Source organism: Gordonia spumicola (assembly GCF_009932475.1).
Lineage (GTDB): Bacteria > Actinomycetota > Actinomycetes > Mycobacteriales > Mycobacteriaceae > Gordonia > Gordonia spumicola.
Window position 1 is genome coordinate 1,492,435 of the sequence record NZ_BJOV01000005.1, and the last position, 57,671, is coordinate 1,550,105.

Genomic DNA, 57,671 nt, shown 5'->3' on the forward strand with positions numbered 1-57,671 from the left:
CGCACGGCAGGTCGGTGATCCACCGCGATGTGAAGCCCGCCAACATCGTCATCACCCGCGACGGGCAGGGCAGGCTCGCGCGGGCCGTCATGCTCGACTTCGGCATCGCCAAACTCGCCGACTCCCCACAGCTCACGGCCATGAACTCGGTCGTCGGAACGATGGCGTACACGGCGCCCGAGATCATCTCCGGCCACCCGGCGTCCCCGCGGTCGGACCAGTACTCGCTCGCCTGCAGCGTGTACGACGTCCTGGTCGGCCACGCACCGTTCCGCGCCGACACCGCGACCGCCCTGATGATGGCGCACGTCCAGCAGCCACCGCCGCCCCTCGGCCAGGAGCGGCCCGACCTCGCCGCGCTCGGACCGGTCATCGCGAGGGCTATGGCGAAGGACCCCGCCGCGCGGTTCCCGACCTGCGAGGCGTTCGCCGTCGAACTGCGGCGGGCACTCACCCAGACCGCGGCCGGGACCGCGACGTCGATCGCGCACACTCCGTTCCCGACGCCCGTGCCCTCGCCAGTCCAGCCCGGACCGTCGTCGGCCCCACTCCATCCGGCCCCGCTCCATCCGGCGCCGCCGTTCTCGCAGCCCGGCTTCGTGGCCGCCCCGAAGAAGAACCGACGCGGACTGTGGATCGGACTCGCCGCGGCGGTCGTCGTCCTGCTGGCCGTCGCGGGCGGCACTTGGGCACTGTTGGCGGGTTCGGACGATCCCGGTCCCGACGCTCCCGTCGGGCCGCAGCTGGCGACCGCGTTCGGGACCACGTGCGCCGTCACGGACGGACAGGTCGCGTGCTGGGGCCGGAACGACACCGGACAGTTGGGCGACGGGACCACGTCGCCGCGATCGGTCCCCCGGACCATCGACAGTTTGAAGAACGTCCGATCGATCGCGCTGGGCGGCTTCACGTCCAAGGACTCGGGCACCCCGGTCACGGCCTGTGCCGCCGCCGACGGAAAGGCGTACTGCTGGGGCTACGACGGATCTGCCGAAGTCGGCGACGGCGCCAAGACGGTCACCCCGCGCACCTCGCCGTTCCAGGTCCCGGGGTTGGACAACGTCACCCAGGTGACGACGAACTACGGCTCGACCTGCGCCATCGCCGACGGCTCTCTCTACTGCTGGGGCTTCGCGAAGTGGGGCCAGCTTGGGATCGGGACGCCGACCGCCGACTCCGTCGCGACGCCGACCAAGGTCGCGCTCGACGGTGTGACCTCGGTCAAGACCAGCGCCGGATCGACGTGCGCGATCGCGAACGGCGACCTGTACTGCTGGGGAAGCAACACGTCCGGCCAGCTCGGCAACGGCAGCGACACCCAGGTGAACACTCCCGCCAAGGTGCCGGGACTGTCCGACGTGACCGCGGTCGACATCGGTCAGAGCAGCTACATCGCGTCGGACAAGTCGATCGCATACAACCGCAACACGTGCGCCGCCGCGAGCGGCAAGCTCTACTGCTGGGGTCAGAAGGTCGGCGGCGTCGCCGCGAGCAAGACTCCGGTCCAGGTCAACGGAGTCCCCGACCCGGCGATCATCGCCAGCAACGCGAGCACCACGTGCGTGGCGACGACCGACGGCGACCTGTACTGCTGGGGTTACAACAAGTACGGACAGGCGGGCACCGGGAACACCGAGGACGTGTCGCTGCCCGTCAAGGTGACCGCGGTGTCCGACGTCGACCAGCTGACGACGAGTTGGAGTTCGACGTGCGTGCGCGCGAAGTCGACAGTCCAATGTTGGGGCTACGCGGCGAAGGGGCAGCTGGGACCGGCCGCCACGGGCGAGAGTTCCGTCACTCCGGTGACAGTCCCGTTGTGACGAGTCGTCCACGGCTCACCGCTTAGGCCAGTCGAACGACTCCAGTCGGACCAACGGTCTACTCTGAACGAATTCACGCCCGCCCTTCGAAAGGACCTCGACGTGCCTGTGCAGCCGGGAAACACCATCGCCGGATACCGAGTGGTCTCACTGCTCGGTTCGGGCGGAATGGGTGAGGTGTACCTCGTCGAGAACGAGCAGTTGCAGCGCCGCGAGGCGATGAAGGTCATCTCGGTCGCCGGGGCGTCCAACCCCGACTTCCAGCAGCGCTTCACCAATGAGGCGCGCACCGCGGCGTCGCTCGACCACCCGAGCATCATCACGATCCACAACCACGGCATCACCGACGAGTCGCCGTGGTACACGATGTCGTACCTGGAGGGACCCGACCTCGCGTCGACCCGTCTCACGCCCGCCGAACTGGGCACGGTCCTCACCCAGGTCGGCGACGCCCTCGACTACGCGCACGAGCATCACGTCGTCCACCGAGACATCAAGCCCGCGAACATCGTCGTCACCCGCGGTGCCGACGGCGGGATCCGACGCGCGGTGGTCCTCGACTTCGGCATCGCCAAACTCGCCAACTCGCCCCAGCTGACGGCGATGAACTCGATCGTCGGGACGATGACGTACACGGCCCCGGAGATCATCAGCGGCGAGCAGGCCGGTCCGGCCGCCGACCAGTACTCACTGGCCTGCGCGGCCTACCAGATCCTCGCGGGCGAGGCTCCGTTCGTAGCCGAGACCGCGACCGCACTCATGATGGCGCACGTGCAGAAGCCCGCACCGCAGCTCGCCGCGCTGCGACCCGACCTCGGCGCGGTCGGCGCCGTCCTCCAGCGCGGAATGGCGAAGAACCCTCGTGAGCGCTTCCCCGACTGTCGGGCGTTCGCCGCGGAGTTCAACCGCGCGCTCGCCACCACGGGTGCGGGGACGCAGACCACCGTGGCTCCCGTCCCGGCCGCGGGCTTCGGCAATCCCTCCGGGTCCAACTCGTTCAGCCCGATCCCGCAGCAGCAGTCCGGGTTCGGACAGCAGGCGTACGGATCGGGGCCGCAGCACCCGTCCCCCGGTCAGTTCCAGTCGGGCCCCCAGTTCCAATCCGGTCCGCAGTTCCAGTCCGGTCCGCAGTTCCCGCCACCGAACCAGTACGGGCAGCAGCAGCCGTACGGCGCGTTCGGTCCCGGCGGACCGGTCCAGCGAAAGAGCCGGAAGCCGCTGTACATCGGGCTGGCAGTCGCGGCAGTGCTCGCGGTCCTCATCCCGGTCGGCGTCTTCGTGATCCCCGGCCTGCTCGGCTCGTCGTCCGACTCGCCGAGCGTCACGTACACCGGCCCGATCGCCGCGAGTGCCGCGGGGACCACGTGCATGACGGACTCGAAGAAGGATCTCTACTGCTGGGGCGCCAACGACCACGGTCAGGTCGGCACCGGCGGACAGTCCGACGTCGGCGCCCCGACCAAGATCGACGGCCTCAGCGATGTGACCGCGGTGGCCGTCGGCGGATACCAGTCGACCGAGTACACGCGCATCACGACGTGCGTCGCGGCGTCCGGCGACGCCTACTGCTGGGGAGCCAACCTGTTCGGACAGATCGGCGACGGCACCGACGACGACCAGTCGCGTCCCACGAAGGTCCCCGGCCTCGGCAAGGTGACCGCCGTCGCGACGTCGTGGGACTCGACATGCGCGATCTCCGACGGCGATGTCTTCTGCTGGGGAGACAACGGCCTGGGCCAGCTCGGCAACGGCACGACATCGGCGAACAAGACGCCGACGAAGGTCGCGGGCGTCAGCAACGCGACGTCGATCGCGGCGAGCGAGGGCAGCGTGTGCGCCGTCGCCGACAAGTCGCTGTACTGCTGGGGCATCAACCGCGACGGCCAGTTCGGAACCGGAGGCTCGGACAGCACCGAGTCGCCCGAGAAGGTCACCACGCTCAGCGACGTGTCGTATGTGTCGATGGGTGCGGGCCGGTCCGGCGGAAGCGACACGTCGGACGGCACCGCGTTCGCGAACACCTGCGTCATCGCGAGCGGCGACGTCTACTGCATGGGAGCCAACGGCAGCGGGCAGCTCGGTGACGGTTCGACGTCGCCCAGCTCGTCACCGCGCAAGATCGACGGCATCTCGGATGCGACGACCGTGGCCGTCGACATCGGCAGCGTGTGCGCGACCGCGGACGGCGAGGTGAAGTGCTGGGGCAACAACAAGTTCGGCCAGCTCGGCAACGGCACCACGTCGAACGTCGAGAAGCCGAACGTCGTCACCGGCGTGAGCGGCGTCCAGCAGATCACCACCGGGTGGAGCGTGACGTGCGCGATCGCCGGCGACAGCCGCTACTGCTGGGGAGCCAACTCCAGCAGTCGCCTCGGCCGTCCCGACGTGACCACTGACGAGCAGACGACCCCGCTGGAGATCAAGCTCGGGTAGCGACCTAGTGTCCTAAACTGGAATCTCACCGGTGGTTGAGCCGGGCCGGAGCGATAGCGGAGGCCCGTGTCGAAACCTGGTGAGGTCGGCTGAAACTCAGTGACAGCGTCAAACGAAATTACTGGTCACACCTGTTTCGTGGTAACGATTCAACAGTAGCTGGACCGCAGTTCCAGCGAATGTCGCCGGGTTTCGACGCGGCCCTCCGCTATCGCTCCGGCCCGGCTCAACCACCATTGGGGCGCGAATACTTATTCAACGGATTAACGATTCGGGACACTAACGGCCGTTCGACTCCGGGACGGATGCGCAGAAAACCCCACCGACGACACGACCCGCGACGAACGTTCTCTGAACGTTCGTCGCGGGTCGTGTCGTTCGCGGGTGCTACTTGACCGCGGCGATCGCCGGGGTCAGCTTGTCGAGCAGGGCCGGCACCGACAACGCCGACGGCGTGTTGAGGCCGAAGATGTCGACATACGACATCCAGGCGACGGCGCCGTTGCGGACCGAGGTCAGCGACTTGTACGACGGCAGGTTCTGCAGCGTGTTCTTCAGTTCGTCCGAGACCGCGGCGATGACCAGCAGGTCCGAGTCGAGGATCTGGACGTTCTCGGGGCTCACCTGGAAACGCGACGCGCCCTCGGCCTTGGCCCTGTCGACCTGCGCCTGCGGGAAGCGCAGTCCGAGTTCACCGAACAGCGCGGCGGCGCCGTCGTTGTCGTCGGCGAGCAGGGTGATCATGGTCGGCGTCTGGAACGCTGCGAACGAGTACGTCTTGCCCGCCAAACCGGGGTTGTCGGCCTTGATCGCGGCGATCTTCTCGTCGATCGAGGTCTTCACCGCGGCGGCCTCGTCCTCCTTGCGGAGGGCGGTCCCGGCCGCGGTGAGCAGGTCCTGCCACGAGTCGACCTGGCCCTTGCCGACCGCGGCGATCACCGGGATGCCCGTGTCCTGCAGCTTCTTGAGGGTCGCGGCGTCGGTGGTGCTGCCCTGGGTGAAGATCACGTCCGGGTCGAGATCCGCGATCTGGGTGACGATGTCCTTCTTGACGTCGATCTCCCGGCCGTCGCCGACCTTGCCCTCGAGCCACGGCGCCCGCGCCTGCGTCGTCGCCTTGACGGCGTCGTAGTAGGCGACCGGCTGTTCGCCGAGCGCGATCACCGTCTCGGTCCACTGCGAGCCGATGGTGACGATCTTGTGCGGGGTTCCGTCGATGGTGACGGGGCCGTTGGCGGTCTGGACCTGGACCGAGCCGGATGCGTCGTCGGACGACCCGTCGTCGGTGGATCCGCAGGCGCCGACGGCGGCGACCGCCGTCACGGCGGCCAGTGCGACGACGGCGCGCCGCGTGATGATGCTGACCTTCATGTGGGTGGTGACTCCTTGTGCTCCACACTCCACAGATTTGTGAAGTAAGTGAGCCTAACCTTATATCAGACTTAGAGTTCCTTGAGAAGGCTAGCCTTAGTTCGGTGGGGTGAGGTCACGGTCGGCACCACGAGCGGTCCGCCGGTCTCCGGATCGGTCACCACCTGCGCGGACAGTCCGAACGCGTCCCACAGGACGTCCGGCGTCAACACCGCCGACGGCGTCCCCCGAGTCAGCACCGCCCCGTCCTTCATCACGATCAGGTGATCGCTGGTCCGCGCCGCGAGGTTGAGATCGTGCAGGACCATCACCACGGTCTTCCCGTGCTCGAAGCGGAGCTCGTCGACCAAGTCCAGGACGTCGACGGCGTGGGCGAGGTCCAGGAACGTCGTCGGCTCGTCGAGGAGCACCAGTTCAGTGTCCTGAGCGAGCGTCATCGCGATCCACGCGCGCTGCCGCTGGCCGCCCGACAGCGCCTCCACCGGCCGATCTGCCAACTCCAGCGTCGACGTGAGCGCCATCGCTCGGGCCACCGCCTCCTCGTCGGCCCCGCTCCACTGCCGGTACCAGGATTGATGGGGCGACCGGCCGCGGGACACCAGGTCGAGCACCGACAGCCCGGACGGCGCGACGGGATTCTGCGGCAGCATCGCGAGTCGCCGCGCCACGTCGCGCGGGCGCATCGCGGCGATCTCGTCACCGTCGAGGAGCACCCGACCCGCCGACGGCGCGAGCAGTCGCGCGAGTGTCCGCAGCAGAGTCGACTTTCCACAACCGTTCGGCCCGATGATGGTGGTGACCTCACCCGCCGCGATGTCGACGTCGAGGTCGGTGATGATCGACGCTCCTCCGTAGCCGACGGTCAGACCGTGCGCGGAGAGGATCGGATTCGAGGTGCTCACAGGCGGCCCTTCGTCTTGGCGTGCAGGAGTGCGGCGATGAGGACGGGCCCGCCGACGCCCGCGGTGACGACCCCGACCGGGATGCTGGACGGCAGCAGAGTCCGACAGGCGAGTTCGGCGACGAGGACGAGCAGCGCCCCGCACAGTCCGCTGGTCAGTGGTCCGGGGACGGTCGCCCCGGTCAGGCGGACGGCGATCTGCGGCGCCAGCAGCGCGACGAAGGCGATCGGCCCGACACCCGACACGCACACGGCGGCGACGATCACCCCGATGGTCATCGCCGCGATCAGCGTGCCGCCCGGACGGGCGCCGAAGGAGCGGGCCAGGTCCTCGCCCATGCTGATCGCGGCCAGGCGCGAACGCAGGGCGAGCGAGGCCGCGATGCCGAGCGGGACGACGATCAGCACCGGCGTCAGGGTGTCCCACGACGCGCCGGTCACCGAACCCACGAGCCACCGTTGCGCCGTCTCCACCTGCCAGATCTGCCCGCGCGTCAGCAGGTACGCGGTGAGCGAGGTCAGAAACCACGTCAGGGCGACGCCGACCAGCACCAGCCGCGTGGTCTCCAGACCGCCTTTCCAGGCGAGCAGGTACATGATCACCGCGGTGGCCCCCGCTCCGAGCGCCGCGGCGGCGGGAACCCCGATGTCGGCGAGCCACGCTCCCCACGAATCGGCGAAGGCGATGGCGAGCACTGCCGCGGTGGACGCCCCGGCGGTGATGCCGAGCATGTCGGGCGTCGCGAGCGGATTGCGAGCTACCGTCTGCATATTGGCTCCGGCGACGGCGAGGCCGCCCCCGGCGAACGCGGCCATCAGAACGATCGGCAGCTGTCCGTCCACGATGGCCTTGCGCGGGAGTCGCCCACCGCCGCCGAACAGCGCCTTGGTGACGACGTCGGCCGGGAGCGTCCCGATGTAGAGCAGCGCGAATCCGATGGCGACCACGGCGACCGCCAGCGCCGATCCCACGATGAGCGCGCGCGGACGGGCGATCACGCTGATCGGGCCCGCCCGCAGGACGTGCCGCCGCAATGGTGCTCCGGACGAAGCGACCGTGACCGTCACAGTGCCACCAACTTCCGTCGACGGATGATCATGATGAACACCGGAGCCCCGACCGCCGCGAGCACAACCGACGCGGGCATCTCCCCCGGGCTGCCGAGTACTCGTCCGATCACGTCGCAGTACAGCAGCAGGCAGGCGCCGAGGAGCGCCGACAACGGCACCGAGAGTCGATAGTCGGGGCCGGTGACGAACCGAGCGAGGTGCGGAACCACCAGCCCGAGGAACGCGATGGGCCCGCACGCGGCCGTCGCTGCGCCTGCGAGGATCGCGACGGCGGCGACGCCGGAGAAGCGGATCCAGCCGACCCTCGAACCGAGGGACCGGGCAACCGAATCACCCAACGCGAGGATGTTCAGGAAATAGCCGCCGGCGAATGCGACGATGAGGCCCACCACGACGAACGGCGTGGCCGCACCGACGACGTCCCAGCCTCGTCCGCCGGTCGCGCCGACATTCCAGTACGTCCACTGGTCGAGGGACCGGACGTCGCTGAGCACGATCGCCGACGTCGCCGCCGTGAGGAAGGCCGACAGTCCGATGCCGGACAGAAGCAGGGTGAGGGGTGACGCACCCGCGCCGCCGATCGCGAACGCGAACACCACGGCCGCGGCGATCAACGCGCCGGCCAGGCCGAACCACATGTACGCCCACGGCGACGCCGCACCGAACGCGAAGACGCCGAGCACCACGCCGAGACTCGCGCCGCCGTTGACGCCGAGCATGCCCGGGTCGGCCAACGGGTTGCGGGTGTGGCCCTGCACGAGGGCCCCGGCGGCGCCCAGCGCGAGTCCGGCGAGGAGGCCGAGCACGGTCCGCGGGATGCGCTGCGAGAAGACGATGTCGTTCGCTCGGGCGACCGCGGACGACGCCGCGAGGTCGTCGCTCGACGCCCACAACGAGTTCCACGCGTCGACGGCTGAGAGATGCTCGCCGGAACCGAGTAGGACGGACGCCGCGAGCCCGCCCAGCAGCAAGAGCAGGCCGATGACGAACCCGGCGGAGCGGCGGCCCACGCCACGCCGGAGCTGCGGCGGAGCGCCGACCTCGGAGACGATCATCGCATTAGGTTAGCCGAACCTTAGTGCGAAGTGTGTTCAGCCCTGGTGTCTGGCGCTGGCGTACAGGCAGATCGCGCTCGCGGCAGCGAGATTGAGACTCTCGGCTCGACCCCGGATCGGGATGGACACCCGACGGTCGGCGGCGACGGCGACGTCGTCGGGCAGCCCGTGAGCCTCGTTCCCGAACAACCAGGCGTGCCGCCCGGCCAGGACGGATCCCGCGTCGTCGAGGGACAGTTCGCCATCCATCGTCGTCGCGAGAGTGACGATCCCCCGCTGCCGGATCACCGCCAGCGCGCGGTGGACGTCGACGTCGCGGACGATCGGGATGTGGAAGACGCTGCCGGCCGAAGCGCGCACGCATTTCGCGTTGTGTGGGTCCACCGAGTCGCCGAGGAGGATCACGGCGTCGGCGCCCATCGCGTCGGCGCACCGCGTGAGTGTTCCGACGTTGCCCGGCTCACGCGGTTCGACGGCGACGACGAGCAGCGTCGGATCGGCGGCGAGCACCTCGTCCAACGACGTCGTGACCAGTGAGCACTCGGCGAAGACGCCGGGCGCGGTCGTCGTCTCCGACAGCCGGTCGGCAGCCTTGTCCGACAACCAGTGCAGCGGAAGTCCGGCCTCCAGCACCCGGTCGACGATGCCGACGTGCTTGTGGGAGTCGGAGTCGCGCACCAGGACCGACACGGCGCGGCCGGTGGTCAGAGCGGCGTCGACGGAGTTGAAACCCTCGACGAGGAAGCGGCCCTCCGCCTTGCGGACGGGCGCCCGCCGCAGCTTCACCAATGAGACGACCCGCGACGAACGTTCGGAGAGAACGTCCATCGCGGGTCGGTACGAGCTCAAATCTCGCGTCCGCTCAGCTGATCAGGCAGCCGGAGCGTTGACGTCGGCCGGCAGCGCGGCACGAGCGACCTCGACGAGGCCGGTGAAGGCCGCCGGGTCGGTGACGGCGATGTCGGCGAGCACCTTGCGGTCCACCTCGACACCCGCGAGCTTGAGGCCCTGGATGAAGCGGTTGTAGGTGATGTCGTTGGCGCGGGCAGCCGCGTTGATGCGGGTGATCCACAGCTTGCGGAAGTCGCCCTTGCGAGCCTTGCGGTCGCGGTACGCGTAGGTCAGCGAGTGGAGCTGCTGCTCCTTGGCCTTGCGGTACAGACGCGAACGCTGTCCGCGGTAGCCCTTCGATGCCTCCAGAACGGAGCGGCGCTTCTTCTGGGCGTTGACGGCCCTTTTCACACGTGCCATTAGTCAGTAATCCTTTTACGTCTTGTCGTCAGGGGAAGATCAGCGGTTGAGCAGGCGCTTGATGCGGGGAGCGTCGTTCTCACTGACGACCTCGGTGCCACTCATGCGGCGCGTGACACGCGACGACTTGTGCTCGAGGAGGTGGCGCTTGCCCGCCTTCTCGCGGACGATCTTGCCGCTGCCGGTCACCTTGAAACGCTTCGCGGTGCCCTTGTGGGTCTTTGCCTTCGGCATTGGTTTTCCTTCATTCGGGCGGACTCCATCGGCACCGGTGTCCCGGTGCGGCGCGGAATCCGCTGTGCTGTGGCCTTATTCGGCGGTCTGCTGGGCCTTCGCCCGGGTCTTCGCGCCCTTGTGCGGGGCGAGGACCATGGTCATGTTGCGTCCGTCCTGCTTCGCGGAGGTCTCGACGAAGCCGTATTCGGCGACGTCGTTGCCAAGGCGCTGCAGCAGTCGGAAGCCCAACTCGGGACGGGACTGCTCGCGGCCGCGGAACATGATGGTGACCTTCACCTTGGAACCCGCTTCGAGGAACCGGACGACGTGACCCTTCTTGGTCTCGTAGTCGTGGTCGTCGATCTTCGGGCGGAGCTTCTGCTCCTTGATGACGGTCATCTGCTGGTTACGGCGGGACTCGCGCTTCTTCTGCGCCGCCTCGTACTTGAACTTGCCGTAGTCCATGATCTTGCACACGGGCGGGCGCGCGTCGGGCGCGACCTCGACCAGGTCCAGATCATTTTCGTAAGCCAGGCGGAGCGCATCTTCAACACGCACGATGCCCACCTGCTCTCCCCCGGGACCGACGAGACGGACCTCGGGAACGCGGATGCGCTCGTTGATGCGGGTTTCAGTGCTGATGTGGCCTCCTCGATAAATGTGTACTCACGTGGCCGGCCAGAAGTCTGGCAGCTAGAGACGGATCGAGGCCCAAGAAACATCGCCGCGCGCGGGAGCCGATACCGGACGATGCTGACGTCGTCCTGCTCCCGTCGTCTCGCGACGGTGTGACCTGAACCGGACAACTGTTCGGCCGTGAAGGCCTGCGTCGTACGGTGGGACTCGAACATCCTCTTGCTACCCCGGGGTGAGCCGGAGCGGTCATGCTGTGAAAGTCTAACAGGCGTGAGCGCTAACTCCTATTCGACCGGCCAGCCCTCCTCGGACGACGCGCATGCGCACGTCGCACCAGGTGGGGCCGAAGACGTCAACGTCCGCGAGCTCGCGACAATTCCCGCGGTGGAGGTCACCACGCGCGCGGCGATCATGCTGATGAGCGCGGCGGCCGAGAAGATCGGCCCCGACGCGGGCGGCGAGGAGGAGCACAAGGACCTCCCCGAGGCGCGCGCCCTCATCACCGCGCTCGCCGGTCTCGTGACGGCCGCGTCCGCCGATCTCGGCCTGCACCGCAAGCCGATCCAGGACGGGCTCAAGGCCCTCCAGTTGGCCTTCCGCGAAGCGTCGGCGTACCCCGATGCACCGGGCGAGGGCCCGGGAGAGAAGTACACGGGCCCGGTCAAGGGCTGACACTTCGATGACCCCGGCCGACCGCAGCGGGACCGTGCTCGGCGACTACCGCGTCGACGAACTCCTCGGGCGCGGCGGGATGGGCGAGGTCTATCGCGCCTTCGACCTGCGACGACGCCGTGTCGTCGCGCTGAAGGTACTGCCGCCCGAGCTGGCCTCGGACGCCGCGTTCCGCGACCGGTTCGTCCGCGAATCACGGATCGTCGCGTCGCTCGGGGACCCGCACATCGTTCCGATCCACGATTGGGGCGAGACCGACGGCACGCTGTTCATCGACATGCGGCTCGTCGACGGCGAGTCTCTGGGCGACCGTCTCCGTCGCGGGGTCGTGGCGCCCGCAGACGCGATCGACGTCGTGAGCCAGGTCGCAGGCGCCCTCGATCACGCACACGAGGCCGGGCTCGTCCACCGAGACGTGAAGCCCGACAACATCCTGCTCGACCGAAATGGCTTCGCGTATCTCGTCGATTTCGGAATCGCGCGGTCGGACTCCGACACGCGGCTGACGCAGACGGGCGCGATGATCGGTTCGATCGCCTACATGGCGCCGGAACGATTCGACCGCGGCGCGACGGGACCGTCGGTCGATCAGTACTCGCTGGCGTGCGTGCTCGTCGAATGCCTCACGGGTCGGCCGCCGTACGGATCGGGCGAGATCGCCGTGACCATGCGCGGCCATCTCTTCGACGCGCCGCCGATGACCGGGACCGGCGTCGATCCGGCCGTCGCCCGCGGGCTCGCAAAAGAGCCCGGCCATCGTTTCCCGACGTGCCGCGCGTTCGCCGCCGCCGCGCGAACCGGACTCGGACGTCCCGCCGTCTCGTCTCCCGGTCCGGTGCCCGTCACCGCTCCCATCGCGTCGCCGCCCCGCGTATCGCCTCCCCCTCGGCGCGGCCGGACGGGAGTCGTCGCGTTGTGTGTCGCGGGAGCGGTCCTAGCCGCATCGATCGGCGTCGGCGGGTACCTCCTCTCGCGCGGTTCCGACGGTTCGCGCGGATCCACGACAGCTCAGTCCGGGACGTCCGAGATCGACGGTCCGACCACCGCCTGCACGTATCCGGCCGCCTCGACCAGGGCGATCCACACGGTCCCGACTCCCGATGCCCGGCAACCGACCAGCGGCACACCCACCCTTCACCTGACGACGTCGGAGGGCGACATCGACGTCCGACTCGACCGGTCGAGCGCTCCCTGCAACGTCGCGGCAGTCATCGCGGTGTCCCGTGCGGGCGGGGTGTACGACATGCAGGGCTGCGGACGGTCGAGTGACTACATCCTCGTCTGTGCGGCAGGCGGAGCGGGGCCGACCACGCCGGACATCCAGGCCGACGTCGAGGGCCCGGGGTGGACGAGCCCGAACGAACTCCCGACCGATCTCCCGGTCGCTGCGGGCAAGGTCGACGGCCTCGGTCGACAACAGGTCACATATCCGCGCGGAGCGGTGCTGATCACCAACCCGGGTGCACAGGCCGCGCGCGACGTCGCCGCCGGATCGTCGTCGTTCTTCTTCGTGATCAAACCCATCATCACGGCACCGCTGTACTCGATGATCGGTGAGGTGGTCTCCGGGATGTCGGTCGTCGACGACGCCGTCCGCAGCGGATTCCAGCCCGCGTTCCCCGGCGCGTACTTCGGCATGCCGAACACCATGCCGAACCTGCTGGGCTCTTCGGTGTCGTAGACGCACACGGGCCCGGGTCGAGGGCCGACGACGTACAGTCGGTGTCCATGGGCCTCTTGACCTTCAGCATCAACGTGACCCTCGACGGCTGCGTCGACCATCGGGAGGGCATCGCCGACGACGAGACGCACGCCTACTTCACCGATCTGATGAACGGGTGCGGCGCGATGCTCTGGGGTCGCGTCACCTACGAGATGATGGAGAGCCACTGGCCTGCCGTCGCCCGAGGCGACGTCGACGCACCCGCCTCGATGCGCGACTGGGCCGTGGCCCTCGAGGCCAAGGCCAAGTACGTGGCGTCGACGACGCGGACCGACTATCCGTGGACCGGATCTCACCACCTGGCCGGCGACCTCGCGACCGCGGTCCGCGAGCTCAAGGACCGGACCGCCGACGGCGTGCTCGTGGGCAGCGGGAGGCTCGCGAGCGAACTCGACCGTCTCGACCTGATCGACGAGTACCGATTCCTCGTCCATCCGATGATCGTCGGGCACGGCCCCACTCTGTACGAACGGGGTCTCCCCTCCACCCGCCGCCTCGACCTCGTCTCGTCGGCACCGCTGTCGAACGGTGCGATCGCCGTCCACTACCGCAGGCGGGCATGACCTACCCTGGAGCGATGACCACGGGCAACGACGACCTGGAACCGATCGACGCCGAGATCGTTCCGTCTCCCGACTTCACTCCGACGGTGAATGCGCCGTCGTTCGAGGAGGTCACCGGCTACACCGAGGCGGGCGTTCCGACGTTCGACCACGTCCGCGACAAGATCGAGAAGCGCACGACGACGGCGATCGGCGGCCAGGAACTGTCCGAGGCCGGCGCCGAGGCCGCGGCCCTCGACGAGGCGATGGCCGCACGCGACGAGGCGGCCAAGCGCAAGCTCGACGAGCTCCGGAAGTCGATGGGCCTGTAAGTCAGCCGCCGGTGAACGGCGCCACCGGCACGCACGGCACCGGCCGCGGGTGAGCGGGGTCGAGTGCGTTGAGGACGATGGCCGCACTGCGCCGGTTCGACGTGATCGACATGTGGTCGGAGCGGTCCTTCGCGCACCCGTCCTGGACGATCACGTTCACGACATGGGTTCCCGGTGGGCCGTCGAGGATTCCGGCCGTGTACGGCGTCACGATCTCGTCGTCGCGGGTCACGATGTTCGTGTACCGGACCCCCGGCAGGTACGGCGTCGGCAGCCGGACGGCCCGATTGAAGTTCAGATCGGCGGGTGGCGTCGTGCATTCAGGACACGTCGGCCGCGTGGGTTCGGCGATGCCGAGCATCGCGCGGAACGCCGAGATCGACTCGCCGCGGGCATCGTCGTCGTCCGGCCCCTGCCGCCAGTACGGCGCGAGCGAGACGTAGTGCGCCACTTTCCCGCGTCCGCCGAGGTACTTCATCCAGTACGTGGGTATCTCCGTCCCGAGCGAGTGCCCGACGACGTCGAGCTGCGGAGATCCCGTCGCGGCGAGCACCTTGTCGGCGAACAGTTTGACGTCCCACGCGCTGTCGATCTTCGGCCCGAGTCCACCGAGCGCCGACGCGGGCCACACCGTCGACAAGGCTCCGTACGTCGGCGCGAACACGCAGTACCCGTCACGGACGAGGACCGCGGCGAGGGTCGCCCAGTTCGTCTGCCGTCCGCCCCCACTGCCGTGCAGGAGCATCACCGGTCGTGGGTGCCGCGCACTCGGTCGGCAGGAGAAGTCGTTCGTACCGGGCAGGGATCCGCCCGGATTCTGCAGTTCGGCGCGGATCCCGTCCGCGAAGCTGTACGTGATCGGCGACGCCGCCGCCGGTGCGACACCGCACAGCGCGACGACCACCGCGATCACGCAGCTCCACCGCCATCGGCTCGTCATGAACGTCATCGTAGGCCTGGAACCTCACACGCGGGTATCGGTCGTTCGCCGCCGGACCGTGACTCTCTCCGGCTTCGTGCCGATGAGTACCGCGGTCTGGCGGTCCTCGGCGTGCACCGTCCGCGTGTGCAGGCCGTGGCGGGCCGCGTGGGCCGCGGCGGAGGTCGTCTGGTCGCGGTGCATCTCCACCGCGATCGCGCCGCCGTCCACCAGCCGTGACGCGGCGCCGCCGAGCAGTGCACGGACCGCGTCGAGGCCGTCCGAACCGCCGAACAGCGCCCGCGCGGCCTCGTGACCGGCCTCCCCTGGAAGCAGGCGCGCCTGCCCGTCGGGCACATACGGAGGCACCGCGGCGATCACCGACGCCGGGGCCGTCACCGCGTCGAGGAATCGACCTCGGACCGCGGTCGCGCCCGGCACGTTCAGCGTCGCGAAGTCGAGTGCGGTGACGTCGATGTCGGATACGACGATCGACGTCGCCGGGTGTCGATGCGCGACCGTCGCGGCGATCGGCGCGACCCCGCAGCACACCTCGACGAACACACCCGGTCGTTCCGCGACGAGGTCGACGGCGGCGGCGGCCAGCAGCAGCGAACGTTGACGCGGAACGAACACGCCCGGCCCGACACGCAGGTCGAGTCCACCGAACTCGACGCGTCCGACGATGTGCTCCAACGGCTCGCCGGCCACCCTGCGGGCCGTCCAGTCGTCGAGTTCGTCCGCGCCCGATGCCCAGCGCCGCAGGACGCGCGCCTCATCGTCCGCGAACACACAGCCCGCGGATCTCAGCACGACGACGAGCGGGTCTGTCAGCCGACTGCCTCCACGGTCGGCAGCAGCTCGGCGATGAAGCCGCCCGTGTGCGACGCCTCGACCGCGGCGACAGTCTCCGGCGTGCCCTGGGCGACGACGGTGCCGCCGCCGCTGCCGCCTTCCGGACCCATGTCGACGATCCAGTCGGCGGTCTTGATGACGTCGAGGTTGTGTTCGATGACGATCACCGTGTTGCCCTTGTCGACGAGCCCGTTGATCACCAGCAGCAGCTTGCGGATGTCCTCGAAATGCAGGCCGGTGGTCGGTTCGTCGAGAATGTAGATCGTGCGGCCGGTGGACCGTTTCTGCAGTTCAGCGGCCAACTTCACGCGCTGCGCTTCGCCGCCGGACAGGGTGGGCGCGGGCTGACCGAGACGCACGTACCCGAGTCCGACATCCACCAGGGTCTTGAGGTAGCGGTGGATCGAGGTGACCGGCTCGAAGAAGTCGGCGGCCTCGTCGATCGGCATGTCGAGTACTTCGGCGATCGTCTTGCCCTTGTAGTGGACTTCGAGCGTCTCCCGGTTGTACCTGTCGCCGTGGCACACCTCGCACGGCACGTACACGTCGGGGAGGAAGTTCATCTCGATCTTGATAGTGCCCTCGCCCATGCACGCCTCGCAGCGTCCGCCCTTGACGTTGAACGAGAACCGGCCCGGCTGGTAGCCGCGGACCTTCGCCTCGGTCGTGGCGGCGAACAGGGTGCGGACCTTGTCGAACACACCGGTGTAGGTGGCGGGGTTCGACCGCGGGGTACGGCCGATCGGCGACTGGTCCACCTGGACGAGCTTGTCGAGGAGTTCGACGCCCTTGATGCGGGTGTGATGGCCGGGCACCTGGCGTGCGCCGTTGAGCTTGTTCGCCAGTACCGTCGCGAGGATGTCGTTCACCAGCGTCGACTTGCCGGACCCCGACACGCCGGTCACTGCGGTCAGGACGCCGAGCGGGAACGACACGTCGATCCCGTCGAGATTGTTCTCGCGGGCCCCGACGACGGTGAGCTGACGTTTCTTGTCGACCGGCCGACGGATCGCCGGGACCTCGAGGGCTTCGCGACCCGACAGGTACGCGCCCGTCAACGACTCCGTGTTGGCGAGGAGCCCCGCGTAGTCGCCGCTGTGGACGACCCGTCCGCCGTGCTCGCCCGCCCGCGGCCCGATGTCGACGATCCAGTCCGCGGCCCGGATGGTGTCTTCGTCGTGCTCGACGACGATGAGCGTGTTGCCGAGGTCCCGGAGCCGGACGAGGGTGTCGATGAGCCTCCGGTTGTCGCGTTGATGCAGGCCGATCGACGGCTCGTCGAGCACGTAGAGCACGCCCGCCAGGCCCGCGCCGATCTGCGTCGCCAGACGGATGCGCTGGGCCTCGCCGCCCGACAGCGAACCCGCCGCGCGCGAGAGCGACAGGTACTCCAGGCCCACGTCCAACAGGAATCGGATGCGTGCCTGGACCTCCTTGAGAACGCGCCCGGCGATGGCCGCCTCACGTTCGCCGAGGATCAGTCCGTCCAGGTACTCTGCGCATTCGGCGACCGACAGCGCCGTCACGTCGGCGATCGACTTCGGCCCGTGGTCGGGGTGATCGAGCGTGACGGCGAGGATCTCCGGGCGCAGGCGTGTGCCCGCGCACGAACCGCACGGGACGTCGCGCATGTAGCCCTCGTAGCGGTCCTTCATCTGCTCCGACTCGGTGGCGTCGGCGCGGCGCGACAGGAAGGCCATCACGCCCTCGAACTCGGTGTAGTACGAGCGTGTGCGGCCGTACCGGTTGCGGAACTTGACGTGCACCTGATGATCGGAGCCGGTGAGCAGCGCCTTGCGCGCGTTGCGCGGCAGCTTGTTCCACGGAGTGTCGACGTCGAAGCCCATCTGGTCGCCGAGCCCCTCGATGAGCCGCAGGAAGTACTCCGCGTTGTGGCCGCTCGACCACGGGGCGATCGCCCCGTCGCGCAGGGTCGTCTCGGGATCGGGGACCACGAGGCTCTCGTCGACCTCCTTCTGCACGCCGAGTCCGTCGCACACCGGGCAGGCGCCGAACGGCGAGTTGAACGAGAACGACCGCGGTTCGAGGTCGTCGATCGCGATCGGGTGGGAGTTGGGGCACGCCATCTTCTCCGAGAAGCGACGTTCCCGGTCGGCGTCGTTCTCGTCGAGGTCGACGAAGTCGAGCACGACGATTCCGTCGGCCACCCGCAACGCCGTCTCGATGGAATCGGTGAGACGCTGTTTGGCCGACGGCTTCACGACGAGTCGGTCGACCACGACGTCGACGTCGTGCTTCTCCTGCTTCTTGAGCTTCGGCGGATCGGCGAGCGGATGGACCACTCCGTCGATCCGCGCACGCGCGAAGCCCTGTGTCTGCAGATCGGCGAAGAGGTCGACGAACTCGCCCTTCCGGGTGCGGACGACCGGAGCCAACACCTGGAAGCGAGTGCCCTCGTCCATCGCGAGGATCTGGTCGACGATCTGCTGCGGCGTCTGACGCGCGATCTTCTCCCCGCACACCGGGCAGTGAGCGGTGCCCGCTCGCGCGTAGAGGAGTCGGAGGTAGTCGTACACCTCGGTGATGGTGCCGACCGTCGACCGCGGATTGCGGTTGGTCGACTTCTGATCGATCGACACCGCGGGCGACAGCCCCTCGATGAAGTCGACGTCCGGCTTGTCCATCTGCCCCAGGAACTGTCGCGCGTACGCCGACAGCGACTCGACGTACCGACGCTGGCCCTCGGCGAAGATGGTGTCGAACGCCAACGACGACTTTCCCGAACCCGAGAGTCCGGTGAAGACGATCAGCGAGTCGCGCGGGAGATCGACGTCGATCCCCCGCAGATTGTGCTCGCGTGCGCCACGAACGATGAGCCGATCAACCACTACATTTCCTCACATTGCACGACTAGCTTCCCCGGTCGACAACAGTACGCGGACCCTCCGACAATTCCGGTCCGACAGTGTCGGGGGCGACAGCTACGGTGGTCGTATGACCCAGCAGATCACCGTCTCCGACGACTACACCGGAACCGTCTCGCCCGACGGCGAACAGCAGAACTCCGCCCAACGCAGGACGCTCGACAACGCGACGATCGTGAAGATCTCGGTCGGCCCGATGGACAACAACGCGTACCTGATCACCGACGCCGCGACCGGAGAGGCCCTCCTCGTCGACGCCGCGAACGACGCGGGCGTGCTGCTCGCGCTCGTCGACCAGGAGCCCGGCGTGGTCCGCCAGATCGTCACCACCCACGGCCACTTCGATCATTGGCAGGCGCTCGTGGAGGTCCGCGACGGTCTGGACGTCCCGCACGCGGTCGGCGCCGACGACGCCCCCGACCTCCCCATCACCGCGGACCGGCTGCTCTCCGACGGCGACACGATCGCCGTGGGCGACCTCACCCTCGACGTGATCGGCATCCGCGGGCACACCAAGGGCTCGGTCGCCCTGGTCCTGACCGAGAAGTCCGGACGGGTCCACCTGTTCACCGGCGACTCGCTGTTCCCGGGCGGCGTCGGCAAGACGTGGCAGGACGGCGACTTCGAGATCCTGCTCGGCGACGTCGAGACGAGACTGTTCGGCCGGTTCGACGACGCCGTCGTCTACCCGGGCCACGGCAAGGACACCACGCTCGCGACCGAACGCCCCCATCTTTCGGACTGGCGCGAACGCGGGTGGTGATTCGACCGCCGACCGATCAGACCGGAAGCTCGATCGTCGGGAGGGGCAGGGTCACGATGCGGTCGGCGTCGGCCCTCTCCACTCCGAGCATGAGCAGTACATGGCGGGCGTAGTCGTCGGAGACGCTCGCATCGTCGAGATCCGGGTTGGCGTCGAGGAACTGCACGAGGCCGAGGAGCACTCCGCCCGACATCATCATCGCCATCTCCTCATCGGGCACCGTGAATCGCCCGACGTCGATGCCGCGGCCGAGATCCGCGAGCGCGCGAGGCCGCAGACCTCGGTCGGTGAGCAGCACCGATACGCCCTGATGCAGGACCACCCGGACGAGTTCGGGCAGGCGGCGCTGCATTCGTCCGATCATCCGGAAGGTGACAGCGAAGACCTCCGCCGGATCGTCGACGTCGCCGACGACCGCGTCGCGCAGGTTCCCCCAATCGTCGAGGACACTGGCTACGGCCTCGGCGAAAAGGTCGTCTTTCGTCTCGAAATGGTTGTAGAAGCTGCCGAAGCCGACACCGGCCTCGTCCGTGATCTCCTGCACGCTCGCCGAGACCCGCCCTTGAGCCAGCAGCCGCCGCGCGGCGCCGATCAACGCCCCGCGCGTTCGCGCCCTGCGGGGATCGGGCCGCCTCGCGGGCGCTTCCGCCGCATCGGCGTTCATGCGGATCCCTCTCCTCGAAATATCTTGGATGAAGGTATCAGAAACCGTGGTGGTCGAGACGCCGCTCACTCGCCCGCGTAGCTGCTGAACGTCCACACGTGTCCCTCGGGATCGGCGCACGTGTACTCACGGACGCCTGCGAGGGACTGGTGGATCGGATTGAGGATGCGCGCCGACGCCGCCTCGGCGCGGGCTTGGTGATCATCGAGTCGGTCGTCGGCGACCCGGACGCACAACGCCGCGGTCGTGCCCCCGAGCGCCCCCGGAGCGCGCATGCCGTACCGGTCACCGTCACGGTCTCGGCTGAGGAAGACCAGGTTCGAACCGATCCGCACCTGCGCGTGCTCCACGCCGCCGTCGTCGCCCTCCACCGCGAAGTGCGGGTCGAAACCGAAGGCCGACGACAAGAAGTCGACGGCCGCTCTCGGGTCTGCGTACTTCAGATTGGGAAACACCTGCTGAACGTGCACGGAGTCGGCCATGAGCGTCATCGTAGTCCGTTCGATCCACAGCGAACGGCGATCGATCGGTACTGTCGATACGGACGGCGCGTTCGATCGAGGCCGCTCCAGTTCGTCCGACGTCGATGCCGCATCGTGCCGTTCCGCACCGCTCGACGAGACGAAAGGCCATGTCATGATCATTCGACGAATCGCACGCCCCCTGCTCGGAACCGCGTTCATAGCGTCCGGAGTCGACGCCGTCATCGCGCCGTCCGGACCCGCGCGCACCGCGGAACCCCTCCTCGACGGAGTGTCCGCCGACGCCGAGACCGTCATCCGGGTCGCCGGAGCAGTGCAGGTCGGCGCGGGTCTCGCGCTCGCCTTCGGCAAGGCGCCACGGATCTCGTCGACCGTGCTCGTCGGGACACTCGTGCCGACGACGGTCTTCGCCAGCGACTTCTGGAACGAGAACGATCCGGCCGTACGCAGCGCGAAACAGTCGGCGTTCGTGAAGAACCTCGGCCTCCTCGGCGGCGCGTTGATCACCGCGGCCGACACCGAAGGCCGCCCCTCGCTGGGATGGCGCGGACGCAAGCGCCTCGCCGAGGCCCGCGAGAGCATCGCCGACGCGCTGCCGGGCGATTCGGGCCCGGATCGGCTCACCGCCGCCGTCGACAAGGCGGAGGGATGGGCGCACCGCGCCGCCGACCGTGTGCCGACCGACGCCATCGCGGCCAACGTCTCATCGTTCGCCGAATCGGCGAGATCGCATGCCGAGGACATCGCCCACACCGTCGCCGACCGTGCCCCGGACGTCGTCGACGCGACCCGAGACTTCGCCGCACAGGCCGGGGACACCGTCACGAACACCACGCGCCGATGGCGCCGGACGATCGCGAGCTGATCCTCCCGGCCGGCATGCCGCGGTGAGACGGGCGCCACGTCTGCGCCCGTCCACCGGCCGCGGTCCGCCGGTAACATGGAACGACTGTGACAGCCGAAACCCCCGATCCCCGCCTCCCCGACGAGCAGACGCACCTCGACGCGGTCTACGCACGCCTCGACCGAATGCGCGCCACCACGCGCCGCCGCCTCGCCGAGACCCTGCGAGAGTCGGCGGGCACCCCGCAGGCGTTGTCCGAGCGGGAGTCGTACGAGCGGATGTACTCCGACGAACTCACGAAGATCGACGCGGCCGAGCACAACCTGTACTTCGGCCGACTCGACATGGTCGATCGCACCGACGAGGTCCGTCGCATCGGACGGATCGGCATCCTCGACGACGACGAACGCGACACGACGCTCCTCCTCGACTGGCGGGCTCCCCTGTCCCGCCCCTTTTATCTCGCGACCCCGGCGACCCCGGAGGACGTCGATCGACGCCGTCACATCCGGACCCGCTCCCGCAGCGTCAGGAGTGTCTCGGACGAGTACCTGCAGTCCGGCGAGATCGTCGACGAGGAAGCCGGGGCGAACGTCGTCAACGAATCGGCACTGGTCAACGCTTTGAATGCGGCGCGAACCGGCGAGATGACCGACATCGTCGAGACCATCCAACGCGAGCAGGACGAGATCATCCGGTCCACCCACCGCGGCGTGATCGTCGTGCAGGGAGGACCGGGAACCGGCAAGACCGCCGTCGCTCTCCACCGCGCGGCATACCTGCTGTACACGCACCGCGATCTGCTGTCGCGCAGCGGTGTCCTCATCCTCGGGCCCAACGACGACTTCCTGCGCTACATCGGGCAAGTGCTGCCCTCGCTCGGCGAGACCGGCGTCTTGCTGTCGACGGTCGCCGACCTGTTCCCCGATGTGAAGGCGCGCGGGCACGACACGCGAGACGCCGTCGCGGTCAAGGGCGACGAACGGATGCTCAACGTGCTCCGCGCGGCGGTCCGCGGGCGCGAGTCACTCCCCGGAGCGGGCCTCACCGTCCGGTTCGACGGATACGACCTGCCGATCGACGCCGAGGTGATCAAGACCGCACGCGCGGCCGCCCGGTCGACCCGAAGGGCCCACAATCTCGCGCAGCGGACGTTCCTGCGGTCCGCACTCGACGAACTCGCCGCCGTCCACGCCAAACGGATCGGCTCGAGCGAACTCGACGGCTCCCAACTGCTCACCGCCGCCGACCTGGAGGACATCCGGACCGAACTCGAAGCCGATCCGGGCGTCACCGCCGCGGTCCTCGAGTTCTGGCCGACGCTGACGCCGCAGGCCGTCCTTCGGGATCTGTACGACGATCCGTCGTTCCTGCGGAAGGCGACGCGCGGCTGGACCGACGCCGACCGTGCGGCGCTGTTCCGTCCGGCCCAGCCGCAGCGCGACGACGCCGATCTATCCCCCGCCGATGTCCCCCTGCTCGACGAACTCGCCGAACTCGTCGGGTACCGCACCGACGAGGCCGACCGCATCACCAAGGCCAGGTGGCGTCAACAGCTCGCCGAAGCGCAGGACGCCCTCGACATCCTGACCGGTTCGGCCCCCCAGGACCTCGAAGACGAGCTCGACCCCGAGATCCTGATGGCGTACGACCTCATCGACGCCGAGCAGCTGGCCGAACGGCAGGTGCACACCGAACGCCGGACCACGGCCGAACGCGCCTACGAGGACCGGACCTGGACGTTCGGTCACGTGATCGTCGATGAGGCGCAGGAACTGTCGCCGATGGCGTGGCGCATGGTGATGCGACGGATTCCGAACCGTTGGATGACGGTCATCGGCGACACCGCCCAGACGAGCGACGCCGCAGGCGCCACGTCCTGGTCGGACGTCTTCACTCAGTACGTGGCCGACCGCTGGCGCCTCCATGAGCTGACCGTCAACTATCGGACACCGTCGGAGATCACGCGCTACGCGAACCGGGTCCTGGACTGGATCAATCCCGACCAGTCTCCGCCGACGTCCCTGCGGTCGAACGGTGTGGAACCGGTCGCCATCGCGACCGACGACCCGGCGGCGTCGATCGCGGCCCTCGTGGCCGCGTCCGACTGGACGGGACTGACGACGGTCATCGCGTCCGACGGGACGGCCGACGCCCTCCGCGCAGCGCTCGCCGACGCGGGCTCCGACGTGTCGGTGCATCCGATCACCGCGGCGAAGGGACTCGAATTCGACACCGTGATCCTCGCCGATCCCGCCGATCTGGTCAGCGAGTCGCCGCGCGGCTACAACGACCTGTACGTCGCGCTGACCCGAGCGACGCAGAGGCTGATCGTCGTCCACTCCCGCCCGCTTCCACCGGACCTCGCCGACCTCCCCGCGCCTGAGCGCTGAGCCCGTCACCCGGTGGTTGAGCCGACTCCGAGGCGCCAGCCGAGGCGTCGAGTCGAAACCCCACCGACTCCCAGCCAACCCCACCAGATTTCGACACGGACCCTCCGCTATCGCTCCGGTCCGGCTCAATCACCGGGCGAAGACTTCCCCGCACACACGACGACCCCCGGGTTCGGAGATCCCGAGCCCGGAGGTCGTCGCAGTCTGGACAGACTACGTCGTGTGGACGATCAGCACGTCGCAGGCGGCCTTGCGTGCGACGTCGGCCGGAACCGAACCGAGCAGACGACCCGCGATCGAGTTGAGGCCCTTGTTGCCGACGACGAGAAGGTCGGCCTGCACGTCGACGACGAGTTGCAGCAGCGCGTCGACCGGTGCGCCCTGGACGGCACGCTGTACGACGGTGGTCGCACCCGCCGACTGTGCGCGTTCCTTGGCCGTGCGCAGGATCTCCTCGGTCGGCGAACTGCCCATGACCTGGTAAGCCTCGTCGCGAAGCGTGTCGGACGCGGCGTTCGCGGCCTTGCCGTCGTTCGGGAAGTAGGCGCATGCGATGACGACGGTGGCGTCACCGGCAATGGCGCCCGCACGCTCGACGGCCTTCAGCGAAGATTCCGATCCGTCGGTGCCGACGACGATCGTCGAGTATCCGCTCATGTGTGAGATTCCCTCCAGGTGGATTCTTTTGTCGCTCACGAACATACCCTGCCGTTCCCGCTCTGCCAGGGACTTGTCGTGCATAGTCCACAGACGGGTGCGATGCAATGTCCGTCACTTGATTCCGGCGGCGTCCATTCCTCGGAGTTCCTTCTTCAGGTCGGCGATCTCGTCGCGGAGACGACCGGCCAACTCGAACTGCAAGTCGCGGGCGGCATTCATCATCTGGTCGGTCAGTTCGTGAACGAGGTCGGCGAGTTCGGCGCGCGGCATCGACGCGGTGTCGCGCTTCTCGTACACGCCTGCACTGATCGACTTCGACACCTCGCCCTGCGCCCGACGTCCTCGGCTCGCGTTCCGTCCCGATCCGCCGACGTCGACGGTGTCGTCCGCCTCCGCGTACACCTGGTCGAGAATGTCGGCGATCTTCTTTCGCAGCGGCTGCGGGTCGACGCCCTTCTCCTTGTTGTAGGCGATCTGTTTGGCCCGACGACGATCGGTCTCGTCGATCGCGTTCTGCATCGAATCGGTGATCTTGTCGGCGTACATGTGAACTTGACCGGACACGTTTCGGGCGGCACGGCCGATCGTCTGAATAAGCGACGTCGTCGAGCGCAGGAAGCCTTCCTTGTCGGCGTCGAGAATGGCGACGAGTGACACCTCGGGCAGGTCCAATCCCTCGCGCAGCAGGTTGATGCCGACGAGTACGTCGTATTCGCCGCTGCGGAGCTGGCGGAGCAGTTCGACCCGTCGCAGCGTGTCGACTTCCGAATGGAGGTATCGCACGCGGACGCCGAGTTCGAGGAGATAGTCGGTGAGGTCCTCCGACATCTTCTTGGTGAGCGTGGTGACGAGGACGCGTTCGTCTCGCGCCGTGCGTTCCCGGATCTCGTGGACCAGGTCGTCGATTTGCCCCTTCGTCGGCTTGACGACGATCTCCGGGTCGAGCAGGCCCGTCGGACGGATGACCTGTTCGACGAACTGACCGCCGGACTGGCCCAACTCGTATGCACCCGGAGTGGCGGACAGGTACACGGTCTGGCCGATCCGGTCGACGAACTCATCCCAGGTCAGGGGCCTGTTGTCGACGGCGGACGGCAGACGGAAGCCGAACTCGACGAGGTTCCGCTTCCGCGACATGTCGCCTTCGTACATGGCGCCGATCTGCGGGACGGTCACGTGCGACTCGTCGATGACGAGGAGGAAGTCGTCCGGGAAGTAGTCGATCAGGGTCGCGGGCGCACTGCCCGGCCCGCGGCCGTCGATGTGCCGTGAATAGTTCTCGATACCCGAGCAGAAGCCGACCTGACGCATCATCTCGAGGTCGTACGTCGTGCGCATGCGCAGTCGCTGGGCCTCGAGCAGCTTTCCCTTCGCCTCGAGATCGGCGAGTCGTTCCTCGAGCTCCTTCTCGATGCTCGCCATGGCCCGCTCCATGCGTTCCGGGCCCGCGACGTAGTGGGTGGCCGGGAAGATCCGCAGGGAGTCGACCTGGCGGACGACGTCGCCGGTCAGCGGGTGCAGGTAGTACAGCGCCTCCACCTCGTCGCCGAAGAACTCGATGCGGACGGCGAGTTCCTCGTACGACGGGATGATCTCGACGGTGTCGCCGCGGACCCGGAAGCCGCCGCGGGTGAACGACATGTCGTTGCGCGTGTACTGCACGTCGACGAGCAGCCGGAGCAGCGCGTCTCGGTCGATCGTCTGGCCGACCTCCAGTTCCACGGAACGGTCGAGGTACGACTGCGGGGTGCCGAGGCCATAGATGCACGACACCGAGGCGACCACGACGACGTCCCGGCGCGACAGCAGGCTCGACGTCGCCGAATGCCGGAGGCGCTCGACGTCGTCGTTGATCGAACTGTCCTTCTCGATGTAGGTGTCGGTCTGCGCGATGTAGGCCTCTGGTTGGTAGTAGTCGTAGTAGGAGACGAAGTACTCGACGGCGTTGTTGGGCAGCATGTCGCGAAGCTCGTTGGCGAGCTGCGCGGCGAGCGTCTTGTTCGGAGCCATCACCAGGGTGGGACGCTGCACGCGCTCGATGAGCCATGCGGTGGTCGCCGACTTGCCGGTGCCCGTGGCTCCGAGGAGGACGATGTCCTTCTCCCCCGTTCTCAGGCGCTGTTCGAGGTCGTCGATGGCTGCCGGCTGGTCGCCCGCGGGCTCGTATTCGCTGACGACGACGAAGTCGGCGCCGGACCGTTCGATGTCGCCTACCGGCCGGAACTCCGAGTGCGCGATGATCGGCTGCTCTGCTGCGAATGCCATGCGTCCAGGGTAGACACAGCCTCCGACAACTTCGTTCCACAGACGATCGCCAGGCAAAGCTGCTGCAATGGGTGGCGCATCACTTTCATCTCCGACCAGCCCCGGGAGTACCGATGACAGACCTCGATCAGCCCACCGCAGAAGCAGCCGGAATCGGCAGACGCGCGATTCTCGTCGCCGCTCCGATCGCCGCCGTGGCCGTCGGTGTGGGTGTCTCCGCCTGCGGCAGCGACGACTCGTCGTCCGCGGACTCGACCGCCCCGGCCACCGGGACCACCGATTCGATAGGCGGTCAGGTCCTCGCGAAGACCGCGGACGTCCCCGTCGGCGGCGCGAAGGTGGTGGGCGACGTCGTCGTCACTCAGACGTCGGCAGGCGAGTTCGCGGCGTTCTCGACGCGGTGCCCGCACATGGGCTGTTCGGTGGCTCCGCAGGGGTCCGCGCTCGACTGCCCGTGCCACGGAAGCGAGTTCGCACTCGACGGCTCCCTGGTCAAGGGGCCCGCGACGACCGGCCTGACGAAGGTCCCGGTGACCGTGAAGGGCTCCGACATCGTCTCGGGGTGACCTCAGACTCCGCCGATGGTTCCGTCTGCGGCCATGACGAACCCCGGGTTGTGGACGAAGTCCCACCGGAAGCCGTCGGGGTCGGCGACGCAGGCGCTCACCCCGCCCCCACGACCGCTCGGTCGGCTCCGCGATCGAGGTGGCCCCGGCGTCGACCGCCCGCCGGTACAGGGCGGTCACGTCGGCGGCCGCCTCGACGTTGTGTCCGAGGGACATCGGCGGAGCCAGCGGCCCGTGCCCGACGTCCCCGTACTCCGTCGGCATCTCATCGACGTCCCACAGCGCCAGCATCAGCGCCGGGCCCGCCTGGACGAATGCGATGTCGTCACCGATCCGGTTGATCAGCCGGAAGCCGAGACCGTCGGTGTAGAAGGCCGCGGAGGCCCCGACGTCGCGGACGCCGAGCGTGATCGCGGTGATCGACGGGCCGGGCTGATCGAGGGTCATCTCTCGAACGTAGTCGCTATCGTCGGATGATGACCGGCGATGCCATGCACCCGCCCAAGCGTGAGGTGTTCGATGTCCGCGCCATGACGAACACCGACAACAAGGGATTCGTCCGACCGGTGGAGCAGTACCGCGAGACCTCGTACGGCCTGTACATGTCGCGTACGGCCGACCATCCCCGGTTCGATCATCTCGAAGTGTGGCTCCTCCCGACGCTCGGGTTGCGCGCCAACATCTTCCACTTCGTCGACGGTCATCGGACGGGTCAGCGGCTCTACCTCGACATCGGCGAGTTCGACGGACCGGACGCCGACGGGCGATGGCATTCGACGGACTGGTATCTCGATCTCATCGACGTCCCCGGGCGTCGGCTCGAGTTGGTGGACGTCGACGAGTTGTTCGCGGCCCACGCGGCCGGATTGCTCACCACGTCGCAGTGCGAGAGCGCGGTCATGATCGCCATGCGCGCGCTCACCGGTGCGGCCGCCGTCGGCGACGTCCAGGCGTGGCTCGACGCGCAGGTCGGCGAACCCCTCACCTGGCTCGATCGAGACCAGTCGGTCATGCCAGACTGTGACGAATGACGACGCCGCCCGGTCGACCGTTTCCGCAACAGCCCGGAGACCACGACCAGACCCAGGTCGGCCGACCGCAGCCGAGCGCCCAGGCCTACAGTCAGTGGCCCGAGGGCCAGTCCGCGTACGGGCAGACGCCGTACAGCCACAATCCGTACGGTCAGGCGCTCTACGGTGGGCCCCAGCACGGTCAACCGGCCTATCCGACGCCCGGCGTTCCCACTCCCGGGGACAACCGCTCGATGAAGGTCGTCATCGTGATCGTCTCGGTGCTGACTGTCGCGGCGATCGCCGGGCTCATCGCGTTGTTCGCGTTCAGCGGTGACGGCGCGGAGACCACGACGACATCGGCCTCGGTGTCCGCGACCACTTCTGCCGGCAGGGCCGCCACCGGAGCGTCCCCGGCCGTCGGGACCTGCCTGTCGGTCCGCGGATCGACGTCGGTCACGACGGTCTCCGCCGACTGCGATTCGACGGGTCGGCTGACGTACATCATCGGAGCGACGGTCGCCTCGAGTGACGCCTGCGACGACGCGCACTACCAGTTCTCGGTGATCGAGAGCGATGACGGCGGACGCACGTTGTGCCTCATCCCGAACTACCAGGTGGGACGATGCTATTCGCTGCCGCATTCGGTGGTGGGCATCGACTTGACCACATCCTCGTGCAGCCGGGGATCGACCGACAGCGTGGCGATCTTCCGGGTCACCGAGCGGACCTCGTCGGGATCGGTTCCGAACTGCTCGGGTTCGGACAGACTCCGTGCCTCTACCTACGAGATCCGGACTTCTCCGATGCAACAGGTGAGCGTCTGCCAGGAGATTCTGGGCGACTACGTCTGGCGATGACCGGTTCATCCGAACGTATGTCACACTTCTGGATGAATCTCTCATCTGACACACAGGAAAGTTCATCGATATGACGACGCCCCCGCCCGGCCAGCCGGGACAGCCGAGCGCACCCGGCAATCCGTTCGGCGCCCAAGGCCAGCCGCTCCCCGAGCAGCCGGGCCAGCCGGTGTACGGACAGCCGACCCCCGCCCCGACCGGCGCGTACGGTGCCGGACCCGGCCAGCCGTTCGCCGGTCAGCCCCAGCCCGGTCAGCCCCAGCCCGGCGGGTTCCCGCCGGTCCCGCAGCCGCCTCGCCAGAGCCAGCTCAAGCGCATCCTCATCCCGATCGGCGTCCTCGCGGCCGTCATCGTGGTCGGGATCGTCGCGACGCAGGTCTTCAAGGACAAGGACAGCGGCACCAGCGTCGATTCGAGCCCGGTCGGGTCGTGCATCACGGTGTCGAGCACCGACAGCTCGATGAATGTCGAGACGAAGAAGGCGGACTGCGACGACACTTCGACGTTCACCTACATCGTCGGAGCCACGCTCGGATCGAGCGACGAGTGCAAGAACGCCGGCTACGACTCGTACGTCTACGAGTACGGCTCCGGTGCGAGCGACAACGTCTCGTGCCTGATCCCGAACTATCAGCGCAACAGTTGCTACAAGGAGAACTCGATCTCGATGGGGATGAACCTCGAGACCGTGTCCTGCTCGGAGACGTCGTCGATGATGACCGCGATCTACGAGATCACCGAACGGGCGGACTCCTCGACGGCGCCGAACTGCACCGACTCTGCCAAGCAGAAGCAGCTCAACTACCAGATCCGCACCGACCCGGCCAAGAGCATCTCGTTCTGCGCCGAGATCAAGGGTGACTACACCTGGCAGTGATCCCACCGCCCGTTCGTCGCACGGTCCCGGCGCCATCGCGCCGGGACCGTGCGCTTTTCTATCACATATACAGTAGAATGCGCGTTCCGCCCGCCACACGTCGATCTGGAGGAAGCATCCTGCCCGCTCCGACCCCCTCCGTGAACGCCACCTATCTGACTGACCGTCATGCCTTCGCGATATGGACAGGTGAGGAGCCCGCACCGGACACCCCTGCCCTCCGGATACCTCTGCCCGTCGGTTTCGGTCGAGACCGGACGCTGGTGGCGTCCGCCGTCGCGCATCGGATCGTGGACGTCGCGGATCTCCCCGACGGCCGCTCCGCGTCCTTGACCGCGTGGCGCACGATCCGGGACGATCCGGCGTCCGACGAACGACTGCCTGCGTCGGCGCACGCCGTCCTCAACGCTGTCGGCGACGCCGTCACCTCGGAAGCCTATGCGCGCCAGACGTTCTCGGCGACCGTCGCCGCGCGGGCCGATCTCGCCGCGCGTCTCACCGCCGACCTGCGCCCATACCAGCTGCGGGGGATCTCGTGGCTCGACGAGGTCTGTTCGGACGGCGGCGGCGTACTCGCCGATGAGATGGGCCTCGGCAAGACACTGCAGGCGATCGGACATCTCGCGCTGCGGTCATCGGGTCCCAGCCTGGTGGTCGGGCCGACCGGTCTCGTCACGAACTGGCTCCGCGAGATCCGCCGATGGGCACCCGATTCGCTGCGGGCCGCCGACTATCGCGGGGGTCCGCTCCCCGACCTCGACGCCGATGTGCCGACTATCGTCGTAACGGGTTACCCCATGCTGCGCCGTCACACCGAGGCGCTGGCGTCGGTCCCGTGGTCGCGCGTCGTGTTCGACGAGGCTCAGGCGTTGAAGAACTCGCGGACGCAGGTGTCGAAGGCTGCCCGTCGCCTCCGCGCGGACGCGACGATCGCGCTGACCGGCACGCCGGTCGAGAACTCGCTGGACGAGCTGTGGTCGCTGCTGAATCTCGTCGCTCCCGTCGAGTTCGGCAACCGGGCCCTGTTCCGCAGGCGGTACGCGTCGCCGATCCTCGCCGGGTCGTCGGACGCGAAACTCCGGTTGCACGACGCGATCTCGGGTCGAGTCCTGAGGCGGACCAAGGCCGACGTGGCGGCGAACCTGGGTCCGAAGATCCACTCCGACGTGGAGTGCGACCTGTCGGACGAGCAGGGCCGACTCTACGATGCGATCCTCGACCGGGCGGAGGACGACGGGTTCGGTGACGGCATCGGCAGGCGCGGCGCGATCCTCGCGGCCCTGACCAGGTTGAAGCAGGTGTGCAATCATCCGACGCTGGTCGGAGCCGGACGTCCGGACGATCTCGAGGGACGTTCGGGCAAACTCGACGTCGCGACCGACATCGTCGTCACGAATCTTGAGAACGACTGCCCGACAGTCGTGTTCACGCAGTACCGCGAGACGGGCGATCTGTTGGCCGCGCACTTGGGCTCCGTGCTCGACGCTCCGGTCCCGTTCCTCCACGGCGGGCTGTCTCGCGCCGACCGTGACCGGATCGTCGACGACTACCAGGCGGGCCACGGCTGCGGCGTCCTCGTCGCGAGTCTGAAGGCGGCAGGCACCGGTCTGACGTTGACCCGTGCCGCCGACGTCGTCCACTTCGACCGCTGGTGGAATCCCGCCGTCGAAGCGCAGGCCACCGACCGTGTGCACCGGATCGGTCAGGACCGGGTCGTCACCGTCACCACTCTCACGAGCGCGGGCACCGTCGAAGAGCACATCGCGGCGATGCACGACCGCAAGTCGGCGCTCGACCTCGACGCGGACGCCGGAGCCCTGTCCCTCCTGACGGACCTGTCCGACGACCGGCTGATCGAAGTGCTGCGCCGCAATCGTCAGGAGACCGCATGACCAACCCGAACGCCGAGTACGGCTACACCCGATGGGGCCGAGACTTCTTGCGGCTCGTCGAACCGACGTCGATCACCAGACCCGAACCGATGCTCCCCCGAGCCCGCAGCCTGGCGCGCACCGCCGTGTCGGCCGTCGTCGTCGAGGGCCGGTTGATCCGTGGGACCGTCGCGCGCGGCGGGTCGGCGTCTGTCGCCTACCTCGAGTTCGCGCCGATGGAACGGGCGGTCGCAGACCGTCTCACGTCCATCGTCGGACCGTCGCCGACGGCAGCCGCGCTGACCGACGATGCGCACCGAGCACTGGCCTGCACACCCGAGCTGACTGTCGTCGACTGCTCGTGTTCGGCCCGAACTGCGCGCTGCATCCACGTCCTGACGCTCCTGTACGAGACCGTTCGCAGGGTTGACGAGAACCCCGTCGTCGCCCTCCAGCTGACCGGGTTCCACGACGCGTCCGACGCCCCCGTCGAATCATCGGCGATCCCGCGCTGGACCCCGCTCTCCGCCCTCGACCCGCAGCGGTTCTACGACGCGTAGCGCGCGATGGAGGGCGTACCAGTCTGCTCCATGAGGAACAGGAATGGCCCGGCCGTCGTCCATGTCGACTCGTGATCGGCGGGTCTCAGGGTCCATTCCTGTCTGGCGGTTCGTACGTCGATCGCGGTCAGCCACGGAACGTTCGGCACCTGGTCGATTCTCGGGTCTCCGGTGAACAGGATCCGGTCACCGTCGAACGCGACAGCGTGGCGGCCGAACCCGATCGTGGTGATCTCCTTCCCGACGCCAGTTCCGGAATCGACGATCCCCCACGATCGCTTGTACCCGTCGGCCGAGTACGCGTCGTCGGTGTTCGTCATCAAGAACCTGTCCCCGACGGGACGGACCGAGTCGAAGCGACCGTCGACGATCCACCGCACATCGGAGGTGTCGGCCGACGCGACCCCGAGGGCGGGGTTCCCGACGCGGAGCACTGGAAGCTGGTCCCTACGGGACACCGCGCTGCCGTCCCACGCGCTGTACGTCGCCAACTGCCAACCGTCCAAGACTCCCGTTCGCCGACCTCGGGCGTCGAAGAACTCGACGCGGGAATCGATCGTGAAACGTCCGGTTCCGATCGCGAATCCGCCGTCGTACAGGAGGAACAGATCGCGACCGCTTCGACTGGTGTGGATCTGCTCGCCGGATTCCGCGTTGTAGATCGAGAAACCGTGGCCTTTGACGTCCTGGACTGCGACCGTGTCGGCACCGATCGCAGCCTGCATCTCGATGTGGTTGACCGGAAGGTCCAGCGACCATCGCTCATCGCCGTCCGCGGTGAAACCGACAATCCTGCCTCGCTGGTCTGGCAGATCTACCGACGACATGATCGTTGTGACCACACCGGCTCCGGGACGCATCTCGGACGGTATGCCGATACGGGCAGTGCCGACCACCACAACGACAAAACCGTCGCCTGCCGCAGCGATCGTCGAGTAACCAGGCAGGCGAATCACCCGCGATGCGATCTCGTCGCCTGTGCGCACGTCGAGGACGTCCACTTTCGTCGCGACAGCGCCGTCGATCCGGACGTTGCTCGCACACGCCAATCGTCCGCGGGCACCGATGGCGCACCGCTGACCGTCGGACAGCCTCGGATGCTTCCAGAGAGTCCGGCCGGTCCTCGCATCGACACCCAACGGTTGCCGCCTTGTGCCCCAATTCTTGCGGAACTCCGTGTACGACTACGACTCCGCGGCCGTACGCCTCGACATTGAGCCTCCAGATGGCGACGTCGTCACCGAACAGGTCCGCCGCAGTCTGCCGCCACTGTTCGGTCGGAGCGTCGGGCATCGACTCGACGAGGCTGTTTCCCGACCTAGTCGGCTCCTCGGCACACCCCCGCGGCCACACGACGACTGCCGCCACCATGATCAGGACGACCATGAGCACCACGACGACTGCGGGCAAACGCGGTTTCACCGACATGTCCCCCATCCAATCATCCGAACGGGCCACTCGCCGGACGATCAGGGTGTCGCATGCTTGCTGAGGTGCCACTCGCGCGAGCATCGATCTCTGACACACTGGCAGGCGTGATCAGAGTGGGACTCACCGGCGGAATCGGCGCGGGCAAATCGACTGTGGCGAAGACATTCATCGAGCGCGGGGCGTATCACGTCGACGCCGACAAGATCGCGCGTGAAGTGGTCGCCCCCGGAACTCCCGGTTTGGCTCAGCTCGTCGAGGCGTTCGGCCAGGGGATCCTCGATGCGGACGGTGCGCTCGATCGTCCCGCGCTCGCCGCGAAAGCCTTCGTCGACGACGAGTCCAGGCAGAAGCTGAACGGCATCACCCACCCGCTGATCGGTGCGCGCACTCAAGAACTGACCGACGCGGCGCCCGCCGACGCGATCATCCTGCACGACGTCCCGCTTCTCGTCGAGGGCCACATGGCGCCGTTCTATCACCTCGTCGCCGTCGTCCACGCGGATGCCGACGTGCGTTTCGATCGGCTGACGACGCTCCGCGGCATGGACGCCGACGACGCTCGCGCCCGTATCGCGGCGCAGGCGACAGACGAGCAGCGCCGTGCCGTCGCCGACGTCTGGCTCGACAACACCGGCACCCAGGAAGCTCTCGCCGCCCAGGCCCTGGCCGTGTGGAACGACCGCTTGATCCCCCTGCGCGACAACGTGGCCGCCGGAGTCGCCGCCGCACTCCCGACCGAGGTCGTCGACTACGACCCCACGTGGGCCGCCCTCGGCGCACGCGTAGTGAACCGCGTGTGGGCCCTCGTCGGCGGAAACGCCGGCAGCGTGACCCACGTCGGGCCGACGGCCACCGAAGGAACGTCCGCGGTCCCCGTGATCGACATCGCCGTCACCTCGACGGCCGACGTATCCGACGCCCTCGCGGCCGGCGGCTTTCCGTCCGTCGAACCCGGCGTCCACGTGAGCGCCGACCCCGGTCGTGCCGTGCGTATCGCAGTCACGCCGACGGACTGACCACCTCCCGGAGCGCACCCAACCCGCTCTACCGAGCGACCCCACCTGCTCCTTTGAGCAGGTGGGGTCGCGAATGGCGAAGCGCTACGAGGCGGCGGCCTCGGCGTTGTCGCGTTCCTCGACGAGGGTGAGGGCGATGTCGACGATCATGTCCTCCTGGCCGCCGACGAGTCGACGCTCGCCGCAGACCGTGAGGATGTCGCGGACGTCGAGCTCGTAGCGGCGCGCGGCCGCCTCGGCGTGCCGCAGGAACGACGAGTAGACGCCCGCGTAGCCCAGGGTCAGCGTCTCGCGGTCCACGCGCACCGGGCGGTCCTGCAGCGGGCGGACGATGTCGTCGGCCGCGTCCTCGAGCTTGTTGAGGTCGCAGCCGTGCTCGAAGCCCGACAGGTTCGCGACGGCGACGAACGGCTCGATCGGGCAGTTGCCCGCACCGGCGCCATGACCGGCGAGCGACGCGTCGACGCGGTACACGCCGTTCTCGACGGCGACGACGGAGTTCGCGACCGACATCGACAGGTTCTCGTGCGCGTGGATGCCGATCTGTGTCTCCGGGTCCAGCACGTCGCGGTACGCCTTCACGCGGGCGACCACGTCGTTCATGGTGAGACGACCGCCGGAATCGGTGATGTACACGCAGTGCGCGCCGTACGACTCCATCAGCTTGGCCTGCTGCGCGAGCTTCTCCGGCTCCGACATGTGCGAGAGCATCAGGAAGCCCGACACGTCCATGCCGATCTCGCGCGCGGCCGCGATGTGCTGAGCGGAGACGTCGGCCTCGGTGCAGTGCGTGGCGACGCGGACCGAGCGGACCCCGAGGTCCCAGGCGCGCTGGAGGTGTTCGACGGTGCCGACGCCCGGGAGCAGCAGCGTGGTCAGACGGGCGTTCTTGAGAACGCTCGCGGCCGCCTCGATCCACTCCCAGTCGGTGTTCGAACCGGGGCCGTAGTTCACCGAACCGCCCGCGAGACCGTCGCCGTGCGCCACCTCGATGGCGTCGACGCCCGCATCGTCGAGGGCGCTGACGATGCGCTTGACGTCGTCGGTGCTGATCTGGTGGCGGATGGCGTGCATGCCGTCACGCAGGGTGACGTCCTGGACGAAGATCTTGGTCATGCGCCTGCTCCTTCAGAGTCTGCAGTCTCCTGTGCCGCGACTGCGGCGATCCGCTCGGCGTACTGCAGGCCCGCGGAGGTCATGATGTCGAGATTGCCCGCGTAGGCGGGGAGGTAGTGGGCGGCGCCCTCCACTTCGAGGAACACCGACACCTGGTGAGTCGGGGCGGCTTCGGGCTCCTCCGCCATCAGGGTCTGGACCGGCGACGACTCGTCGATCGGGTTGATCTGGACTTTCTGCTTGAGCCGGTAGCCGGGGACGTACGCCGACACGTCGGCGACCATCTTCTCCACCGAGTTCCGGATCTGGTCCTGCGTGTCGAGGTCGGGCGCGTCGACCAGGGCGTAGACGGTGTCGCGCATGATGAGCGGCGGTTCGGCCGGGTTCATGATGATGATCGCCTTGCCGTTGGCCGCGCCGCCGACCGACTTGATGGCGTTCGACGTGGTCTCGGTGAACTCGTCGATGTTGGCGCGAGTGCCGGGGCCTGCCGACTTCGACGCGATGGATGCGACGATCTCCGCGTACGCGACCGGCGCGACGCGCGACACCGCCGCGACGATCGGGATCGTCGCCTGACCGCCGCACGTCACCATGTTGACGTTCTGCGCGTCGAGATGCGCGTCGATGTTCACCGCGGGCACCACGTACGGGCCGATCGCGGCGGGCGTCAGGTCGACGAGCCGCTTGCCCAGCGGCTGCAGGATCGACGCGTTGTACTCGTGGGCCTTGGCCGACGTCGCGTCGAAGATGATCTCGATCTCGTCGAAGTTCGGCATCTTGACCAGGCCCTCGACCCCCTCGTGGGTCGTCGGGACACCCATGCGGGCGGCGCGCGCGAGGCCGTCCGAATCGGGGTCGATGCCGACCATCGCACCCATCTCGAGATGCTTGGCGGTGCGGATCACCTTGATCATCAGGTCGGTGCCGATGTTGCCCGAGCCGATGATGGCGACCTTCGTCTTCTTGCTCATTCTTCAGTCTCCTTCAGTGAATGTCGCGGTGACCGTGCCGAGTCCGGTGATCTCCACGGTCACCTCGTCACCCGATTCGATCGGTCGCATGGGACCGAGTGCGCCGGACAGGATCACCTGACCCGCGCGAAGCGGTTCGCCGAAATCGCGGGCCGCCTTGGCGAGCCACGCGACGGCGTTGAGGGGATCGCCGAGACATGCCGCACCGTTGCCGGTCGACACCTCCTCCCCGTTGATCAGCATCCGCATGCCGACGTCGACCGGCGAGAAGTCGTCGAGCGTCTTCGTCGACTCGTCGAGGACGTACACACCCGAGGACGCGTTGTCGGCGACGGTGTCGGCGAACTTGATGTCCCAGCCGTCGATCCGGCTGTCGCACACCTCGATGGCTGCCATCCCGTAGTCGATGGCGTCACGGATCTGGTCGATGTCGAGCGGGCCGTCGGCCAAGTCCTTCTTGAGCACGAACGCGACCTCGGCCTCCGCCTTGGGCTGCAGCAGGCGATTCATCGGCACGTCGTCGCCGCCGACGTACGCCATGTCGTCGAACAGGACGCCGAAGTCGGGCTGGTCGACTCCCATCTGGTCCTGCACGGCCTTCGACGTGAGGCCGATCTTGCGTCCGACGATGCGGGCGCCGCCCGCGACGCGGCCCGCGGTGAGCTTCTCCTGGACGCGGTAGGCGGCGGGCAGGTCGACGGGGCCGATGAGGTCGCGGACGGGAGTGCATGCCGTTCTGGTCTGCAAGGCCGTCAGCAGACGTTCGGCAGCCTGCTCCTCGGCCTCGACTGCTGGGGTGGGATATGTCATGAGACGATCGTCACCCCACGACGGTTGGGTGCCAAGACTTTCGTCTCGCTCAGCGATACGGTCGGATAGAATCGGCACGTGAGCAGCGCAGACGCGACCCCGACGGTCATCGGGAAGGTGATGCTGATCCTGCGGGCGTTCACCGTCGACGACCACGACCTCCCGCTCGCCGAGATCGTCCGGCGGACGGGTCTGCACAAGGCGACGACGCACCGGCTCGCGGGCGAACTCGTCGAGGCCCGCATGCTCGACCGCACGGACAACGGATACCGGCTTTCGGGCGGACTGTTCGAACTCGGCATGCGGGCGTCGGTCGAACGCAGTCTGCTGGAGATCGCCATGCCGTTCCTGCAAGACCTGTACCAGCGGACCCGCGAGACCGTTCACCTTGGCGTCCTCGACGGTCGCGAGGTGATGTACGTGGCGAAGATCGGCGGGCACCGGCAAGCCAGCGCACCGTCCCGCACCGGAGGCCGCATGCCCCTGCACTGCACCGGCATCGGCAAAGCCCTCCTCGCCCATGCCGACTCGTCGTTGCGTCGGGAGGTGCTCGGCGGCCCGCTGATCCGGCTGTCGCAGCGGACGATCGTCGCACCCGGAATCCTGGCCGCTCAACTCGACACGGCTCGTGAGACCGGCGTCGCCTACGAGTACGAGGAGTCGACCCGTGGCATCGCGTGCGTGGCCGCTCCGATCCTCGACGTCGGGACCAACGACGTCGTCGCCGCCGTCAGCGTGACCGGGCCGCTCTCCCGCTACCGCCCCGAACCGCACGCCGGCTCCGTCCGCGCCGCGGCCGGCGGGATCGCGGCCACCCTGCACAGGCGGCAGACCCTGCACTCGTGACGAATGCCTGACCCGCGGGTCGTTGTCCTCCGGGCACAAACATGCCCGAAAAGTCTGGCCCCACAGGCCGTATCAGGTCACATCACACATCCATAGTGTCAGTGGTCACAGCATCTGAAAGGACGTGCTCAGTGACCACCACCGGATACTTCGCCTGGCAGCTCGCCGACCGCGGCGACCGCCCGTGCGTCCGCGACGACCGCACCGAGCTCACCTACCGAGAGTTCGCCGACCGGGTCGACGCCGCGGCACAGCACCTGCAGTCCCTCGGCGTGAAGCGGGGCGACGTCGTCGCCACATTTCTGCCGAACCGCGTGGAACTCCTGGTGACGATCATGGCCGCGTGGCGGCTCGGGGCGGCCGCGACTCCCGTCAATCCGGGATTCACTGCGACCGAGGCCGACTACCAACTCGACGACGCGAACGTCCGCGTCGTGGTCGGCCGCACGCCGGGACGCTCGACGACGCGGGTCGACGTCGATCCCGACGATCTGCCGACCACACCCGACCCCGCGTGGATCGTCCCCGAGGAACCCGCGGGCGAGGACGTCGCGCTGATCATCTACACCTCCGGCTCGACCGGCTCGCCGAAGGGCGTCGAGCAGACCCACGCGAACGCCGCGTACATGGCGGCGGCCGTCGCACGTCATGTCGAGGTCGACGCCGACGACCACGCCCTCCTGATCCTGCCGTTGTTCCACTCGAACGCACTGTATGCGAGCTTCCTGCCGATGATGCTCGTCGGCGGACAGTTGAGCATCACCGGCGCGTTCTCGGTCAGCCGGTTCTTCGCGGACGTCGCCACCCTCCGGCCAACGTACTTCTCCGCGGTCCCGACGATCTACGCGCTGCTGACAGCGTCGCCCGACATCGCGACCGCCGACGTGAGCAGCCTCGACTTCGCGATCTGCGGCGCCGCCCCGATATCGAAGGAACTGCTCGACGCGGCCGAGTCGAGTCTCGGCGTCACGATCGTCGAAGGGTACGGACTGACCGAGGGGACATGCGTGTCCGCGTGCAATCCACGCAACGGCGTGCGCAAACTCGGCACCGTCGGCGTCGCCCTCGACGGCCAGCGCATCGCCGTCGTCGACGCCGACGGCCGCCCCGTCCCGACCGGCGAACGCGGCGAGGTCGTGATCTCCGGCCCCAACGTGATGCGCGGCTACCTCCACCGGCCCGACGCCACCGCGTCGACGATCATCGACGGGCGCCTCCACACCGGCGACATCGGAATCCTCGACACCGACGGCTACCTGTCGATCGTCGACCGCATCAAGGACATGATCATCCGCGGCGGCGAGAACGTCTACCCGAAAGAGATCGAGGCGGCGATCGCCACCCACCCCGCCGTCCTCGAATGCGCAGTCGTCGGCGGCCCCCACACGATCCTCGGCGAAGTGCCGATCGCGTTCGTCGTCGCCTACCCCGACACGGCCCTCGACTCCGCGGACCTCGCCGACCACCTGCACGCGATCCTCACAAAGGCCAAGCGCCCCACCGAGATCCACCTCGTCGACACGCTCCCCCGCAACCCGGTGGGGAAGATCGACAAGCCGTCGCTCCGGCAGCGCACCCGCAGCGCCGTCGACGCCTGACACACCGCCATCCACCCCGCACAGATCGGAGCACGTCATGGGACTCCTCAAACCCAACTTCCCACCCGTCGACCCGGAGACATTCCTCGACAGGCCGTTCATGGACCGGCTGCGCGTCCTCGGAGCCCACTGGGCCGAGTACGGCTTCGGCACACCGAAGATCCTCAACATCATCTACCTGGTCAAGGTGGCCGTGCTGCACATCGCGGCGGGCGTCGCCATCGCCACCATGACGTCGGGCCTCGGGGTGTTCGACGTCGGCAGCTGGTGGGACCAGCCGATCGTCTACCAGAAGCTCGTCCTGTGGACGATGCTCCTGGAGATCCTCGGGCTCGGCGGCTCGTGGGGACCGCTCGCGGGCCACTTCAAGCCGATGACCGGCGGCTTCCACTTCTGGCTCAGGCCGAACACCCTTCGGATGGCCCCGTGGCCGGGCAAGGTCCCGTTCACCGCGGGCGACCGCCGCACCCTGTTCGACGTCGCCCTCTATGCGGCGATACTGGTCAACATCGTCGTCGCACTGGTGCTCCCGTCCGTCGACAATCGGACCCTGACCGCGTGGATGCCCGACGCCGCGGGCCTGGTGAACCCCGCAGCGTTGTACCCGCTGATCGTGATGGTCATCGCCATGGGACTGCGCGACAAGGTCGTGTTCCTCGGCGGACGTTCCGAGCAGTATCTGCCCGCCGTCGTGTTCTTCGCCGTCATGCCGTTCGTCGACATGATCGTCTCGCTCAAACTCCTCATCGTGATCGTGTGGGTGGGCGCGGGCGTCTCCAAGATGGGCCACCATTTCTCGATGGTGATCCCGCCGATGCTGTCGAACACGCCGTGGCTGCCGTTCAAGGGAGTCAAACGCGCCCACTACCGACGCTTCCCCGACGACATGCGCCCGTCCGTCCTGGCCGGCGGCGTGGGCCACATCCTCGGCACCGTCGTCGAGGTGTTCACCCCGCTGGTCCTGTTGTTCTCGACGAACAAGACGCTCACGCTCTGCGCTGTGGTGCTGATGGTCGCCTTCCACCTGTTCATCTTCTCGACGTTCCCGCTGGCCGTCCCGCTCGAGTGGAACATCCTGTTCGCGTACGCCGCGGTCTTCCTGTTCTGGGGATTCCCCGCGTGGGACGGGTTCGCCGTCACCGACGCCACGACGCAGTGGGCCGTGGTCATCGCCGCGGCCGTGATGCTGTTCTTCCCGATCCTCGGCAATCTCCGTCCCGACCTGGTCTCGTTCCTCCCGTCGATGCGGCAATATGCAGGTAACTGGGCGTCCGCGACGTGGGCGTTCGCACCCGGCGCCGAGGAGAAGTTGGAGGAGTTCGTTGTCCGTGGAGCACAGAACACGCGCACGCAGTTGCTCGGCAGCTACCCGCCCGACGTGGCCGACGTCGTGATGCACCAGCTCATGGGCTGGCGTTCGCTGCACAGCCAGGGACGCGCACTCTTCTCCCTGATGCAGCGCGAACTCGGCGACGACATCAACACCTACACGCTGCGCGAGGCCGAGTTCTCGTGCAACTCGATCCTCGGCTTCAACTTCGGCGACGGTCACTTCCACAACAAGCACCTCATCGATGCGCTGCAGCGGCGCTGCGACTTCGCACCGGGAGAGTTCATCGTCGCGTGGATCGAGTCGCAGCCCATCCACAAGGGCACCCAGGAGTACCAGATCATCGACGCCGCGCTCGGTGTGGTCGAACGCGGCACCTACAAGGTCACCGACGCGATCAACGAACAGCCGTGGCTGCCGAACGGACCGATACCGTTCGACGTGCACTCGCGCGCCGATGTCGCCCCGCTCGCCGGGTCGAGGTTCGCTCAGGCCACCGCGGCTCGTGAGACGGCTGCCCGATGACCGAGGCGGTCATCGTCGGCGGCGGGCCCAACGGGCTCGCCGCCGGTCTCCACCTCGCCCGCAACGGCGTCGACGTCCAGGTCCTCGAAGCCAACGACGACATCGGCGGCGGAGCCCGATCGGCCGAGTACACGCTCCCCGGCGTCATCCACGACGTGTGTTCGGCGTTCCACCCGATGGGCGTCGGTTCACCGTTCTGGAAGGAGGTCGACCTCGAGTCGTACGGCCTGCGCTGGCTGTGGCCCGAGATCGACTGCGCTCACCCGCTCGACGACGCCTCGACCGCGCTTCTGCACCGGTCCATCGATGAGACGGCCGCGGGCCTCGGCGCGGACGGCGGGCGGTGGAAGGCGGTGTTCGGCGACGTTGCCCGCAACTTCGACGACCTCGCCCACGACCTGCTCCGGCCGATCGCGAACGTGCCGTCGCATCCGGTCAAACTCGGATTGTTCGGCCCGCGCGCGCTGCTTCCCGCCAGCGTTCTGGCGCGGGTGTTCCGCACCGCGCAGGGCCGCGCGCTGTTCGGCGGGATCGCCGCGCACATCTACACCCGCCTCGACCGTCCGATGACCGCATCCCTCGGCCTGATGATCGGTGCGAGCGGTCACCGCTACGGTTGGCCGGTCGCCGAGGGCGGATCCGGAGCCATCACGAAGGCCGTGGCGGCGGCGCTCGTCGAGGCGGGCGGGTCGATCACCACCGGAACCCCGGTCCTGCGACGCCGCGACATCCCCGACGCCGACATCGTGATGCTCGACCTCTCCCCCGCGCAGGTGCTGTCCCTGTACGGCGACGAGATGCCCGGCCGGATCCGTCGAAGCTACGAGAGGTACCGCATGGGGTCGTCGGCGTTCAAAGTCGACTTCGCGGTGCGCGGCGGCATCCCGTGGACCGATCCGGCATGCGGGCGGGCGGGCACCGTCCACCTCGGCGGCGACTTCGCCGAGATCCGGGAGTCCGAACGCCTGCGCGCCACCGGCTCGATGCCCGACCGGCCGTTCGTCCTCGTCGGCCAGCAGTACCTGGCCGATCCGACCCGCAGCGCGGGCGACATCCATCCGATCTGGGCCTATGCTCACGTCCCGTTCGGCTACACGGGCGACGCGACGGACGCGATCATCGCGCAGATCGAGCGGTTCGCCCCCGGCTTCCGCGATGTCGTCGTCGCGACGCATGTCACGTCGGTGGCCGGAATGACCGACAAGAACCGGAACTATGTCGGGGGAGACATCCTCGGCGGATCGAATGCGGGCCTGCAGACCCTGCTGCGACCGCGGGCCGCCCTCGACCCGTACCGGACGGGCGTGCCCGGCGTGTACCTCTGCTCGCAGTCCACGCCGCCTGGCGCGGGCATCCACGGGCTGTGCGGGTACAACGCCGCGCAGTCGGCACTCCGCGGACTCGGTGAGCTCCCGTGATCGACGACGCCGAGGTCACGGCGCGCACCCACGTGATCGCCCGCCGACTCCGAGAGGACGAAGGAGCCGCGACCGCTGCGGTCACCGACGAGATCCTCGCCCGGATCCGGGGCTTGGACGAGGATCCCGTGCTCGTCGACATGCTCGACGCGAGCGTCCACGGCAACGTCACGACGATCATCCACATGCTCGCCAACGACATCGCGATCGACAGGCTTCAGCCGACGACCGCCGCCGTCGAGTACGCCAGGCGCCTCGCCCAGCGCGACGTCCCCGCGAACTCCCTTGTCCGCGCGTATCACGTAGGCCAGAGCGTGCTGCTCCGCGACGTGTACGCGAAAGTCGACGAGCTCGCACTCTCGACGACGGACTCGATGCAGGTGGTCCGGCACGTCACCGACATCGTCTACGAGTACATCGACTGGATAACAAAATACGTGTTCGAGGCGTACGAGGATGAGCGTCGCCGCTGGATGGGCGTGGAGAGCAACGTCCTGACCTCCACGATCCACGCGCTGCTCGCGTCGAGCACACCCGACCCGACACATCTCGAACGTGAGAGCCGGTACCGCCTGGACCAGCGTCATTGCGCGCTGATCCTGTGGTCGTCCGACGAGGACGAGGTGACCGTGCGCGAACTCGACCGCACGGCGCGGGCACTCGCCGTCCGACTCCGCTCGGACGGGGAGCCGCTCGTCACTGCGATCGACAGGCAGACCGTGTGGGCGTGGCTGCCGTTGGGCAGACGCGGTCGACAGCTCGACGGCCCCGACCTCGAATCCGCACTCGACCCCGCGGGTCACGTCCGGGTGGCTCACGGAACGCCCGCCGACGGCGTAGACGGATTCCGGCGCAGCCACCAGCAGGCCCAGGCGGCGTTCACCGTCGCGACGGTGTCGCCCGACCGACGGGCCCGCCACGTCGTCGGATACCGCGACCGGGGAGTCGGACTCGTCGCGCTGTTGGCGCGCGACGTCGACTCGACCCGCGCATGGGTCCGGGACGTCCTCGGCTCGCTGGCCGCCGACGGCGATGCCGCGGCGATACTCCGCGACACGCTCGGCGCCTACTTCGCCACCGGCGACAGTCACCTGCGCGCGGCACAGCGCCTCAACGTCCACCGCAATACAGTCAAGTACCGAGTCACCAAGGCGCTCGCCGACGCTCCCGCGTCCGATCGACTCGACATCGCGACGGCCCTGGCCGTCTGCGACCTCCTCGGGCCCGCCGTCATCGGCGACACCGCCCCCTGACCACCGTCACCCGCCTGGGGTGCGCGAAAGGATCGTCCATGTCCTCCTCACTCATCACCGAGCCCGGACCCGCCGCATTCGACGGCCTCACCGTCGTGATGTCCGGCGGCAGCCGCGGGATCGGACTGTCGATCGCGACCGAACTCGGCCGCCGCGGGGCGAACATCGTGATGCTCGCCAAGACCGACGTCCCCGATCCGAGATTGGAGGGGACCATCCACACCGCGGTGGCCCACGTCCAGGCCACCGGAGCGCGGGCGGTCGGCGTGATCGGCGACCTCCGCGACGACGACGACATCGCCCGCCTCGTCGCGACCGCCGTGGACGAGTTCGGCGGCATCGACGTCTGCGTCAACAATGCGAGCGCGCTGGCGCCGACCTCGACCGACGACCTGACGATGAAGAAGTACGACCTCGTCCAGCAGGTGAACGCCCGCGGCACGTTCGCGCTGACGAAGGCGTGCCTTCCGCATCTGCGCCGGTCCGACCACGCCCGCGTCGTCACGCTGTCGCCGCCGATCAACCTCGACCCGGCGTGGCTCGGACGATTCCCCGGATACATGGTGTCCAAGTACGGGATGTCGTTGGCGACGATGGGATTCGCGGCCGAATGGCGCGACGACGGCATCGCCTGCAATTGCCTGTGGCCGGAGACGACGATCGCCACCGCCGCCGTGGCGAACCTGCTCGGCGGGGACGAGACCGTGGCGCACTCGCGCAGCCCACAGATCATGGGCGACGCCGCGGCGGTCCTCGTCGCCCGACCTGCCGACGTCACCGGACAGTGCTTCATCGACGCCGACCTCGTCCGCGACGCCGGGGTCGCCGATCTCGCCCCCTACGGCGGTGTCGAACCGTTGGAGTACGACTTCTTCCTGTAGCCGGTCCGCCCTCCGCGTCGTAGACCACCGGCTACAACTGGTTGACGTTGATCTCGTCGGATCCGGGCGCACTTCGGCGACGCCGACCTCGACCGCAAGCTCTGCTGATCAGTGATGGAACGGCGCGTTGCCGCCCGCTCGCGGGATCGGGCCGTCGAGGCTGTCGAGATAGGCCACTTCGGTGCGGAGATCGTCCAGCAACGCCGACGCCAGATCCCGGCTGAATCCGTTACGGACGACGATCCGCTGCACCGTGACGTCGGCCAGGTCGTCGGGCAGCGGATACGCCGGCACGAGCCACCCCTTCATCCGTAGCCGATCGGACAGGTCGTACAGCGTCCAGTTCGCGGTGTGTCCGTCGCGCAGTCGCCAGGCGAAGACCGGGATGTCCTTGCCGTCGCTCCACAGGTCGAACGCCTCCATCTCGCCGATCCCCTCGGACAGGTAGGCGGCCACGTCGAGCGAGCACTGCTGCACCTCCCGATAGCCGTCGAAGCCGAGACGCAGGAACAGGTAGTACTGCAGGAGCACCTGCGCGCCGGGCCGCGAGAAGTTCAACGCGAACGTCGGCATGTCGCCGCCGAGGTAACTGACGCGGAAGACGAGATCCTCCGGGAGCGCCTGAACGTCCCGCCACACGATCCACCCGACACCGGGGTACACGAGCCCGTACTTGTGGCCGGATGTGTTGATCGACGCCACCCGTTCGATGCCGAAGTCCCAGGTCAGGTCGGGCCGACAGAACGGAGCCACCATGGCGCCCGACGCGCCGTCGACGTGGATCGGGACATCGTGCCCGCGCTCGTCTGCGATCCGATCGAGCGCCGCCGCGATCTGCTCGACCGGCTCGTACGATCCCGTGTACGTGACGCCCATGATGGCGACGACGCCGATCGTGTTCTCGTCCACGTACTTCTCCAGGTCGTGGCCGTCCAGCAGTCGGTGCTCGTCGGACACCGGGACGTATCGCGGCTCCACCTCGAAGTAGTTGCAGAACTTCTCCCAGCACACCTGGACCGCGCTCGACATGATCAGATTCGGCCGCTCGGTCGAGAGCCCGGCCGCCCGGCGCGCCGTCTGCCAGCGACGCTTCAGGGCCAGCCCGCCGAGCATGCAGGCCTCCGACGAACCGATCGTCGACGTGCCGATCGCCCGCGCCGGGTCGGGCGCGTGCCACAGATCCGCGAGCATGGTCACGCACCGGTTCTCGATCTCGGCGGTCTGTGGGTACTCGTCCTTGTCGATCATGTTCTTGTCGGCCGACTCGATGTACAGCCGATTCGCGTGATCGTCCATCCAGGTTCCGACGAACGTCGCCAGGTTCAGTCGCGCGTTGCCGTCCAACATGGCCTCGTCGTGGACCAGCCGGTACGCGGTCTCCGGCGCCATCTGCTCGTCGGGCATCCGATACTTCGGGACCTCGACGTTCTCGCCCGGCGCGACCGTCGCCGGGTTCGGGCGGACGGTGTCGCCCGAGCCGACGGCTCGCCCTCGAAATCCACGTGCACTGTCAACATCGCTCACCGATCCACCTCGCTGCTCGTCGGACGCCAGTCGAGAACCATTGTCACCCCGCCGTCGAGGGTTCGCCATCGCGTTCGGCCGCATCCGTCGCCGCGGGCCGCGAATCGACGAGCGACGCCCCCGACAGCAGTGCGGGCAAGCCTCGACCGGACTCCGTGACCAGCGTGAGGCCCGCGGCGACGACGATGAACACGAGGGATGCGGTGTCGTAGGGGTCCGGCAGCATCGCGAGGACGAAGTACATGCCGACACCGCCGACAAAACGCATCAGCCTGACCGCGGCCGTCGGCAACGGTCCCCCGCGGTACTCGAGTTCGACGCAGGCGTCGCCGACCGATCTACCGGTCGTCGCGATCACGACCAACCACACGGCCGCCGGGACCGCCGTGCCCACGGTCGCCGCGAGGGTCCCGGAGAGGACCGCGGCTCGATCGTCGGCGACGTACTGCAGCCAGAGCTGGACCGATGTCGATGACACCGCCGACAGCACACCCGCCGCGAACACGTCGCACCAGACACCGAGCAGCCTGCGCCCCTTGGTGACCGGCGTCGCGTACTCGCTGCCCGCACGTCGCTTCATGCCCCGCATCCGCCGCGGCACCGTCAATGCCGCGATCGAACCGAGGGCCGCGCCCAGCGTGTTGGTCACCAGGTCGTCCACGTCGAACAGTCGGTACGCGCAGTCGTAGATCCACCACATCCCGGTGATCTGCGTGCTCTCGATGAAGAGGGAGACGCCCGCCCCGACCGCGACCGCAGTCGGCAGTCCACGGCCGCCGAGGATCCGGACGAGCGCACCCAGTGGAATGAAGAGCAGGACGTTCAAGACGAGTTGCAACGTCGCGGGGTCGGTGAACGGATGTCCCCGATCGCGCGCACCCTGCACGTCGCGAACCGCCTGCCACACGTCGAGATTGGAGCCGACGCACACCAACCGGTCCGGGTCGGGAAGCGGGAACAACGTGTACGTCCAGATGGCGCAGAAGTAGATCAGCGCCGCCGCCCACAGCAGCGACCGCCCGACCGTGAGGCCGCCACGTCGCCGATAGCTGACGGCCACGAACGGCACGAACAACACGAACCCGACGACGATTCCCGCACCGATCGCCAGCCCGCCCGAAAAGACTTCGTTTCCCACCCGCACAAGGGTATTCACAGCACTGAACCCCGGGACACGAGGTCCCGGGGTTCAGTGGTGCAGAGCTACGCGGTCAGGCGATCAGGCGTTGCCCGACAGCTTCTCGCGGAGAGCGGCGAGCTGCTCGTCGCTCGCAAGCGAACCGCCGGTCGACGCGGCACCGGTCGACGAAGCCGACTCGGTCGTGGTCGACGACGACGAGTAGTCGGTCGGAGCGTTCTCGGCCTCAGCGGCTGCTGCGGCGAACTTCTCCATCTGCGTGGTGTGCATCTTGTGGCGACGCTCGGCCTCGGCGTACCGGGCCTCCCATGCCTCACGCTGCGAGTCGAAGCCTTCGAGCCATTCGTTGGTCTCGGCGTCGAAGCCCTCGGGGAAGATGTAGTTGCCCTGGTCGTCGTAGCTGTCGGCCATGCCGTACTTCGACGGGTCGAACTCCTCCGAGTAGTCCTCGTTGGCCTGCTTCAGTGACAGCGAGATGCGACGACGATCGAGATCGATGTCGATGACCTTGACCATCGCGTCGTCGCCGACGGAGACGACCTGGTCCGGGACCTCGACGTGGCGCTCGGCCAGCTCCGAGATGTGGACGAGGCCTTCGATGCCCTCTTCGACGCGGACGAAGGCGCCGAACGGCACCAGCTTGGTGACCTTGCCCGGGACGATCTGACCGATCGCGTGGGTACGGGCGAACTGACGCCACGGGTCTTCCTGCGTCGCCTTGAGCGACAGCGAGACGCGCTCGCGGTCCATGTCGACGTCCAGGACCTCGACGGTGACCTCGTCGCCCACGGTGACGACCTCGGACGGGTGGTCGATGTGCTTCCACGACAGCTCGGAGACGTGCACCAGGCCGTCGACGCCGCCGAGATCGACGAATGCGCCGAAGTTGACGATCGAGGACACGACGCCCTTGCGGACCTGGCCCTTCTGCAGCTGGTTGAGGAACTCGCTGCGGACCTCGGACTGGGTCTGCTCGAGCCATGCACGACGCGACAGGACCACGTTGTTGCGGTTCTTGTCGAGCTCGATGATCTTGGCCTCGACCTCCTTGCCGATGTACGGCTGGAGGTCGCGGACGCGACGCATCTCGACGAGCGATGCGGGCAGGAAGCCGCGCAGGCCGATGTCCAGGATCAGGCCGCCCTTGACGACCTCGATGACGGTGCCCTTGACGGCCTCGTCCTTCTCCTTGAGCTCCTCGATCGTGCCCCAGGCGCGCTCGTACTGTGCGCGCTTCTTCGACAGGATGAGGCGGCCTTCCTTGTCCTCCTTGGTGAGGACAAGCGCTTCGACCTCGTCACCGACGGTGACGACTTCGCTCGGGTCGACGTCGTGCTTGATCGACAGCTCGCGCGACGGGATGACACCCTCGGTCTTGTAGCCGATGTCAAGCAGGACCTCGTCGCGGTCGACCTTGACGATGGTGCCCTCGACGATGTCGCCATCGTTGAAGTACTTGATCGTGGAGTCGATGGCGGCGAGGAAGTCCTCGGCGGTGCCGATATCGTTGACGGCGACCTGCGGCGAGGTGATGGTGGGGGACGACATGTGGTGAGTTGCTCCGGACAGGTAAGTAGTAGGTACGGATTCCGATAAGATCTGTGCGGAACGATCTGCGCAGGCCACAGCGGATTTCCGATGTTGGTTGCGCACGTGTTGGACACGCGCGTATACCAGGTTACTACCAGCCGCTGGCCTGCACAAATGGAATCGGTCGCGGGTCGAATGACAGGATCGTCGGTGTGGCCCACTCCATAGAACTGCTGCTCGACGACGCCGCCGACGAACTGATCCGACAACGGTGGCGATCGCTCACCGCGCTCGGCTCGAAGTCGGCCGTCGGACGCCCGCATTGCACGCTCGTCGCAGGGGATCGGATCTCCGGAGTCGACGCCCATCTCGCGACCGTCGCCCAGCGGCTGCCGATCCCCCTGCTCATCGGCCCTCCGGTCGCCCTGCCCGCCGACGGCGTCTTCACGCTGGCGGCGTCGGTGGTCCCGTCGACCGAGTTGCTGTCGATCCACGCGACGGTTCACCGCTTGTGCGCCGACGGGGTGGACGGCCTCGCCGACCACACTCGGCCGGGGATGTGGACGCCGCATGTGACCCTCGCTCGCCGACTCACCGCGTCGGAGGTCGGCACCGCACTCGCCCTGGACTGCGGTCCGATCCGGGCTCGCGCCACCGCGATTCGCCGGTGGGACGGAGACACGACGTCGGAGACGGTGGTGGCCGGCCGTGCCTGCTGACACTCCCCGACCGCCGCGAATCCTCGGCGAGGTCGACACCCCCACGAGCGAACGCGCCAACCGCAGCTGGTGGGACGACGAGGCCGACGAGTATCACGCCGAGCACGGCCGCTTCATCGGAAACCAGACGCCTGGCGGCGAGTTCGTCTGGGGCCCCGAACGTCTCAGGGAGTCCGACGTACGACTCCTCGGCGACGTCGACGGCAAGGACGTCCTGGAAGTCGGATGCGGCTCGGCCCCGTGCGCACGATGGCTGGCGGCCCGCGGCGCTCACGTGGTCGGCCTCGATGTCTCGGCGGGGATGCTCGCGCACGCCGTCGACGCGATGAAGCTCGACGACCGGCGGGTCCCCCTCGTGCAGGCGGGCGCCGAGCGACTGCCGTTCGCCGACGCGTCGTTCGACCTGGCGTGCTCGTCGTTCGGCGCGATCCCGTTCGTGGCCGACTCGGCACGCGCGATGCGCGAGGTGGCACGGGTGCTTCGCCCCGGCGGCCGCTGGGTGTTCGCCACCAATCACCCGATGCGGTGGATGTTCCTCGACGACCCCGGGCCCGAAGGGCTCGTGGTGCGGATGTCGTACTTCGACCGCACCCCGTACTCCGAGGCCGACGACTCCGGTCTCGTCACCTATGTCGAGCATCACCGCACGATGGGCGACCGCATCCGCGAGATCGTCGCGGCGGGCCTGATCCTCGACGACGTCGTCGAACCCGAGTGGCCCGACGACCTCGACGAGGAATGGGGCCAGTGGTCGCCCCTGCGCGGCTCGTACTTCCCCGGCACCGCGATCTTCGTGACGCGCAAACCCCTCGGCTGACCCGTCAGAGCAGCTTCGACAGGAACGACTGCGTGCGCTCGTGCTGCGGGTTCGAGAGGATCTCGCGCGGGTCGCCCTTCTCGACGACGACGCCGCCGTCCATGAAGACCAGTTGGTCGGCCACTTCGCGGGCGAAACCCATCTCGTGGGTGACGACGAGCATCGTCATGCCGTCCTTGGCGAGCGAGCGCATCACTTCCAGGACGTCGCCGACGAGTTCGGGGTCGAGAGCGGAGGTCGGCTCGTCGAACAGCATCAGCTTCGGGTCCATGGCGAGCGCCCGGGCGATCGCGACACGCTGCTGCTGGCCGCCCGACAGTTGTGCCGGGTAGGCGTCGGCCTTGGCGCGCAGGCCAACCTGGGTGAGCAGGTCGAGCGCTCGTTCGGAGGCCTGTGCCTTCGACTGCCCCTTCACCAGGACGGGCGCCTCGATGATGTTCTCGAGGACGGTGCGGTGCGGGAACAGGTTGAAGTGCTGGAACACCATGCCGATGTCGCGGCGCTGGCGGCCAGCCTCCTTCGGGCTCAGTTCGTACAGCTTGCCTCCGCGTTCGCGGTAGCCGATCAACTCACCGTCGACGGTCAGACGTCCGGCGTTGACCTTCTCCAGATGATTGACGCAGCGCAGGAACGTCGACTTCCCCGATCCGGACGGGCCGATGAGACACGCGACCTCGCCGCGCTGGACTTCCAGCGTGACGCCGGTCAAGACGTTGAGAGCGCCGAAGTTCTTGCACACCTGGTCGGCGACGACCATCGGCACTGTCGTGTCAGCGGTGGTCACAGACTCACCCTCCAATCATGTTCGAGTGAGGCGCAGCGGCCGCCAGCATCTTGAGCTGGCCGTCGGACAATGTCCGTGACGCGCCGCGCGAGTAACGCTTCTCCAAGAAGTGCTGGCCGACCATCAGAATGCTCGTGACGGCGAGATACCAGGTCGAGGCGACCAACAGCATCGGGATCGGCTCGAAGTTGATACCGGAGATGTCGCGTTGCACGCCGTAGAGCTCGCCGGTGAACGGCACGGCCGCCACGAGGCTGGTGGTTTTGAGCATGCTGATGAACTCGTTGCCGGTCGGCGGGATGATCACGCGCATCGCCTGAGGGAGGACGGTGCGGCGCATCGTCTGCCACCAGGTCATGCCCAGCGCGGTGGACGCCTCCATCTGCCCCTCGCCGACAGACGAGATGCCCGCGCGGACGATCTCCGCCATGTAGGCGGCCTCGTTGAGCGCCAGACCGATGCCCGCGAGGACGAACACGTACTCGAGGCTCCACTGCTGGATGTCGAACGAGACGAACGTCGGCCCGAACGGGACTCCGAAGTCGACGGTCTTGTAGATCGAGCCGATCAGGCCCCACAGGACCAACTGCACGTAGACCGGCGTCCCGCGGAAGATCCACAGGTACAGCCACGCCGTCCAGGCGAAGACCTTGTTCGGCGACATCCGCATCACGGCGAGCAGCACGCCGAGGACGACGCCGCCCACCATCGCGATCACGGTCAGCGCGAGCGTGTAGCCGACGCCTTCGAGGATGCGCTGCTCGAACAGGTACTTGCCGTACGTGCCCCAGCCGTACGCCTTGTTCGTCGCCGCGCCGTAGATGAACAGTCCGGCGAGGACGACGAGCACCACGCCCGCGATCACCTGGCCGGGATGCTTCACCGGCACCGCCTGGATCGGCGCGGGTCGTCCCCCGTCGACTGCGACGGGTTTGTCGTCGGTGTCCATCGTTACTCCTTCGCCCCGTTGATCTCTGAGTGGTCGATCATCCCGGCCTGCACGCCCCAGTGCTCGGTGATCTTCCGGTAGTAGCCGTTGTCGATGAGGTACTGCACGGCCTTCTGCAGTGCCAGCGCCAGCGTCGACCCCTTGCGAACGGGCATGCCGTACGGCGCGGCGTCGTAGGTAGGTCCGACGAGCTTGAGCTGACCCTCGGTCTTCTTGACCGCGTACGCGGTGACCGGCGAGTCGGCGGAGAACGCGTCGACCTGGCCGAGGAGGGCCGCGTTCACGGCCTGGTCCTGAGTGTCGAACTTGACCTTGACGATCGGGTCCTCGCCGCGCTGTTCGCATTCGAGGCTCTTCGCGGGAACCTCGTCGGTGTCCTCCACCGTCGTCGCCTGGACGCCGACGCGGAGACCGCATGCGGCGTCGGGGTCGATGTCGCGGCCCGCCTTCGTCGCCCACTGGACGCCCGCGCTGAAGTAGGTGACGAAGTCGACCTGCTTCTCCCGCTCCTTCGAGTCGGTGAACGACGACAGACCCACGTGATAGGTCCCCGCCTGCAGGGCAGGGATGATCTTGTCGAAGTCGGACTCGTGGTACTTCGGCGTCACACCGAGCACCTGCCCGATCGCGTTCATCAGGTCGATGTCGAAACCGATGATCTCGCCGTCGCGGTTCTTGAACTCGTTCGGCTGATACGGCGTGTTGGTGCCGACGTTGAGGACGCCGCCGTCACGGATGTCGGCGGGCAGCACCGCGGCGATGTCGGGTTGAGCCGCGATGGTCAGGGAGATCGGCTTGGTGTCCTTCGCCGACTCGTCGACGACGCAGCCGGACATCAGCACGGCCGCGCAGGCCAGCACCGCCGCAAGGCGAACGCGCATGAGTACCTTCTTGTTCTGTCGCATCGGATGATGAACCTACTCGAATCAGCCTGACGAGTATCGCCGATTCACATACTGGGCCACCGTGTCGGGTCGTCGATGGAACCGGATCGGGCGTCGGTGCGTCTAACCCTATGTGGGGGACAACGGCGCGATCGCAAGGTTTCTGGCTGACCACGACGGCGTCGTGACGATCGATCAGGCACTCTCCTGCGGGCTCAGTCGCGGCGAGATCAAGGGACGCGTCGCTCGCGGCGACTGGCTGGCGATGGCCCGCGGCCTCTATCGCTCCGCGACTCATCCGGTCACCGAGTCGTCCATGATTCGGGCCGCGGTACTCGCGTATCGAGGCGTCGCCGATCGGACGACCGCCGCTTGGTGGCACGGGCTGCTCGACGTCGTGCCGGAGGGCATCACCTTGTCGTGCGCGCAGGCTCGCGCACCCCTCGACTGGCCGGTGTCCATCCGTTCCGTCCGACGCCGATACGGCCCGTCTGCGCTGACGACTGTGCGCGACCTGCCCATCGCCCGGAAGCCGCTCACCGCTCTCATGACGTCCGTCGAGTTGGACGAGGGTTCGCAGTTCCTCGATCGAGCGCTGCAGACCAAGGCCGTCACCCTCGTCGAATTGCAGCGCGCTATCGACGACAACGCGGGTATCTGCGGAATGGCGCGGGCCAGACGGCTCGTCGCCGTCGCCGCCTCCGACAGCGAATCGGCGGCCGAACGGCTCTTCGTGACTCTCCTCAAGGACCGCGGACTGACCGGATGGGTCCAGCAACTCTGGCTCGGTCCATGGCGCATGGACTTCGCGTGGCCGGACCTGCAGATAGCCGTCGAGATCTCCGGATGGTCCTATCACCGCGACGTGCGCCGCCACGGAAACGACCTTGCAAAGGCCAACTACCTCGAGAGCATCGGCTGGCGGGAACTCCAATTCGACTGGCACATGATCAACGACTCGGGCGAGGACTGCATTCAGCAGGTGATCAACCTCATCGACGCCCGATCGACTGTCGACTCGTGGTGACCGCCCTCGATCTTGTTGACTTACGGCTCCCCACGAGCCCTAAGTCAACAAGATTCACATCGCAGCGAGCACCGCGGCGGTGAAAGCGGACGTCGACGCGCTACCGCCGAGGTCTGCGGTGGCGACACCGTCGGCGAGCACGTGCGCGACGGCGCCGTCGATGGAGTCGGCGGCCGCCGTCAGCGATTCGGAGCCCGATCGCTCGCCCTCCCAGCGCAGCAGCATAGACACCGATCCGATCGTCGCCACCGGATTCGCGACATCGCGGCCGGCGATGTCGGGTGCGGCGCCGTGGACGGCCTGTGCCATCGCACGGTCGGCCGACGAGTTCAACGATGCCGCGAGGCCGAGCGACCCCGACAGTTCGGCAGCGAGGTCGGACAGGATGTCGCCGAACAGGTTCTCGGTGACGACCACGTCGAAGTCGGCGGGACGTCGCACCAGCAGGGCGGCCATCGCGTCGACGTGTTCGGTGTCGACCGTGACGTCGGGATACCGCGTCGCGACCTGCAGGCAGACGTCACGGAACAGGCCCGTCGTCAGCCGCAGCACATTGGCCTTGTGCACCACGGTGACATGACCGCGACGGCGACGCGCCGCTTCGAATGCTTCGACGGCGATCCGTTCCGTCGCCGCCCTGGTGATCAGGCCGACCGACAGAGCGACGTCGGGTGTCGGCATGAACTCGCCCGATCCGACGGCCATGTTGCGGTCCGCGTAGAGGCCCTCGCTGTTCTCGCGGACGATGAGCAGATCGATGTCGGCCGCGGTGGCGTGGACGCCCGGGATCGCCCGTGCCGGACGGAGATTGGCGAACAGATCGAACTGTTTGCGCATCACCGCTCCGGGTGCGGGGTGACGGAAGGCCGGTGGGTACGACGCGCTGTCGTGCGGTCCGACCAACCACAGATCGATGTCGGCGAGCGCGTCCAATGTCGACTCCGGCACCGGAGCGCCGTGCGATTCGATCGCGGACGCGCCGAACGGAACGTCGACGGTCTCGAGCGTCACCCCGTGCGAGTCGAGCGCGCGGCGTGCGACCTCGACGGCCGCGGGCACCACTTCGGGCCCGATCCCGTCACCGGGCAGGACTGCGAGTCGTACGGATGTCATCGGTCGATTCTCCTAGTCTTGCAACACCGTTGTCAGCCGACACGACGTTGGACGTAGCAGGCGTCGGCGGCGAAGTTCGAGCACACCCGCTGCGCCTCTGCGAGCGAATTCGTCGGACGGACCACGGCGTAGTTCGAGTCGAGCCCGACGAGGGAACCGTCGACGATCACGGACCCGTAGTGCTGCCCCGCCCGCTCCTGCGCATTGCCGAGCTGATTGAACGCACCGAACTGCGCGAAGTACTGGGCGTCGTTCACCGACGGCGGCGGAGGCACGTAGCCCGGCGCCGACGGGTCGCCGCTCACCTCGATGTCCGGGGTCGGCGCCGGATACGTACGGACCGTGCTCGACGCCGTGTACGTCGTCGTCTCCGACGACAGTTCCGGCTCGGCGGTCACCTCGGTCGTGGTCGACACGTCGTCGACCGGAGTCTGAGCGACCGTCGTGGGACTGTTCCCTCGGTCGTCACTGAACAGCTTCGTCCCGACCACGGCAGCGCCCACGAGCAGAACCACAGTCAGCAACCCGAGCGCGATCGGCAACGCGCGCGACGGGCGCCCCGGCCGCGTGTAGTGGGGCTGCATCGGCGGATAGGTCGGCGACGGATGTCCGACGACGGTCGGCGGCATCTCGACGGTGCGAACGCTGCGTTGTTCGAGGACACGTCGCGCGTCGGCGACCATCTCCCCCGCCGTCTCGTACCGGTGACGCGGATCGGCGGCGAGTCCGCGCGCGACGACGGCGTCGATCGCGACCGGCAGTCCCGGAGTCGACAGGCTCGGCCGGGGTGGAGGCGACGTCAGCATCGCCTTGATCGCCGCACTGATCGACGGCGCCGGATAGGGCACGGCGCCCGTCAAGCACTCGACGAGAACGCAGGCCAACGCGTAGACGTCACTCGCAGGGGTGGCGGGCTGACCGTCGAACAATTCGGGAGCCATGTAGGCGATCGACCCGATCGCGCCACCGGTCTGAGTGAGGCGCGTGTCTCCCGCCGCGTTCGCGATGCCGAAATCGACGAGGTAGGCGAAGTCCTTCGAACCGACGAGGACGTTCTCCGGCTTCACGTCACGGTGGATCAACCGGTCGCGGTGCGCCGCGTCGAGCGCGGACGCGACCTGCTCCACGAGAGTCACCGCACGAGTCGGGGCCAGGCGACGCTCACGGGTCAACAGCGCCCGCAGGTCCTCGCCCTCGACGAGCCGCATGTCGATGAACAGCACGCCGTCGATCTCGCCCCAGTCGTGGATGGGCACCACGTGCGGTTCGCCCAGCCGAGCCGCCGTGCGGGATTCCCGGCGGAACCGCTCGCGATACACCGGATCGTCGGCATACATCGTGTGCAGCAGCTTCAGCGCGACGACACGCTCCTTGACCGTGTCGTACGCGCGATACACCTCGCCCATGCCACCCCGGCCGAGCAGCGCATCGACACGGTACCGGCCGAACTGCGAATTGACCCTGCTCACGGACATGTCTGCGACCAGGTCA

At 67.9% G+C, this 57,671-nt stretch carries 53 protein-coding genes and 1 pseudogene (2 of these 54 only partly in view); 25 read left to right on the forward strand and 29 right to left on the reverse strand.

Going from position 1 to position 57,671, the window contains the following annotated elements; translation table 11 throughout:
• Both GYB83_RS18155 and GYB83_RS18160 read left to right on the forward strand, forming a co-directional pair.
• Positions 1-1,820, forward strand: partial view of a protein kinase domain-containing protein gene (locus GYB83_RS18155; protein WP_161896741.1) — the 3' portion only. It extends 382 nt beyond the left edge of the window; the window shows 1,820 of its 2,202 coding nt (coding positions 383-2,202); its start codon lies beyond the left edge, outside the window; its stop codon occupies positions 1,818-1,820.
• Positions 1,821-1,922: 102 nt separating this feature from the next.
• Positions 1,923-4,253 carry a protein kinase domain-containing protein gene (locus tag GYB83_RS18160; protein ID WP_161896742.1) on the forward strand — a complete coding sequence of 777 codons (2,331 nt, stop codon included), beginning with the start codon at positions 1,923-1,925 and terminating at the stop codon, positions 4,251-4,253.
• A gap of 387 nt (positions 4,254-4,640) precedes the next feature.
• Here GYB83_RS18160 and GYB83_RS18165 read toward each other — a convergent pair whose 3' ends face one another.
• The 8 genes from GYB83_RS18165 to infC all read right to left on the reverse strand — a co-directional run bounded on the left by GYB83_RS18165 (position 4,641) and on the right by infC (position 10,778).
• Entirely contained in the window at positions 4,641-5,624 is a 984-nt protein-coding gene (locus tag GYB83_RS18165; RefSeq protein WP_161896743.1) for an ABC transporter substrate-binding protein, read from the reverse strand.
• Between the two features lie 71 nt (positions 5,625-5,695).
• Positions 5,696-6,526: an ABC transporter ATP-binding protein gene (locus tag GYB83_RS18170; protein WP_161896744.1), complete on the reverse strand. Its 831-nt coding sequence runs from the start codon at positions 6,524-6,526 to the stop codon at positions 5,696-5,698.
• On the reverse strand, positions 6,523-7,593 hold the full coding sequence (locus tag GYB83_RS18175; protein WP_161896745.1) for a FecCD family ABC transporter permease: 1,071 nt from the start codon (positions 7,591-7,593) through the stop codon (positions 6,523-6,525). The genes GYB83_RS18170 and GYB83_RS18175 overlap by 4 nt, the downstream gene beginning before the upstream one ends.
• On the reverse strand, positions 7,590-8,651 hold the full coding sequence (locus GYB83_RS18180; RefSeq protein ID WP_161896746.1) for a FecCD family ABC transporter permease: 1,062 nt from the start codon (positions 8,649-8,651) through the stop codon (positions 7,590-7,592). Before GYB83_RS18180 ends, GYB83_RS18175 begins: the two co-directional genes overlap by 4 nt.
• Positions 8,652-8,687: 36 nt before the next feature.
• Positions 8,688-9,479, reverse strand: a complete 792-nt coding sequence (locus tag GYB83_RS18185) for a TrmH family RNA methyltransferase (RefSeq protein ID WP_161896747.1) — start codon at positions 9,477-9,479, stop codon at positions 8,688-8,690.
• 42 nt (positions 9,480-9,521) lie between these two features.
• Positions 9,522-9,902, reverse strand: coding sequence for a 50S ribosomal protein L20 (gene rplT / locus GYB83_RS18190; RefSeq protein ID WP_006895463.1), 381 nt, complete (start codon positions 9,900-9,902; stop codon positions 9,522-9,524).
• Positions 9,903-9,941: 39 nt separating this feature from the next.
• On the reverse strand, positions 9,942-10,136 hold the full coding sequence (gene rpmI, locus GYB83_RS18195; protein WP_161896748.1) for a 50S ribosomal protein L35: 195 nt from the start codon (positions 10,134-10,136) through the stop codon (positions 9,942-9,944).
• A 75-nt stretch (positions 10,137-10,211) separates the two neighbouring features.
• Positions 10,212-10,778, reverse strand: coding sequence for a translation initiation factor IF-3 (gene infC, locus GYB83_RS18200; protein WP_161897581.1), 567 nt, complete (start codon positions 10,776-10,778; stop codon positions 10,212-10,214).
• 246 nt (positions 10,779-11,024) lie between these two features.
• Here infC and GYB83_RS18205 point away from each other — a divergent pair, with 246 nt between their 5' ends.
• Genes GYB83_RS18205 through GYB83_RS18220 form a run of 4 tightly spaced genes read left to right on the forward strand, consistent with a single transcriptional unit; the run spans position 11,025 to position 14,023 of the window.
• Entirely contained in the window at positions 11,025-11,426 is a 402-nt protein-coding gene (locus GYB83_RS18205) for a DUF1844 domain-containing protein (protein ID WP_161896749.1), read from the forward strand.
• 7 nt (positions 11,427-11,433) lie between these two features.
• On the forward strand, positions 11,434-13,107 hold the full coding sequence (locus GYB83_RS18210; RefSeq protein ID WP_161896750.1) for a protein kinase domain-containing protein: 1,674 nt from the start codon (positions 11,434-11,436) through the stop codon (positions 13,105-13,107).
• A gap of 47 nt (positions 13,108-13,154) precedes the next feature.
• The gene (locus tag GYB83_RS18215) at positions 13,155-13,712 is read left to right on the forward strand and encodes a dihydrofolate reductase family protein (protein ID WP_161896751.1); all 558 of its coding nucleotides are present in this window, start codon (positions 13,155-13,157) and stop codon (positions 13,710-13,712) included.
• Between the two features lie 14 nt (positions 13,713-13,726).
• Entirely contained in the window at positions 13,727-14,023 is a 297-nt protein-coding gene (locus GYB83_RS18220) for a hypothetical protein (RefSeq protein WP_161896752.1), read from the forward strand.
• A gap of 1 nt (position 14,024) precedes the next feature.
• On the opposite strand, the gene GYB83_RS18225 is transcribed toward GYB83_RS18220, so the two are convergent.
• The 3 genes from GYB83_RS18225 to uvrA are packed head-to-tail and all read right to left on the reverse strand — an operon-like array spanning position 14,025 to position 18,646.
• Positions 14,025-14,963, reverse strand: coding sequence for an esterase/lipase family protein (locus GYB83_RS18225; RefSeq protein WP_228461600.1), 939 nt, complete (start codon positions 14,961-14,963; stop codon positions 14,025-14,027).
• A gap of 24 nt (positions 14,964-14,987) precedes the next feature.
• Positions 14,988-15,755 carry a N5-glutamine methyltransferase family protein gene (locus GYB83_RS18230; RefSeq protein WP_228461602.1) on the reverse strand — a complete coding sequence of 256 codons (768 nt, stop codon included), beginning with the start codon at positions 15,753-15,755 and terminating at the stop codon, positions 14,988-14,990.
• 17 nt (positions 15,756-15,772) lie between these two features.
• Positions 15,773-18,646 (reverse strand): excinuclease ABC subunit UvrA, encoded by a 2,874-nt coding sequence (gene uvrA, locus GYB83_RS18235; protein WP_161896754.1) that lies wholly within the window; start codon positions 18,644-18,646, stop codon positions 15,773-15,775.
• A 106-nt stretch (positions 18,647-18,752) separates the two neighbouring features.
• Here uvrA and GYB83_RS18240 point away from each other — a divergent pair, with 106 nt between their 5' ends.
• Positions 18,753-19,445, forward strand: coding sequence for an MBL fold metallo-hydrolase (locus GYB83_RS18240; protein ID WP_161896755.1), 693 nt, complete (start codon positions 18,753-18,755; stop codon positions 19,443-19,445).
• Positions 19,446-19,461: 16 nt separating this feature from the next.
• On the opposite strand, the gene GYB83_RS18245 is transcribed toward GYB83_RS18240, so the two are convergent.
• The gene (locus GYB83_RS18245; RefSeq protein ID WP_161896756.1) at positions 19,462-20,109 is read right to left on the reverse strand and encodes a TetR/AcrR family transcriptional regulator; all 648 of its coding nucleotides are present in this window, start codon (positions 20,107-20,109) and stop codon (positions 19,462-19,464) included.
• A gap of 65 nt (positions 20,110-20,174) precedes the next feature.
• Entirely contained in the window at positions 20,175-20,591 is a 417-nt protein-coding gene (locus GYB83_RS18250) for a VOC family protein (protein WP_161896757.1), read from the reverse strand.
• 154 nt (positions 20,592-20,745) lie between these two features.
• Here GYB83_RS18250 and GYB83_RS18255 point away from each other — a divergent pair, with 154 nt between their 5' ends.
• Positions 20,746-21,456: a DoxX family protein gene (locus GYB83_RS18255; RefSeq protein WP_161896758.1), complete on the forward strand. Its 711-nt coding sequence runs from the start codon at positions 20,746-20,748 to the stop codon at positions 21,454-21,456.
• Between the two features lie 86 nt (positions 21,457-21,542).
• The gene (locus tag GYB83_RS18260) at positions 21,543-23,828 is read left to right on the forward strand and encodes a HelD family protein (RefSeq protein ID WP_161896759.1); all 2,286 of its coding nucleotides are present in this window, start codon (positions 21,543-21,545) and stop codon (positions 23,826-23,828) included.
• Positions 23,829-24,041: 213 nt separating this feature from the next.
• Here GYB83_RS18260 and GYB83_RS18265 read toward each other — a convergent pair whose 3' ends face one another.
• A complete protein-coding gene (locus GYB83_RS18265) occupies positions 24,042-24,485 on the reverse strand; it encodes a universal stress protein (RefSeq protein WP_161896760.1) in 444 nt (147 codons plus the stop codon).
• A gap of 114 nt (positions 24,486-24,599) precedes the next feature.
• Positions 24,600-26,753 carry an excinuclease ABC subunit UvrB gene (gene uvrB / locus GYB83_RS18270; protein ID WP_161896761.1) on the reverse strand — a complete coding sequence of 718 codons (2,154 nt, stop codon included), beginning with the start codon at positions 26,751-26,753 and terminating at the stop codon, positions 24,600-24,602.
• A 113-nt stretch (positions 26,754-26,866) separates the two neighbouring features.
• Here uvrB and GYB83_RS18275 point away from each other — a divergent pair, with 113 nt between their 5' ends.
• Positions 26,867-27,319 (forward strand): Rieske (2Fe-2S) protein, encoded by a 453-nt coding sequence (locus GYB83_RS18275; protein ID WP_161896762.1) that lies wholly within the window; start codon positions 26,867-26,869, stop codon positions 27,317-27,319.
• Between the two features lie 156 nt (positions 27,320-27,475).
• On the opposite strand, the pseudogene GYB83_RS18280 reads toward GYB83_RS18275, so the two are convergent.
• Positions 27,476-27,766, reverse strand: a pseudogene (locus tag GYB83_RS18280) (VOC family protein); the annotation flags it as partial.
• 29 nt (positions 27,767-27,795) lie between these two features.
• Here GYB83_RS18280 and GYB83_RS18285 point away from each other — a divergent pair.
• The 5 genes from GYB83_RS18285 to GYB83_RS18305 all read left to right on the forward strand — a co-directional run bounded on the left by GYB83_RS18285 (position 27,796) and on the right by GYB83_RS18305 (position 32,497).
• Positions 27,796-28,350, forward strand: coding sequence for a ribonuclease FAU-1 family protein (locus tag GYB83_RS18285; protein WP_161896763.1), 555 nt, complete (start codon positions 27,796-27,798; stop codon positions 28,348-28,350).
• The gene (locus GYB83_RS18290) at positions 28,347-29,189 is read left to right on the forward strand and encodes an LppU/SCO3897 family protein (RefSeq protein ID WP_161896764.1); all 843 of its coding nucleotides are present in this window, start codon (positions 28,347-28,349) and stop codon (positions 29,187-29,189) included. The genes GYB83_RS18285 and GYB83_RS18290 overlap by 4 nt, the downstream gene beginning before the upstream one ends.
• 70 nt (positions 29,190-29,259) lie before the next feature.
• Positions 29,260-30,066, forward strand: coding sequence for an LppU/SCO3897 family protein (locus tag GYB83_RS18295; protein ID WP_161896765.1), 807 nt, complete (start codon positions 29,260-29,262; stop codon positions 30,064-30,066).
• Positions 30,067-30,329: 263 nt separating this feature from the next.
• Entirely contained in the window at positions 30,330-31,958 is a 1,629-nt protein-coding gene (locus GYB83_RS18300) for a DEAD/DEAH box helicase (RefSeq protein WP_443093433.1), read from the forward strand.
• On the forward strand, positions 31,955-32,497 hold the full coding sequence (locus tag GYB83_RS18305; protein ID WP_161896767.1) for a hypothetical protein: 543 nt from the start codon (positions 31,955-31,957) through the stop codon (positions 32,495-32,497). The genes GYB83_RS18300 and GYB83_RS18305 overlap by 4 nt, the downstream gene beginning before the upstream one ends.
• On the opposite strand, the gene GYB83_RS18310 is transcribed toward GYB83_RS18305, so the two are convergent.
• Positions 32,485-33,636 carry a hypothetical protein gene (locus tag GYB83_RS18310; protein ID WP_161896768.1) on the reverse strand — a complete coding sequence of 384 codons (1,152 nt, stop codon included), beginning with the start codon at positions 33,634-33,636 and terminating at the stop codon, positions 32,485-32,487. The two genes, GYB83_RS18305 and GYB83_RS18310, sit on opposite strands and share 13 nt — an antisense overlap.
• Before the next feature lie 396 nt (positions 33,637-34,032).
• Between GYB83_RS18310 and coaE the strand changes: the two genes are divergently transcribed.
• Complete coding sequence (gene coaE / locus GYB83_RS18315; RefSeq protein ID WP_186349806.1) at positions 34,033-34,944, forward strand: dephospho-CoA kinase; 912 nt, start codon at positions 34,033-34,035, stop codon at positions 34,942-34,944.
• Between the two features lie 84 nt (positions 34,945-35,028).
• Here the strand turns inward: coaE and dmpG are convergent, their stop codons facing one another.
• From dmpG to GYB83_RS18330, 3 genes are read right to left on the reverse strand one after another with little or no spacing between them, the layout of a single operon-like run.
• Complete coding sequence (gene dmpG, locus GYB83_RS18320) at positions 35,029-36,060, reverse strand: 4-hydroxy-2-oxovalerate aldolase (protein WP_161896769.1); 1,032 nt, start codon at positions 36,058-36,060, stop codon at positions 35,029-35,031.
• Positions 36,057-37,034, reverse strand: a complete 978-nt coding sequence (locus tag GYB83_RS18325) for an acetaldehyde dehydrogenase (acetylating) (protein WP_161896770.1) — start codon at positions 37,032-37,034, stop codon at positions 36,057-36,059. Before GYB83_RS18325 ends, dmpG begins: the two co-directional genes overlap by 4 nt.
• 3 nt (positions 37,035-37,037) lie before the next feature.
• Positions 37,038-37,844, reverse strand: a complete 807-nt coding sequence (locus tag GYB83_RS18330) for a 2-keto-4-pentenoate hydratase (RefSeq protein ID WP_161896771.1) — start codon at positions 37,842-37,844, stop codon at positions 37,038-37,040.
• A 120-nt stretch (positions 37,845-37,964) separates the two neighbouring features.
• On the opposite strand from GYB83_RS18330, the gene GYB83_RS18335 reads away from it, so the two are divergent.
• From GYB83_RS18335 to GYB83_RS18360, 6 genes are all read left to right on the forward strand, one after another.
• Complete coding sequence (locus tag GYB83_RS18335) at positions 37,965-38,690, forward strand: IclR family transcriptional regulator (protein ID WP_161897584.1); 726 nt, start codon at positions 37,965-37,967, stop codon at positions 38,688-38,690.
• 131 nt (positions 38,691-38,821) lie between these two features.
• Entirely contained in the window at positions 38,822-40,288 is a 1,467-nt protein-coding gene (locus tag GYB83_RS18340) for a class I adenylate-forming enzyme family protein (RefSeq protein WP_161896772.1), read from the forward strand.
• A 37-nt stretch (positions 40,289-40,325) separates the two neighbouring features.
• Positions 40,326-42,143, forward strand: coding sequence for a DUF3556 domain-containing protein (locus GYB83_RS18345; RefSeq protein ID WP_161896773.1), 1,818 nt, complete (start codon positions 40,326-40,328; stop codon positions 42,141-42,143).
• Positions 42,140-43,561: a phytoene desaturase family protein gene (locus GYB83_RS18350; RefSeq protein WP_161896774.1), complete on the forward strand. Its 1,422-nt coding sequence runs from the start codon at positions 42,140-42,142 to the stop codon at positions 43,559-43,561. The genes GYB83_RS18345 and GYB83_RS18350 overlap by 4 nt, the downstream gene beginning before the upstream one ends.
• The gene (locus tag GYB83_RS18355; protein ID WP_228461604.1) at positions 43,558-44,814 is read left to right on the forward strand and encodes a PucR family transcriptional regulator; all 1,257 of its coding nucleotides are present in this window, start codon (positions 43,558-43,560) and stop codon (positions 44,812-44,814) included. The genes GYB83_RS18350 and GYB83_RS18355 overlap by 4 nt, the downstream gene beginning before the upstream one ends.
• A gap of 38 nt (positions 44,815-44,852) precedes the next feature.
• Positions 44,853-45,695, forward strand: a complete 843-nt coding sequence (locus tag GYB83_RS18360) for an SDR family oxidoreductase (RefSeq protein ID WP_161896775.1) — start codon at positions 44,853-44,855, stop codon at positions 45,693-45,695.
• Positions 45,696-45,803: 108 nt separating this feature from the next.
• On the opposite strand, the gene gad is transcribed toward GYB83_RS18360, so the two are convergent.
• The 3 genes from gad to rpsA all read right to left on the reverse strand — a co-directional run bounded on the left by gad (position 45,804) and on the right by rpsA (position 49,905).
• Positions 45,804-47,219 carry a glutamate decarboxylase gene (gad, locus tag GYB83_RS18365; protein WP_228461606.1) on the reverse strand — a complete coding sequence of 472 codons (1,416 nt, stop codon included), beginning with the start codon at positions 47,217-47,219 and terminating at the stop codon, positions 45,804-45,806.
• Between the two features lie 43 nt (positions 47,220-47,262).
• Positions 47,263-48,357: a VanZ family protein gene (locus GYB83_RS18370; protein ID WP_161896777.1), complete on the reverse strand. Its 1,095-nt coding sequence runs from the start codon at positions 48,355-48,357 to the stop codon at positions 47,263-47,265.
• An 81-nt stretch (positions 48,358-48,438) separates the two neighbouring features.
• Positions 48,439-49,905 (reverse strand): 30S ribosomal protein S1, encoded by a 1,467-nt coding sequence (rpsA, locus tag GYB83_RS18375; RefSeq protein WP_161896778.1) that lies wholly within the window; start codon positions 49,903-49,905, stop codon positions 48,439-48,441.
• Positions 49,906-50,099: 194 nt separating this feature from the next.
• Here rpsA and GYB83_RS18380 point away from each other — a divergent pair, with 194 nt between their 5' ends.
• Together GYB83_RS18380 and GYB83_RS18385 are read left to right on the forward strand one after the other, a co-directional pair.
• Positions 50,100-50,606, forward strand: a complete 507-nt coding sequence (locus tag GYB83_RS18380) for a 2'-5' RNA ligase family protein (protein ID WP_161896779.1) — start codon at positions 50,100-50,102, stop codon at positions 50,604-50,606.
• Entirely contained in the window at positions 50,596-51,423 is an 828-nt protein-coding gene (locus tag GYB83_RS18385) for a class I SAM-dependent methyltransferase (protein ID WP_161896780.1), read from the forward strand. The genes GYB83_RS18380 and GYB83_RS18385 overlap by 11 nt, the downstream gene beginning before the upstream one ends.
• A 4-nt stretch (positions 51,424-51,427) precedes the next feature.
• On the opposite strand, the gene GYB83_RS18390 is transcribed toward GYB83_RS18385, so the two are convergent.
• Genes GYB83_RS18390 through GYB83_RS18400 form a run of 3 tightly spaced genes read right to left on the reverse strand, consistent with a single transcriptional unit; the run spans position 51,428 to position 54,037 of the window.
• Entirely contained in the window at positions 51,428-52,180 is a 753-nt protein-coding gene (locus GYB83_RS18390; protein ID WP_161897586.1) for an amino acid ABC transporter ATP-binding protein, read from the reverse strand.
• 31 nt (positions 52,181-52,211) lie between these two features.
• Positions 52,212-53,156 carry an amino acid ABC transporter permease gene (locus GYB83_RS18395; protein ID WP_161896781.1) on the reverse strand — a complete coding sequence of 315 codons (945 nt, stop codon included), beginning with the start codon at positions 53,154-53,156 and terminating at the stop codon, positions 52,212-52,214.
• Between the two features lie 2 nt (positions 53,157-53,158).
• Positions 53,159-54,037, reverse strand: coding sequence for an ABC transporter substrate-binding protein (locus tag GYB83_RS18400; RefSeq protein ID WP_228461608.1), 879 nt, complete (start codon positions 54,035-54,037; stop codon positions 53,159-53,161).
• 187 nt (positions 54,038-54,224) lie between these two features.
• Here GYB83_RS18400 and GYB83_RS18405 point away from each other — a divergent pair, with 187 nt between their 5' ends.
• The gene (locus tag GYB83_RS18405) at positions 54,225-55,067 is read left to right on the forward strand and encodes a DUF559 domain-containing protein (RefSeq protein ID WP_228461610.1); all 843 of its coding nucleotides are present in this window, start codon (positions 54,225-54,227) and stop codon (positions 55,065-55,067) included.
• A 54-nt stretch (positions 55,068-55,121) separates the two neighbouring features.
• Here GYB83_RS18405 and GYB83_RS18410 read toward each other — a convergent pair whose 3' ends face one another.
• The 3 genes in view from GYB83_RS18410 to GYB83_RS18420 are tightly spaced (at most 32 nt apart) and all read right to left on the reverse strand, a layout consistent with a single transcriptional unit that may run on beyond the window.
• Positions 55,122-56,180, reverse strand: coding sequence for an isocitrate/isopropylmalate dehydrogenase family protein (locus GYB83_RS18410; RefSeq protein WP_161896783.1), 1,059 nt, complete (start codon positions 56,178-56,180; stop codon positions 55,122-55,124).
• 32 nt (positions 56,181-56,212) lie between these two features.
• A complete protein-coding gene (locus GYB83_RS18415; RefSeq protein ID WP_161896784.1) occupies positions 56,213-57,655 on the reverse strand; it encodes a serine/threonine-protein kinase in 1,443 nt (480 codons plus the stop codon).
• 13 nt (positions 57,656-57,668) lie between these two features.
• Positions 57,669-57,671, reverse strand: the final stretch of a protein-coding gene (locus tag GYB83_RS18420) for an SPOR domain-containing protein (RefSeq protein ID WP_161896785.1). Its footprint extends 492 nt past the window's final position; the window shows 3 of its 495 coding nt (coding positions 493-495); its start codon lies beyond the right edge, outside the window; its stop codon occupies positions 57,669-57,671.

Bases quoted from the DNA above. Each gene is read 5' to 3' on its own strand.
- GYB83_RS18165 (WP_161896743.1), bottom strand. From the start codon at position 5,624: ATGAAGGTCAGCATCATCACGCGGCGCGCCGTCGTCGCACTGGCCGCC.
- GYB83_RS18180 (WP_161896746.1), bottom strand. From the start codon at position 8,651: ATGATCGTCTCCGAGGTCGGCGCTCCGCCGCAGCTCCGGCGTGGCGTG.
- GYB83_RS18185 (WP_161896747.1), bottom strand. From the start codon at position 9,479: ATGGACGTTCTCTCCGAACGTTCGTCGCGGGTCGTCTCATTGGTGAAG.
- rplT (WP_006895463.1), bottom strand. From the start codon at position 9,902: ATGGCACGTGTGAAAAGGGCCGTCAACGCCCAGAAGAAGCGCCGCTCC.
- rpmI (WP_161896748.1), bottom strand. From the start codon at position 10,136: ATGCCGAAGGCAAAGACCCACAAGGGCACCGCGAAGCGTTTCAAGGTG.
- GYB83_RS18210 (WP_161896750.1), top strand. From the start codon at position 11,434: ATGACCCCGGCCGACCGCAGCGGGACCGTGCTCGGCGACTACCGCGTC.
- GYB83_RS18215 (WP_161896751.1), top strand. From the start codon at position 13,155: ATGGGCCTCTTGACCTTCAGCATCAACGTGACCCTCGACGGCTGCGTC.
- GYB83_RS18220 (WP_161896752.1), top strand. From the start codon at position 13,727: ATGACCACGGGCAACGACGACCTGGAACCGATCGACGCCGAGATCGTT.
- GYB83_RS18225 (WP_228461600.1), bottom strand. From the start codon at position 14,963: ATGACGAGCCGATGGCGGTGGAGCTGCGTGATCGCGGTGGTCGTCGCG.
- GYB83_RS18240 (WP_161896755.1), top strand. From the start codon at position 18,753: ATGACCCAGCAGATCACCGTCTCCGACGACTACACCGGAACCGTCTCG.
- GYB83_RS18245 (WP_161896756.1), bottom strand. From the start codon at position 20,109: ATGAACGCCGATGCGGCGGAAGCGCCCGCGAGGCGGCCCGATCCCCGC.
- GYB83_RS18250 (WP_161896757.1), bottom strand. From the start codon at position 20,591: ATGGCCGACTCCGTGCACGTTCAGCAGGTGTTTCCCAATCTGAAGTAC.
- GYB83_RS18255 (WP_161896758.1), top strand. From the start codon at position 20,746: ATGATCATTCGACGAATCGCACGCCCCCTGCTCGGAACCGCGTTCATA.
- GYB83_RS18265 (WP_161896760.1), bottom strand. From the start codon at position 24,485: ATGAGCGGATACTCGACGATCGTCGTCGGCACCGACGGATCGGAATCT.
- uvrB (WP_161896761.1), bottom strand. From the start codon at position 26,753: ATGGCATTCGCAGCAGAGCAGCCGATCATCGCGCACTCGGAGTTCCGG.
- GYB83_RS18275 (WP_161896762.1), top strand. From the start codon at position 26,867: ATGACAGACCTCGATCAGCCCACCGCAGAAGCAGCCGGAATCGGCAGA.
- GYB83_RS18285 (WP_161896763.1), top strand. From the start codon at position 27,796: ATGACCGGCGATGCCATGCACCCGCCCAAGCGTGAGGTGTTCGATGTC.
- GYB83_RS18290 (WP_161896764.1), top strand. From the start codon at position 28,347: ATGACGACGCCGCCCGGTCGACCGTTTCCGCAACAGCCCGGAGACCAC.
- GYB83_RS18295 (WP_161896765.1), top strand. From the start codon at position 29,260: ATGACGACGCCCCCGCCCGGCCAGCCGGGACAGCCGAGCGCACCCGGC.
- GYB83_RS18305 (WP_161896767.1), top strand. From the start codon at position 31,955: ATGACCAACCCGAACGCCGAGTACGGCTACACCCGATGGGGCCGAGAC.
- dmpG (WP_161896769.1), bottom strand. From the start codon at position 36,060: ATGACCAAGATCTTCGTCCAGGACGTCACCCTGCGTGACGGCATGCAC.
- GYB83_RS18325 (WP_161896770.1), bottom strand. From the start codon at position 37,034: ATGAGCAAGAAGACGAAGGTCGCCATCATCGGCTCGGGCAACATCGGC.
- GYB83_RS18330 (WP_161896771.1), bottom strand. From the start codon at position 37,844: ATGACATATCCCACCCCAGCAGTCGAGGCCGAGGAGCAGGCTGCCGAA.
- GYB83_RS18335 (WP_161897584.1), top strand. From the start codon at position 37,965: ATGCTGATCCTGCGGGCGTTCACCGTCGACGACCACGACCTCCCGCTC.
- GYB83_RS18345 (WP_161896773.1), top strand. From the start codon at position 40,326: ATGGGACTCCTCAAACCCAACTTCCCACCCGTCGACCCGGAGACATTC.
- GYB83_RS18350 (WP_161896774.1), top strand. From the start codon at position 42,140: ATGACCGAGGCGGTCATCGTCGGCGGCGGGCCCAACGGGCTCGCCGCC.
- GYB83_RS18360 (WP_161896775.1), top strand. From the start codon at position 44,853: ATGTCCTCCTCACTCATCACCGAGCCCGGACCCGCCGCATTCGACGGC.
- rpsA (WP_161896778.1), bottom strand. From the start codon at position 49,905: ATGTCGTCCCCCACCATCACCTCGCCGCAGGTCGCCGTCAACGATATC.
- GYB83_RS18390 (WP_161897586.1), bottom strand. From the start codon at position 52,180: ATGGTCGTCGCCGACCAGGTGTGCAAGAACTTCGGCGCTCTCAACGTC.
- GYB83_RS18395 (WP_161896781.1), bottom strand. From the start codon at position 53,156: ATGGACACCGACGACAAACCCGTCGCAGTCGACGGGGGACGACCCGCG.
- GYB83_RS18400 (WP_228461608.1), bottom strand. From the start codon at position 54,037: ATGCGCGTTCGCCTTGCGGCGGTGCTGGCCTGCGCGGCCGTGCTGATG.
- GYB83_RS18410 (WP_161896783.1), bottom strand. From the start codon at position 56,180: ATGACATCCGTACGACTCGCAGTCCTGCCCGGTGACGGGATCGGGCCC.
- GYB83_RS18415 (WP_161896784.1), bottom strand. From the start codon at position 57,655: ATGTCCGTGAGCAGGGTCAATTCGCAGTTCGGCCGGTACCGTGTCGAT.